Source organism: Streptomyces hundungensis, assembly GCF_003627815.1.
Lineage (GTDB): Bacteria > Actinomycetota > Actinomycetes > Streptomycetales > Streptomycetaceae > Streptomyces > Streptomyces hundungensis_A.
In genome coordinates this window covers 2,405,953-2,463,623 of record NZ_CP032698.1, presented here as the reverse complement: position 1 = coordinate 2,463,623, position 57,671 = coordinate 2,405,953, and the positions used below count along the sequence as shown (strand labels likewise).

Below are 57,671 nucleotides of genomic sequence, written 5' to 3'. Positions count from 1 at the left end.
AGGAACGACAGTCGGGGCCGATCGTCGGGAAGATATTCCCGTCGATCGGCCCCGGCCGTTCCGGTACGGTTCTTGATGTCCCCGCCAAGGTTTTGGCGGGGTCCTCTAACCCGTACCGGCGGGACATCCGGACATTCATGTATGTGGGGACGCTGTCCTTCGATCTGCTCCTCGGCGACGTACGGTCGCTGAAGGAGAAACGCTCCGTCGTCCGGCCGATCGTCGCCGAGCTCCAGCGCAAGTTCGCGGTGAGTGCGGCCGAGGTCGGCGACCAGGATCTGCACCGCAGGGCCGAGATCGGCCTCGCGGTGGTGTCCGGGGAGACGGGGCACCTCACCGAAGTACTCGACCGGTGCGAGCGGCTCGTCGCCGGCCGGCCCGAGGTGGAGCTTCTGTCGGTCAGACGCAGGCTCCACAGCGACGAAGACTGAACACCGAGCAAGGCTTGAGAAGGAGTAGGACCAGTGGCCGACAACGCGCGGGCGAAGAAGCTGGCGGACCTCATCCGGGAGGTGGTGGCCGAAAAGCTGCTGCGTGGCGTCAAGGACCCGCGCCTCGGAACGCATGTGACGATCACCGACACCCGGGTCACCGGTGACCTGCGGGAGGCCACGGTCTTCTACACGGTGTACGGGGACGACGAGGAGCGGGCCGCCGCCGCGGCCGGCCTGGAGAGCGCCAAGGGCGTCCTGCGCTCCGCGGTCGGCTCCGCCGCCGGCACCAAGTTCACGCCCACCCTGACGTTCATCGCGGACGCGCTCCCCGAGAACGCCAAGACCATCGAGGACCTCCTCAACAAGGCGCGGGCCTCGGACGCCGCGGTGCGCGAGGTGTCCTCGGGCGCCCAGTTCGCCGGTGACGCCGACCCGTACAAGAAGCCCGGCGACGAGGACGACGCCTGAGCATGAGCACCGCAGCAAAGACGCCCGACGGGCTTGTCATCGTCGACAAGCCGTCGGGCTTCACTTCGCACGACGTCGTGGCCAAGATGCGCGGCATCGCAAGAACCCGCCGTGTGGGCCACGCGGGCACCCTCGACCCGATGGCGACCGGTGTCCTCGTCCTGGGCGTCGAGCGGGCCACCAAGCTGCTCGGGCACCTCGCCCTGACCGAGAAGGAGTACCTCGGTACGATCCGGCTCGGCCAGAACACCATCACCGACGACGCCGAGGGCGAGATCATCTCGTCCACCGACGCCTCCAAGGTCACCCGCGAGGGCATCGACGCGGGCGTCGCGGAGCTGACCGGCGCCATCATGCAGGTGCCGTCCAAGGTCTCCGCCATCAAGATCGACGGCAAGCGGTCCTACGCGCGGGTGCGCGGCGGCGAGGAGTTCGAGATCCCGGCCCGCCCGGTGACGGTCTCCTCGTTCCGGGTCTACGACGTCCGCGAGGCCGTCGCCGAGGACGGCACCGCAGTCGTCGACCTGGTCGTCTCCGTGGTCTGCTCCTCCGGCACCTACATCCGCGCCCTCGCCCGTGACCTCGGGGCCGGGCTCGGCGTCGGCGGTCACCTGACCGCGCTGCGCCGCACCCGCGTCGGCCCCTACGGCCTGGACGCGGCCCGCACCCTGGACCAGCACCAGGAGTCGCTCACCGTCATGCCGGTCGCCCAGGCCGCGACCGCGGCCTTCGCCCGCTGGGACGTGGACGCGCGCCGCGGCGCGCTGCTGCTCAACGGCGTGCGCCTGGACATGCCGGACGAGTACGAGACCGGCAAGGCCGTCGGGGTGTTCGGGCCCGACGGGACGTTCCTCGCGCTGGTCGAGAGCCAGAAGGGCAAGGCCAAGAGCCTCGCCGTGTTCGGCTGAGACGCGCCACCGTGGAGCGGGCGGCACGGCCCGCTCCACGATCCCCCTCGCAAGGGGTCTATCCGCACCACCCCGGCGATTCACCCCATCGAGCAGGCGCTCGGAGTGAACCACGGGAGCACAGGGGGGCGCTTTGCCCTGATGTCCTTCTCGGGCGGATCACCCCAGAACTACCGTTTCGGACATGCGACGCGGGGCTGGGGACGAGGGCGGCGAGACGCTCGTACGGATCTGTGATCTGGCCGGACGGACCCGGGGAACCGGATTCGTCGCCGACGACCGGGGCACCGTCGTCACCAGTCACGAGGCCGTCGACGGGCTGAGCAGAGTCGTGCTGCACGCCCCCGGCGACCGCACCTGGCTGGCCGAGGCCGACGACCTCGACCCGCTCCCCGAGGCGGGCCTCGCCCTGGTGCGCACCGACGGGCTAGGAGTGCGGCCGCTGCCCATCTCCGCGCGGACCGGGATCGGGGCGGGCAGCTATGTCCGGGTCGCCGCCCACGGCTGGCGCGAAGCACGCGTCCTGGGCACATCGGCCGTCACCTACGCCGCCACCGACCGCTTCCATCTCCTGGGCGGCGTACTGGAGTTGGCGATCGGCACCGCCGGCAGCGAGGCCATGCGGCTCGGCGGGGAGGCCAGCGGGGGGCCCGTCGTGGACACCGGGACCGGCGCCGTGCTCGGCGTCGTCGGCACCGCGCTGCACGCCCCGCACCAGGCGTCCGGGTTCGCGATGCCGCTCCGCGCCGAACAGGGCCCGCTCGCCGAACTCCTGCGGCGTAACGCCGCCACCGTGCCCGGCTACGGGGCCGATCTGAACCTGGCCGGCGCGCTCCAGCTCACCGCCACCTCCGTGGGCTCCGTCGGCGGTCCCCGGCCGGGGCACGATTGTGTCGAACGGCCGTCCATGCTCAGGGAGTTCGGGGCCTTCGCCGCCGGGGACGCCCTGGTGCTCGGTCTGGTCGGGGACCCCGGCACCGGGCGCACCACCGAACTCGCCGCGCTCGCCGGCCGCCGGGCGCGCGGCGCGCGGCCCGCGCCGACCGTATGGCTGCGCGGCGCCGACCTCCGGTGCGACGACACCTCCCTCGCCGACGCCGTCGCCCGCGCCCTCGCCCACGCGGCCCGCATCGTCGCCGCCCCGGCGGGACGGGGCGAGCAGGCGGCGGCCACCCCCGACCTGGTGGCCCGGCTCGCGCGCGAGGCCGGGCGGCCGCTGCTCGTGCTGCTCGACGGGCCCGAGGAGATGCCGCCCGTCCTCGCCCACCGCCTGGCCGCGTGGACGGCCGCGACGGTGGAGTGGCTGGAGGCGGCCGGGGCGCGCCTTGTCGTCGCCTGCCGGCCCGAGCACTGGGAACAGGCGGGCGCGCACTACCCCGAGGGCGTTCTGCACCCGGCCCGGCTGCCCCGCCTTCCGGACGGCGTACGCATCGGCGACCTCGGCCCCGAGGAGGCGGCCCGGGCCCGCGAGCGCTACGGCCTCGCGGACGGCGCGCTCGGCGACCGCGACGCCCGGCACCCTCTGACGCTGCGGCTGCTCGCCGAGGTGCGGGGCGCACTGCCCGCCGAGGTCGAGGGCACACCGGAGCGCGCGGAGGTGTTCGCCGCGCACCTGGACCTGATGTGCCTGCGGATCGCGGTACGCATGGCCGCCTCCGCCCGGCCGCCGCTGCGGGGCGGCGCGGTGCGACGCCTGGCGGCGCGCGTCGCCGGGCAGGTGCACGAGGCGGCCCGCCGCTGTCTGGGCCCGGGCCAGGGCGAACTCGACCGCGAGTCGTTCGAGGAGATCTTCCCGTGGCGTACCGGATCGGCCTCCGCCGTCCTCACCGAAGGGCTGCTGGTGCCCGCCGGATCCGGTTACCGCTTCGCACACGAGGAGCTCGCCGACTGGGTGCAGGCGGGCCATCTCGACCTGGACGCCGCCCTGTACGCCCTGGTGCACCGCTGGTACGAGGAGAGCGATCCCGCCGCCGTCGTCAAGCTCCCCTCACGCCCCGCTCCGAGCGTCGTCCCCCAGGGACATGTGCCGCCCCCACCGGGCTCGGGGCCCGCCCCGGCCCAGCGCACCCTGCCGGTGCCCCGCCACCGCATCGGGCCCGTCCTGGAAGCCATGCTCCTGCTCGGAAGCCATCAAGGATCCACTCAACTCGCCCTGAAACTCGCGGAGTTGGTGACCGTCCTGGACCGGACGCCCCAGGCGCCCGAGGACCACGGCCGGTCCGCGGACGCCCAGTGGTGGGCGGTCCACCTCCTCGCCGAGACCCTGCTGCGCGTCCCCGACGTACGGCCCTACCAGGAGGTGCTGCGGCTTCTCGCCGACCGGATCAGCCGGCGGTCCCTGCGCGAGGGAGGGCCGGCCGGGCTCGGGCCGCTCGCCGAGTTCGGGGCGTGGTTCTGGACACGGCTGCGGGTCGGCGACGACCTGCGGCTCGACCTCCTGCGCCGTCTGGTGCCGGCCGACGGGGCGCCGGGAACCGCGCCCGGCTGGGAGCGCTACCTGGACGCGGCCGACCGGCGGCTCACCGCCGAACCCCGGGCCGTACAGCCGCTGTTGTGCCGCTGGTTCACCGACGAGAGGCCGCTGCCCGTGGCGCCGGGCACGACGGCGCGGCCGACGGTGCGGCCCACCGTGGCGCGGGCCGCACAGGCCCTGCTGTACGCGCGCCGGGCGCTGGCCGTCGACGACCTCACCGAGGCGCTGGTGGCGACGCCCCATGTACGCGCCGAGGAACTGCTCGCCCAGCTCGCCGAGGACGAACCGTCCGCGCTGTGCCGGGCCGTGGACCGCTGGGCCCACGACGACCGGCCCGAACGGCGCGCCGCGGCCGCCGCCCACGGGCCGCGCGTCGCGCTCGGCATCCGCACCCCCGCCGACCGCGACCTGCTGCGGTACGCGGCGCTCGCGCTGCTCGCCCGCCCCGAGGACGCCGCTCTGCACGGCGCGGCGCTCGCCCTCCTGGTCCGCGACCCGGCGACCCGCGCCCCCTACCTCGACCGGGCGCTGGCCGCGTACACCGCCGGGGATCGGGCCATGCCCACCTCCGCGCTCGCCGCCGCCCTCACCACCCACCCCGAACCCGTCATCGCCGCCCTGCGGGCGCGGCTGCGCCAGGGCGGCGCGGGGGCCGCCGACATCCTCGACACGCTCGCCGAGGTCACCACCCCGGCGCTGGCCCGCCGCGCCGCGGCCCTGGTCCAAGAACACGCCGAGCACCACCCCGAGTCGGCGACCGGGGCGGCGGCCTTCGTGGACCGGCGCCTCGCCCACGGCCCGGCCGCCCGCGCCGTGCTCTTCCCGATGGTGACCAGCCTGCTGCGCGACCCCGCCCACCCCGTCCGCCGGGCGCTGGCCCCCGTACTCGCCGCGGCCGGCACCGCGGCGTCACGGCCGCTGCGGGCCGAGCTGCTCGACGTGCTCCTCGCCTTCGAACGCCAGGCGTCCGGCGGCCCGGCCGTGGCCGACGCCCTGCTCACCGCCGGCGCCCGGGGCTCGGGGGAGCGCGCCGAAGCGCGCACCCGCGACCTCGTCCACCGCACCGGGCTCCTCCTCGCCCGTACGCCCGAGGGCGCGGCCCACTTCGAGTCGCGCCTGATCGAGCTCTGCCGGGAAGTGCCCGGCTTCGCCGCGCAGGTCGCCGGATGGCTCGGCGAAGCACCAAGCGAGTGGGCCGCGCTGGTCGGTCCGGGGGCGCGCCGCGCGGTGGAGACGCTGGGCAGTCCCATGCCGATGCGATCCCGGGCCGCCGGGCATGGCAGTCTTAGACCTGCATGACGCGTAAGGGTCAACGACGTACACGGGTTCGAGGAGCGGTCACAGTGCAGCGCTGGCGTGGCTTGGAGGACATCCCGCAGGACTGGGGACGCGGCGTCGTCACCATCGGGTCCTACGACGGGGTGCACCGCGGACACCAGCTGATCATCGGGCGGGCCGTGGAGCGCGCCCGCGAGCTGGGCGTGCCGTCCGTCGTGGTCACCTTCGACCCGCACCCCAGCGAGGTCGTGCGCCCCGGCAGCCATCCGCCGCTGCTCGCCCCGCACCACCGGCGCGCCGAACTGATGGCGGAGCTCGGCGTGGACGCGGTACTGATCCTCCCCTTCACCAGCGAGTTCTCCCAGCTCTCCGCGGCGGAGTTCGTGGTCAAGGTGCTGGTCGACAAGTTGCACGCCAAGCTCGTCGTCGAGGGCCCCAACTTCCGCTTCGGACACAAGGCGGCGGGCAACGTCGAGGTGCTTGCCGAGCTCGGGCGGATGTACGACTACGAGGTCGAGGTCATCGACCTGCGGGTGCGCGGCGAGGCGGGCGGCGGCGAGCCGTTCTCCTCCACGCTGACCCGCCGCCTGGTCACCGAGGGCGACGTCGAGGGCGCCGCCGAGATCCTCGGCCGGCCGCACCGCGTCGAGGGCGTCGTCGTGCGCGGCGCCCAGCGCGGCCGCGAGCTCGGCTTCCCGACCGCCAACGTCGAGACGCTGCCGCACACCGCGATCCCCGCCGACGGCGTCTACGCGGGCTGGCTCACCGTCCCCACGCCCTCGACTCCGCTCGATCAGGGGGGAACCCCCTGCGGCGAGCGGATGCCCGCGGCCATCTCGGTCGGCACCAACCCGCAGTTCGACGGCACCGAGCGCACGGTGGAGGCGTACGCCATCGACCGCGTCGGCCTCGACCTGTACGGGCTGCACGTCGCCGTCGACTTCCTGGCCTATGTGCGGGGCATGGCCAAGTTCGACTCCATCGAGGACCTCCTGGAAGCGATCGGCAACGACGTGAAGCGGTCCACCGAGCTGATCGAGGCGTACGACGCCGGGCGCTAGGCTCCGGCGCCGACCGCCGCCGCCCAATGGCAGGCGACCCGCGCCGCCGTGCCGCCCGCGAGGACCGGCAGGTCCTGAGTGCGGCAGTGGTCCGCGACGCCCGCCCGGTCCGCCTCGCCCGAGGCCAGGACCTGGCAGCGGGCATGGAAGCGGCAGCCGCCCGGGACGCGCGAGGGGTCCGGGAGCTCTCCGCTGAGCACCACCGGATCGCCCGGCGACTCCGGCAGGACCGACAACAACGCCTGGGTGTACGGGTGTTGAGGGTGCGTCAGAACGTCTTCGACGGGTCCCGTCTCCACGATGCGGCCCAGATACATCACCGCCACCCGGTCCGCGATGTTCCACGCCAGACCCAGATCGTGGGTCACCACCAGCGCGGACAGGCCCAGTTCGTCCCGCAGACGCAGGAGCAGCGCGAGGATCTCGCCGCGCACCGACGCGTCCAGCGAGGCCACCGGCTCGTCGGCGACGATCAGTTCGGGGTCCAGGACCAGCGCGCCCGCGATCACCACGCGCTGGCGCTGGCCGCCCGACAGCTCGTGCGGGTAGCGCAGGAAGAACCGCTCCGGGGGCCGCAGTCCGGCCCGGGACAGCGCCCGGGCCACCAACTCCCGCTCGTCGCCCGGGAATCCATGGATGCGCAGTCCCTCGGCGACCGCGTCGTACACGGTGTGCCGGGGGTTGAGCGAGCCGCTCGGGTCCTGGAGGACCAACTGCGCCCGCCTGCGGTACGCCTTGAGGGCGCGGGCGTGCCGGCCCAGAGGGCTGCCGTCGAAGGCCACCGTGCCGGCGGTCGGGGCGACCAGGCCGAGCAGGGCGCGGGCGAGCGTCGTCTTGCCGCAGCCCGACTCGCCGACCAGGGCGACGATCTCACCCCGCCCGACGGTGAGTTCGACGCCGTCGACCGCCCGGGCAGGCGGGGCGCCGCGCCGCCCGGGGAAGGTGACGTGCAGCGCGGACGCGGCGAGCAGGGGGGCCTCGGTGGTGGTCATGCGGTGCTCCTCGACAGGGACCCGGCGTGCACACAGGCCGCCCGGTGCTCGGGGCCGGCCTCGCGCAGCGGCTGGTCGTCCGAGGCGCAGACGCCGAGCGCGACCGGGCAGCGCGGATGGAAGGCGCAGCCCGGCGGCAGGGCCGACGGGTCGGGCGGGTCGCCCGGCAGACCCCGGGGCGCCCGGCGCGAGGAAGGGTCGCCGATGCGGGGAAACGCGGCGGACAGGGCCTGACCGTAAGGGTGCCGGGCCGCGGTGTGGACCGCGCGCGCCGGGCCCTCCTCGACGATGCGGCCCGCGTACATCACCGCGAGCCGGTCGCAGGTGTCGGCGAGGACCGAAAGATCGTGGCTGATCATCAGCAGACTGATGCCCGTCTCGGCCACCAGCCGCTCGATCAGCCGCAGGATCTGGGCCTGGATCATCACGTCGAGGGCCGTCGTCGGCTCGTCCGCGACGATCAGTCGGGGCGCGCAGGCCAACGCCATCGCGATCATCACCCGCTGGCGCTGGCCCCCCGACAGTTCATGCGGATAGGCCTGCGCACGCGCGGCGGGCAGCCCGACCTGTTCGAGGAGCTCGCCGACCCGGGCGCGGGCTCCCGCCGGGGTCGCCAGGCCGTGCAGCAGGATCGGCTCGGCGATCTGGTCACCGACGCGGTGCACCGCGTTCAGCGAGTGCATCGCCCCCTGGAAGACGATGGACGCCCCCGCCCAGCGGACCGCCCGCAGCCGCCCCCACCGCATCGTGAGCACGTCCTCGCCGTCGAGCAGCACCGAACCGCGCAGCACGGCCGACGCGGGCAGCAGCCTCAGGAGCGCCATCGCGAGCGTCGACTTGCCGCAGCCCGACTCGCCCGCCACGCCCAGCTTCTGGCCCGGCGCGATGGTGAGGTCCACGCCGCGCACCGCCGCCGCCCCGGTCCCGTAGGTGACGTGCAGGTCCCTGATCTCCAACAGGCTCATCGGACCCCCAGCTTCGGGTTGAGGACGGCCTCGACGGCCCGGCCGCAGAGCGTGAAGGAGAGCGCCACCAGCGCGATCGCGATGCCGGGGGGCGCCAGGTACCACCAGTGCCCCGAGGAGACCGCGCCCGCCTCACGGGCGTCCTGGAGCATCCCGCCCCACGACACCACCGTCGGATCGCCGAGCCCCAGGAAGGCGAGGGTGGCCTCGGTGAGGATGGCGTTGGAGATGCCGAGCGTGGTCTGTGCGAGGACCAGCGGCATCACGTTGGGCAGCACGTGCCGGGACATGATGTGCCGGTGGCCGCCGCCGAGCGCCCGGGCCCGTTCGATGTAGGGACGCGACTCGACCGCGATGGTCTGCGCGCGCACCAGCCGGGCCGTCGTCGGCCAGGACGTCACCCCGATCGCCAGGATCACCGTCCAGACGCTGTGTGACATGACGGTGGCGAGCACGATCGCGAGGACCAGCGTCGGCATCACGAGGAACCAGTCGGTGATCCGCATCAGCGCCGTGGAGAGCCAGCCGCCGTAGTGTCCGGCGAGGATCCCGACCAGGGTGCCGATCGCCACGCTCAGCGCCGCGGCCAGCAGCCCCACCGCGAGCGAGATCCGGGCGCCCCAGACCAGCAGGCCGAGCAGCGAGCGCCCGAACTGGTCGGTGCCGAGCGGGAATCGACCGCTCGGGGACTCCAGGGCGGTGCCCGGCGCACTGGTCACGCTCTGCACGTCCGCGCCGACGGTGAGCGGCGCCGTCAGCGCGATCAGCGCGATGACCACCAGACCCGCCAGCCCGTACAGACCGGCCCGGTGGGTGCGGTAGGAGCGCCAGAAACGGGCGAGCGAGTCGCGGCGGCGCGCCCAGGCCAGGGAGCCGCCCCGGTCGGCGGCGGTCGTCGTGGTCATCGGACCGGCCCCCCGTCGTACGTGGTCGTCATCGGCCCACCCTGGGATCGAGCAGCGGATACAGCAGGTCGGCGAGGAGGTTCATCACGATCATGGCGCCCGCGAAGACCACGAACAGGCCCTGCACCAGCGGCAGATCCGGCACGCTCAACGCCTGGTAGAACAGGCCGCCAAGACCCGGCCAGGAGAACACCGTCTCCACCAGGATCGAACCGGCCGCCACATGACCGAGGTTGATGAACAGCATCGTCACCGTGGGGAGCAGCGCGTTGGGCACCGCGTGGTGGCGACGCACCGCATCGTCGCGCAGGCCCTTCGCGCGGGCCGTCGTCAGATAGTCGCCGCCCATCTCGTCGAGCAGCGAGGACCGCATGACCAGCAGGGTCTGCGCGTACTGCACCGCGACCAGGGTCAGCACCGGCAGCACCATGTGGTGCGCCACGTCCAGGACGTACCCCATACCGCTCGTGTCGCCCGACTCCATGCCCCCGGTCGGGAAGAGGCCCGGGACCGGGCCCGCGCCCACCGAGAACGTGATGATGAGCAGCAGCCCCAGCCAGAACGAGGGCACCGACCACAGGGTGAGCGCCAGCGAGGTGTGGAACCGGTCGCCGAGGCCGCCGCGCCGCCAGGCCGAGCGGGTGCCGAGCCAGATGCCGAGCGCCGAGTACAGCACGACGGCCGTGCCGGTCAGGAGCAGCGTCGCCGGGAGCTTCTCGGCGATGAGCGAGCCGACCGGCGCGTGGAACTGGTAGGAGGTCCCCAGGTCCCCGGTCAGCGCCTTGCCGCAGTAGTCGGTGAACTGCCGCCACAAAGGCAGGTCGAGCCCGAACTCGGCACGCAGATGGGCCAGTTGCTCGGCCGAGACCTGCCGGCCGTGGGTCATGGTGCGGACCGGGTCGCCCGGGATGATCCGGAACAGGAAGAAGCTGGTCACGAGGACGGCGGCCAGGGAGACCACCGCTCCCGCCAGCTTGCCGCCCACGTAGCGCAGATAGCCGAGCACCGGGCCCGAGGCCGCGCGACGGCGGCCGTGCGTTTCGGTGACCGCCTCGGCGACCACCGCGGGGGTGTCGGCCGAACTCGCGGTGGTCACCGGCTACTCACGGTCGTCCGCGCCGGCCCGGCGGCGCAGCACGAGGAAGGAGGCGAGCCCGGCCAGCACGATCGCGCCCGCGACGATGCCGAGGACGACGCCCGCCGAGGAGCCGCCGCCCGACTTCGCCGCCGAGCCGGCCGCCGGCACCGCCGACCACCAGCTCCAGTAGCCGTCCTGACCGTAGATGTTGCCCGCGGCCTCGGGCATCGTGGTGATCGACTCGATCTGGTCGGTGCGGTACGCCTCGACCGCGTTGGGGTACGCCATGACGTTCATGTACCCGGTGTCGTACAGCCGCGACTCCATCTGTTTGACCAGGTCCGCCCGCTTGGCGGTGTCGTACTCGGCCAACTGCCGCGCATAGAGCTCGTCGAACCGCCGGTCGCAGATGAAGTCGTCCGTCTGACCGGTCGCCTTCGGAGTGGCGGGCAGCGCCGCGCAGGTGTGGATGGACAGGACGTAGTCCGGGTCGGGGTTGACCGAGTAGCCGTCCAGGGCCAGGTCGAACTCGCCCGCCGTCCACGGGTCCGTCACGTTGTCGACGCACCCCACCTCCAGGCCGATGCCGAGCTTGCCCCACCACTCCTGGAGGTACTTGCTCACCGCCTTGTCGTTGGGGTCGATGGCGTGGCACAGCAGCCGCAGATCGAGCGGTTTGCCGTCCTTGCCGACGCGCTTGCCGTCGGGCCCCGTCCGGTAGCCCGCCTCGTCGAGCAGTGCGGCCGCCTTCGCCGGGTCGTAGGCGATCTTCTGCTCCGGGGCCGGCTTCCAGAAGTAGTCGGCGAACCGGGGCGGGATGTAGCCCTCGCCCTCGGCGGCGTGTCCCTGGAAGACCTTGTCGACGAGCGCCTTGCGGTCGACGGCCGCGAACAGGGCCCGGCGCACCTTGGGGTCGAGCAGCGCCGGGTTGCCGTCGCCGAACCTCTTCCCGTCCCTGGACTGCGCGCCCGGGTTGGTGGCCAGCGCGAAGAAGCGCCGCCCGGGGGCGTCATTGACCTTGACGTGCGGTGTCGACTTCAGCGAACTGGCCTGTGCGGGCGACAAGTTGGAGACGAAGGACACCTCGCCCTTCTGGAGCGCCGCGACCGCCGCGTCATTGTCCTTGTAGTACGTGAAGACCAACTCGTCGAACTTGGGCGCCCCCCGCCAGAAGCTCTTGTTGGGCTTGAGCTTGATGTACTGGTCGACCTTGTAGTCGGTCAGGACGAACGGGCCGTTGCCGACGACGGGGAACGCCTGGTCGTTGTTGAACTTGCTGAAGTCGCCGACCTTCTCCCAGACGTGCCGGGGCACGATCGGGACGTCCAGGGCCGTCATCGTGGCCTGGGGCTTGGAGAGTTCGATGACGAGCGTCGTCGGGTCGGGCGCGGTGACCTTCTTGAAGTTCGCGATGAAGCTGCCGTTGGCGGTCGCCGCGCCCTTGTCGTTCATCATCTTGTTGAACGTCCAGGCCGCGTCGTCGGCGGTGGTGCGCTGCCCGTCCGACCACTTCGAGTCCTTGCGGATCGTGTACGTCCAGGTCAGCTTGGAGGGAGAGGCCTTCCAGGAGGTGGCGAGGCCCGGAACGGCATGGCCGTCCTTGGGGTCGTAGTTTGTCAGGTACTCGTACATCAGCCGGTGCACACTGCTGCTGATCACCCGCTGGGCGAGGAACGGGCTCAGGGAGTCGACGCTCTGCGAGACCGCGACGGTGAGCACCCTCTGCCCGCCCTTGGCGTCATCGGCCGCCGCGCCCTGGGCGGGGACCACGGCCCCGGCCGCCAGGACGAGGGCGACGGCGCCCACGGCCGACAGGCGGCCGGGCCGCCACGGTCGCACGGTCTTGCGCGATGGAACTGTTCTTGCCATGGGACGGTGACCTCGCGTCATCACTCGCACGGAAAAGCAGGATTGATCGCAGGTGGAGCGCCGGGGAAGAGGAGGTGGCGGCCGGTGTGGGCGCAGGTCTACCAGCGGTGGTCTAGACGTGTCAACGGCGCCTCGCAGGCCATTTGGTCTGCGAAAACACCGAAGGGCCCGCACCGTGTGAACGGTGCGGGCCCCCATTGGTCGAGTCCTGTGACGCCCTACTGCTGAGGGGCTGACGGCGGCTGCGGGGCGTGCCCGCCGCCGTCCTCCGCCGGGGGCTGGGGCTGCTGCGGCTGCCAATCGGCGGGCGGCTGGGGCTGACCGGGGTAGGGCTGACCGGGCTGCGCCGGAGGCATCTGACCGGGCTGGCCCGGCTGACCCGGCTGGATCCCGTACGGCTGACCGGGGTAGGGCTGGCCCGGGTGCGGCTGACCCTGCTGCGGGAAGGGCTGCCCCGGCTGCGGCTGGTGCGGGAACGGCTGTCCCGGTGCGGGCTGACCCTGGGCCGGGTAGGGCTGGCCGGGGTAGGGACCCGGCTGGGCCGCGCCGGGCTGGGGCTGCGGCTGGGACTGCGGCTGACCGGGCGGGTAGGGCTGCCCGGGTCGCGGCTGCGGCTGGGCCTGGCCGGGGAACGGCTGGCCCGGCTGGGGCTGTCCGGGCTGCGGCTGTCCGGGGTAGGCGCCCGGCTGGCCCTGGCCCGGGAACGGCTGGGCGGGGACGGCCTGTTGGCCCGGCAGCGGCGGGGCCATGTGCGGCGGCGGGTTGAGACCGTCACCGGTCCACAGCCCCTGCTGCTGCTGGGCCCGTACGAAGTCCTCGGCCACCATCGCCGAGAGGTTGAAGTACGCCTCCCGGGTCTTGGGCCGCATCATGTCGAGGTCCACCTCGGCGCCCGCCGCCAGGTGCTCGTCGAACGGCACCACGACCACACCGCGGCAACGCGTCTGGAAGTGCTGGACGATGTCGTCCACCTTGATCATCTTTCCGGTCTCGCGCACACCGGAGATGACGGTGATGGAACGCTGCACGAGGTCGGCGTAGCCGTGCGCCGAGAGCCAGTCGAGGGTGGTCGAGGCGCTGGAGGCACCGTCCACCGACGGGGTCGAGATGATGATCAACTGGTCGGCGAGGTCGAGCACGCCGCGCATCGCGGAGTACAGCAGGCCCGTACCCGAGTCGGTGAGGATGACCGGGTACTGCTTGCCCAGGACGTCGATCGCGCGGCGGTAGTCCTCGTCGTTGAACGTCGTGGACACGGCCGGGTCGACGTCGTTCGCGATGATTTCGAGACCGGACGGCGCCTGCGAGGTGAAGCGGCGGATGTCCATGTACGAGTTGAGGTACGGGATCGCCTGGACCAGGTCGCGAATGGTGGCCCCGGTCTCCCGGCGCACCCGGCGGCCGAGCGTGCCGGCGTCCGGGTTGGCGTCGATCGCCAGGATCTTGTCCTGCCGCTCAGTGGCCAGGGTCGCGCCGAGCGCGGTCGTGGTGGTCGTCTTGCCGACGCCTCCCTTGAGGGAGATGACCGCGATGCGGTAGCAGGACAGGACGGGCGTACGGATGAGGTCGAGCTTGTGCTGCCGCTCGGCCTCCTCCTTCTTGGCCCCGAACTTGAAGCGCGCGGCTCCCGCGGCCGGCCCTCGACTGCTCTTCGGCTTCGGCTTGTTGTTGCGCAGCAGCCGGTCCGAGGACAGCTCGACGGCGGCCGTGTACCCGAGCGGGGCACCCGGCATCGACCGCTCCCGCTGGTCGTGTGCCACGGGCGAGGGCCAGGCGGCCCCGGCCCGGGGGTCGGCGGGTTGCGCGGCCTGATGCGGCTGGGGGTGGGCCGGCCCCTGAGCCTCGGACTGCTGCCACCGCGGGTCCGGCTGCCCGGCCATCCCGGGGTGACCCTGGGGACCGGGGTGGCCCTGCGGGTTCTGCGGACCGGGCATGGCGGGCACGCCCTGCGGGCTCTGCTGGTCCTGCGCGGCGGGCTGACCCTGCGCGTGGGGCTGGCCCTGCTGAGGGAAACCGCCCTGCGCGGGCGTCGGCGCGGGGCCGGGCTGGGCCTGGGGCTGGGGTGCGGCCGGGGGGTTGGTGGCCGGAGCGGGGAAGCCGTAACCCCCTTGCTGCTGGGGCGAGTTGGGGCCGGGGTGGCCCTGCGTCGGGGGTGCGGCCGGGGGGTTGGCGGCCGGGTTGGGGTAGCCGTACCCACCCTGCTGGGCAGCGGCGGCAGCGGCAGCGGCGTCGACCGGGGAGGTTCCTTGGTGGGGGAACCCATAACCCCCTTGCTGGGCTGCGGCAGCGGCGTCGGCGGGCGTGCCGCCCTGGTGGGGGAGGCTGTAATCGCCCTGAGGCGCAGGGGAGTTGGGCACCGGCGCCGGGGGCTGGGTCACGCCCTGGGGGGTCTGTGCTCCTTGCTGACCCTGCTGGGGGAAGCCGTAGCCACCCTGCTGCTGGGGCTGGGGCTGCTGCGGCCACGCGGGCGCCGGGGCGGCCGGGCCGGGGAACGGGCCCGGCATCGGCTGAGCCTGCGGCTGCGCCGGCCACTGCGCTGCGTCGGGGGGCGACGCGGGCTGGAACGCCGGCGGCAGCGGAGGCAGCCCGGGCTGCGGTCCGGCGGCGGCTGCCCACGGCTGCCCGACCGGGGGCGCGTCCTGGGGCTCGGGAGCGGGAACGGGCGCGTCCGGAACGGCGCTTACGGCAGGAACGGCGTCCGCGACCGGTGCGGCCTCCGCGACCGGGACGGCATCCTCGAACGTCGGGGACTGGCTCGGCGCCGCGTTGGTGGGCTCGGGTACGGCGTCCGTGGGTACCGCGTCGGCGGGTACGGCGTCCGCCGGGATGGCGTCGGTGGGCTCGGGCGTTGCGGGGGCCGGAGTCGGCTCGGGCGCGCGGTCGGTCGACGCCGTGTCCTGGAACGCCGGGACGTCCGATGCGGCAGCCGATCCCTCGGGTGCCTCGGGTGCCTCAGGCGCTTCAGCTGCCTCGGGCGTCTCCTCGGCCTCCCGCGGCTCCGCCGCCTCGGGCGTCCCCTCGTCACCGGCCGACGCCACGGACGTACCGCTGGACCGCTCACCGACGGAGTCGCCGGGTTCACCGGGTCCACCGGAGTTGTCGGGGTCGGTCGTGGCCGTCGCGTCGTCGGAACGCGATGCGTCCGGCGCCTGCGCGTCCGAGGTCTCCGCGGAGTCCCACGGATCCCACGCCGCCGGGTCTTCCGGCTCGTTCGAGCCGTCAGGGGCCTCGGAGTCCTCGGAGTTCTCGGAGGGCTTCGGGGCTTCGGTCGGGGCCGGGGCCGTCTCGGGGGACTGGTCCGCGGACACCTCGGCGGGGGCGGAACCCTCCACCTCGGGCGTCTCACGCGATGCCGTCACGGGCGCCACGGGCGTCACGACAGGCGGCTCACCCGCGCTCGCTACCGGGGCCGGGGCAGGGGCAGGGGTCGAGGCCGCCGCGGGCGCGGATTCGCCGCGTGCCGCGGCCGCCGCCGCTTCGAGCTGCTCGAACTCCCTCTTCAGCGCGGTCGGCGAGAACCGCATCGTCGCGCCGCTCTCGATGTCACCGTTGCCGAAGGCCCCGCCGTCGTCCACGGGGCGGTCGGCCTCCGGCGCGTGCGGGGCGGGGGCCGCCGGCACCGGGAAGACGGGCGGGGGAGTGGCCGACGCCGAGTGCGTCGGGGCCGGAGACGGCGGGGTGGCGGGCCAGTTCGGCTGGAAGCCGCCGGCCTGCGGAAGGCCGGGCACGTTCAACGGCGCACCGGTCGGCGGCGGGAGCGGCGGCAGCGCAGCCTCCGGGCCGCTCTGCTCACCGATGGGAGGAGGCGGGGCCGGGGTCGACGTGGGGGCGGGCGGGGTGTCCTGCGCGCCCTGGGTGTACCAGGCGGGCGGGGTGTAGTCGATGGTGAACTCACCCGTGGTTTCGGGATCGGCGTCGGACCGATTCTCGTCGCGCGCGTTCCCGCCGGTGCGGAACTGGTCCTGGTCGCTGTTCACCGGTTTCCTTTCGTTTCGCCTGTGACCGGGTGTAGGCCGTGGGTTTCCTTGGCATGTGCGAGCCGGGGTGGGGAAGCCCCTGTGCGATGGGCGCGGAGTCGTGCGCGGTCGCCCGCCCCTTGTTCCACCGCGAGCGCCGCGTCGTCCGGAACGTACGGACCGCGCACTCTCGCCGTGGAGTCCCTGCCCCCGGTCCGTCCCACCCTAATCGTCGGCAATACCGGCGCGGCAGGCCCGGCCGCCCCGAGGCCCTGTCCCTTTCGTCACCCTCGCCCCGCGAGAGGTGCCGAAGTAGCCGCTCAGGGGCGGAACGTAGGGGGCAAACCGGTCGCAACGGGTCAACTCGCTCCGCCGTTCCGCAGTTCAGTCGACCCGTCGGGCGTTCCCCAACAATCCGGTCTCGGTGTCGGTCGCCTGCGTCATCGCGAAGGAGCGGTCCCGCTCGTTGCACCACAGGGTGACGCCGTCGGCGAGCGTCGGAAGCGTTTCCTGTTCGGTGCGCGGCAGGTTCAGGATGCGGCCGAGCTGTCCGGCCTCGTCCGGCGAGACCCGTTGCACGCCGACGAGCCGTGCCTGCCGTACGAGCCGGGGCGCGACCGGGCTGACATAGGGCAGCAGGGTGAGCACCGCCCGCCAGGGCGCCGACACCACCCGCCCGCGCGGCGGACGCATCCCGCAGTCGCGCACCACGAGCACCGGCTCCCCGGCCGAGGCGCCGAGCGGGGGCACCCGGCCCACGTCGTGCACGGTCAGGCCGCTCTGGCTGGCGATGGCGTGCACCAACTGCGCCCAGGCGTCGGGCCGGCCGGTCTCCACCGCGACCCGCACCCCGGTCGCGGCCGCCCGCAGCGCGAGCACCTGCGCGGTCCAGAGCCCGCCGATCAGGACGATGTCGTACGCGGTGGGTCTGCTCACCCCGAGCACCGCGGGGCGCCCCTCGGTGTCCACCCCGGCGACCACCCCGTCGTCGCCGATGGGCAGGGCCAGGGTGTCCAGCTGCTCGGCGGACAGGGTGTGACGGCGGTGGCGGGGGCCGAGGAGGCCGAACCCGGTGCGCGGGGCGCGACGCGGGGCCGGCGTGGGAGCCGGCGGCGTGGGAGTCGTCGTGGTCATGAGCGGGCACCTCCGAACGGCAGGGTGGCGAGCATGCCGGGCAGTTGCTCGTGGTCCAACGGCACGAGCCCGGCCTTCGCCTCGCGCGCCGCTTGCTCCAACGCCCGGCGCGCCGCGTCCAGTTCGGCCTCGCCGCGGCCGGTCACCCGCAGATGGGCGCTGAGCCCGCTCTGCCCGGTGCCGACGGGTGTGAGAGTGAGGCTGAAGGTGGTGGCGAGCGCGGGAACCGCCGTCAACAGGGCCACGAGGTGCGGCAGTCCGCCGGTGGTGGAATCCGCGTCGATCCTGGGCCAGCGGCGCACCCAGTACGTGGTGTGCCGGCGGTTGTCGCAGCGCCAGGAGCGGCCCGACTCCTCGGTGCGCCGCTGGGGCGTCTCGGTCCGGCCCGCCTGCGCGGTGACCAGCGGATTGGCGCAGGCCGATGTGGCCACGGCGTCCGCCAGCTCCTCCTCGGTCAGCACCGTGGCGCGCAGGCCCGCCCCCGTGAGCCGGCTCGCCAAATGCAGCGCGGCGCGCGCCGCACACTTCCGGGCGCCTTCGAGACCGCCGCCGCGTGCGGCCACCGCCTCCGGGCACAGCAGCGGGTCGAGCTTCAGCGCGACCCAGGTGATGCGGACCGCGGGCGCGGCCGTCCGCGCGTGCAGGGGCGCGTAGTTGGTGACGGCCAGCGACTGCTGGGGCAGCCGCAGCGCGGGCGCGGGCTGGGTGTGCAGCACGATCTGCGCGGACTCCAGTCGGATGTCGTCCACCGCGAGCGCATCGCGCACCAGGCGTAGTGGAAGCGGGCGTTGGCCGCGCTCCGCGCGCAGCGCCGTCGCCTCCGACTCCACCTGGAGGACGACGGTGAGGAAGGTGCCGTCGCCGATCATTCCGATCGGCCGCCGGTCGCGGTCCCCGTGGCTGTAGGTGCGCAGAGCGGGATCGCACTCCACGGCCGGAGCAAGGCCCGGCAGGGTGCCGGGCGCGACGACCGCCGCTGCCGCGCGCCGCTGGCGGATCCGGAACGCCCAGGCGGTGCCCAGTCGTTCGGGCAGCGTGCGCCCCCGGTGGCGTACCAGCGCGAGCAGTACGAGGGCCGTCGCGACGACGCCCGCGGGCACGAGCGCCATCCTGTCGACCGCCCCTGCGGCGAGCAGCAGGGCGGCGGCGGACTCGATCAGCAGAAGTTGTTGCATACGAAACGAACCGAGGCGTCCGGAGCGCGACATGAGGTGCGGTGTCACCGCCCCGACACTGCCCGGCGAGGGCGTGCGACGCGGCGCGGAGGACGGCTCCGCGGGCGCACCCGAGCGCGGGTCCGCGCTGTTCGGGGTGCGGGAGCCCGCGCGCAGGCGTGCGCGCGTCCCTGTCGGCGAAACCATCTCCGAACCCCCCGGCCCCTCGAAAACCCCTGGCCAGTAGGGCCCTTGAGGACCCGGTCACCCTACCCGCCCCGGACGTACGATCACGTAACAGGCATAGTAGGGGGCCGGTCTGACAACGGCGGGCACGGGACGGGCTCCTTGGGAGCCTCCGGGGGACAACGGAGAACGCGGACACCCATGGCATCACGGCGGGACGAGCTCAACGCGTACACCTTCGCGAAGCGTCGCACGCTCGCGGCGTTCATCCAGCCCTCGCCGACGGGCTCGGAAGAGGGGGCTCCGCGTCCGCTGCGGGCCGTGCTGCCGGGCGCCGTCATGGCGGTGGTGCTGCTCGCCGCGTTCGGGGCGTGGGGGATGTTCAAGCCCACCGCGCCGCCCGGCTGGGACACCCCCGGCGAGAAGGTGATCATCGCCAGCAAGTCCACCACCCGCTATGTCGTCCTGACCACCGACGGCACCAAGGAGCTGCACCCCGTCCTCAACATGGCGTCCGCGAAACTCCTGCTCGATCCGGGCAAGGGCCAGGTCGTCAACGTGGACGAGTCCGTCCTGGACAAGGGCTCGCTGCCCCACGGCGCCACCCTCGGCATCCCCTACGCCCCCGACCGGCTGCCCTCTCCCGAGGAGGCCGGGGCCGCCAAACGCTGGGCGGTCTGCGAGCGCCCCGGCGACGGGGGCCGCGCCATCCAGAAGGCCGCGTTCGTCCTCGCCGACCGCGACCGGAGCCGCACGGACGGCGCCGAGCGGTTGACCGGCGGTGAGTTGATGTACGTCGTGGGAGCCGAGGACAAGACCCGCTACGTCGTCGACGCGCGGGGCACCAAGTATCCGGTCGGCTCCGACGAACTCCTGCTGCGCGCCCTGGTCGGCGCGGGCCGTGAACCCGAGAGGGTGTCCAAGGAGTGGCTCGACACCCTCCGTTCGGGTGACCCGATCGCCTTCCCCGCGGTCGAGGGAGCGATCGGCACGCCCGCCGGCGTCCCCGGCACGCTGCCCCCGGAGGCGAACCGGATCGGCATGGTCCTGCGGGCGCCCAACGGCGCGGGCACCCAGTACTACCTCGTCCAGCGCGGCAAGGTCTCGCCGGTCTCCGACTTCACCGCCAAGCTGCTCCTCAACAGCCGACAGCTCGGCGGCCTCCTGAAGACCGGCCGGGCGACGGAGACCAACGCCTCCCCCTTCACGCCCGAGACGAGCGAGTTCCCGGCCCGGCGCGACTGGCCGCGCGAGCTGCCGGTGGCCGTCAACGCCGCGGGCACCGCGGGCGGCAGCCGCAACACGGTGTGCGCGGTGCTGCGGGACGTCGACAAGAACACCGGCGCCACCACCCTGAGCACCTGGGCCGGCACCGACTTCCCCGCGCCGCTGCCCACCGGTTCGAGCAGCGCGTACGTGACCCCCGGTTCCGGCCAGCTCTTCCGCCAGATCCAGGGCTCCGAAACCTCTGCGGGCGGTGTCTTCCTGGTCACCGACACCGGCCTGCGCTACGCCATGCAGTCCAACAGCGACAGCGCCGACGGGGACTCGGGCGCGGGGCTGACCGCCGAGCAGCGCAAGCAGCGCGACCAAGAGGCCCAACAGGCCCAGACGCGGCTCGGCTACGCCAAGTCCGAGCCGGCCCCGATCCCGATCACCTGGTCCACGTTCCTGCCCACCGGACCCCGCCTGTCCACCGGGGCGGCCCGCCAGCCCCAGGGCTCCTGAGGGGCGGCACGACCATGGCGTACGTCCTCAAGTCCCTTGCCCTGACGGCCGCGACGAGCCTCACGCTCCTCGCGACCCCGGCGGCCGCGGCTCCCGCAGACGACGAGGGCGGCGGCCAGTGCACCTTCCCCTCCAAGCCGTACGCCGGACGCCCCTGGGCGCTTCAGCGCGTGCTCCTGGACGAGCTGTGGCACCAGTCGACCGGCCGAGGCGTACGGGTCGCCGTGATCGACACCGGCGTCGACACCAGGAACGCCCAACTGACCGGCGCGGTCGACGCGGCCAAGGGCAAGAACCTGCTGCCCAAGGAGCTCAAGGACGCCAACAACCAGCCGTTGGCGCGGGGCGCGGAGAACGGCACGACCGACACCGTGGGACACGGCACCAAGGTCGCCGGCATCATCGCCGCCCGCCCCGCCGCGGGCACCGGATTCGTGGGCCTCGCCCCCGACGCGACGATCATCCCCGTCGAGCAGAACGACGCCGAGGGCCACGGCACCGCCCAGACGCTGGCCGACGCCATCCGTTACGCGATCGCGGTCGGCGCCCAGGTCATCAACATCTCCCAGGACACCGCCAACGCGGTGCAGCCGGAGGCCACTTTGAAGGACGCGGTCGACGCGGCGCTCGCGAAGGAGATCGTGGTGGTCGCATCGGCGGGCAACGACGGCCTCGGCGGCAACGTCAAACAGACCTACCCCGCGTCATACCCCGGCGTCCTCGCGGTCGCCGCGTCGGACCGCAACAACGAGCGGGCGGCGTTCTCGCAGTCCGGCGCGTTCGTGGGCGTGGCCGCGCCCGGCGTGGACATGGTCTCCACCGTGCCGGGCGGCGGCCACTGCGCCGACAGCGGTACGAGCTTCTCGGCCCCCTACGTCGCGGGCGTTGCCGCGCTCATCAAGGCCAAGCACCCCACGTGGACCCAGCGCGAGATCGTCGCCCAGATCCAGCAGACCGCGGAACGCTCGGTCGCCGGCCACGACCGCCTGGTGGGCTGGGGCGTGGTCGACCCGGTCCGCGCCCTCACGCAGGACGACCATCCCCTCCAGACCCCGGTCGCCCACGAGGGCGTCACCCCCGCACGGGCGCCCACCCCCGCGGCCCTCCACCTCGGCGAGACCGACGAACAGCGCACCCGACGCCTGGCCACCTATGTGGCCACGGGCGCGGCGGTGGTGGCGGCGGTCCTGAGCGGGGCGGCCGTCGCGGTCCGGGACGCACGGCGCAGACGGCGCCCGGCCGGGGCGGGGTGACGAAGGCGGGCCCGGCCGATCCGGGGTGATCCGAAGTGAGTAGCCGTACTCAGGCGGTACGCCCTGGGCCTTTTCTAGGCTCGGGGTGGCTTGGCCGAGACAACTCGCTTGTCCGGAACGTCTGTTGGGCCTGTGAAGGGGTTTGGCTAGAGTGACCGCGGTGCGACAAGCGGTGTCAATGGGGCGGTATGCGAACGATTCGCCGCATCAATAGCTTGCGGGGGTCGGGGGTCGCACCGCGACGGGCTCGCGACCCAGCGGATTGCCCGCACGCCTTTCAGCGCCGACCGCGCCCCAGCCCCGTCCGGCGCCGCCCATAGCCGGCAACGGCGCCACCACCGCGACCAGCACCGTCACCACCACGCACACCACCACGAAAGGAAGGCCTGGCATGTCTCAGGGGCAGCGGGTATCGGACAGCGACATGATCGCGCTCGAGGGGAAGATCCTGGAGCGGTTCGACTCGGTGAAGGGTCAGCTCAACCACTTGCAGAACGTGATCAACAGCCTTGAGGGCGCCTGGGAGGGCATCGGCGCCCACGCCTTCGACCGCAAGCAGACCACCATCAACAACCAGATGGTCCACATGGGGCGGCTGCTCCTGGACTTCCTGGAGGCGATGAAGGCGACCCGCACGCTCAAGGGCGACACCGAGGAAGAGGTCCGCAAGGCCCTCATGGGCATCGACGTCGTGGACGGCTACAGCCACGACGCGGGCGCCACGAACGCGATCACCTCGAACCTCAGCACGTACTAGAAGCGCGTACCTCCACCACCAGCTCGTTCACCACAGGGATTGGGGAAGCCATGCCCAGCAGCAACGGCGATGTCCTCGGAGTCAAGTACGGCAGCCTCGAACTGGCCGCCGCCGACATCCGCAAGCAGGCCGACAAGCTCAACGAGGACCTCGACGAGATCCGCGCCCTCGTGGCGCGGGCCGCCCAGAACTGGGAGGGCCAGGCCCACGAGGCGTACGCGACGAAGCAGCGGGACTGGAACAACACGGCCTCCAGCGTCCACACGTCGCTGATGCAGATCGCCCAGGCCGTCGCCGAGGCGGGCCCGACCTACCGCGCCGGGGACCACAAGGCGGCCGGCTACTTCCAGTAGGACGCCGGGATGTGACCAACGGGGTGGGCACGCGCGGGAGGTGTCCACCCCGTCGTGCTGCTCGGGGGAGCGGCGGCAGGCACCACGCGGGCCACACCCCCGCGACGCCCGCTACTGCGGAGCCGGACCCGCCTCGATGCCCCCGTTGCGCACCGACGGCTCCAGGTCGAACTCGCCGTCCCGTGCGCCCAGGACGAACGCCTGCCACTCGGCCTCGGTGTAGCGCAGCACCGTGGTGGGGTCCACGGAGGAGCGCATGGCGACGGCGCCGGCCGGCAGGTAGGCGATCTCCACGCGCTCCTCGTCCTCGGCGGTGCCCGGCGCGCTGTGCCACTCGACCCCCGAGATGTCGAGGGCGTACAGCTCGTTCTTCTCGCGCTCCTTGCGCTCCTGGAGTTCCCTGTCCTGTTCCTCAGCCATGACGGAGCGATTCCTTCCAGACGTGCCGACCCGGACCTGTTCGAGCGGGGGATGGACCACCAACCCGTGGTCCGCTCACCCTACTTGGCGGCGCGGGCCCGCACCGCGAGCTCCCAAGGAATCACTCCTGAGGCAGCAACCCCGTCTGGACCAGGGGCTTCCCCCGCTTGCGGGAGACGAAGACACCCCGGCCGACCGGCATCGGGCGGGGCCGGACACCGGCGAGGACGTCGCCCTCGGCCGGGTCGCCGGCCAGGACCACGCCCTGGGCGCCGAGCTCCTTCACGCGCTGGATGAACGGCTCGTACGCCGCGCGGCCCGCGCCCGCGGTGGAGCGGGCGATGATGAAGCGGACGCCGACGTCCCGGGCGAACGGCAGCAACTCGGTCAGCTTGCCCAGCGGGTTGCCGCTGGAGGTCGACACCAGGTCGTAGTCGTCCACCACGACGTACACGGTGGGCCCGCGCCACCAACTGCGGTCGCGCAACTGTTGCGCGGTCACGTCCGCGCTGGGCGCCCGGCGCCGCATCAAATCGGCCAGGGCGTCCATGTGATGGTCCATGGCGTTCGACATGGGGATGTATTCGGCCAGGTGGGAGGCGGGAGTCACATCGAGCAGGGCGCGCCGGTTGTCCACCACGAACAGCTTGCACGCATCGCCCTCGTACCGCCGCGTGAGCTGGGTGATCAGCAGGCGCAGCAGGTTCGACTTGCCGGACTCGCCCTCGCCGAAGATCAGGAAGAACGGGTCCTGCTCGAAGTCGACGAACACCGGCTCCAGGTTGTTCTCGTCGAGCGCGAAGGCGACACCCCGCTCCGGCGCCGCGTCACCGGGCGGCAGGTCGCCCGCCGGGAGTTCACGCGGCAGCAGACGCACCGCGGGCGCGCCCGGCGCGGTCCAGTGCCGGGCGACCTCGGTGACCAGGGCGGCGGTCGCCTCGGCGAGATCGGTGTCGGAGTGGAGGCCGTCGATGCGCGGCACGGCCGCCATGAAGTGCGCCTTCTGCGGGGACTGGCCGCGGCCCGGCACGCCCACGGGGACGTTGGCGGCCACCTTGCGGTCGAACTCGGAGTCCATGGTGTCGCCGAGCCGCAGCTCCAGGCGGTTCATCAGGTGGTCCTTGAGGTTGGCCCGCACCTCCATGGAGCGTGACGCGGTCAGCACCAGGTGGATGCCATAGCCGAGGCCACGCGCCGCGATGTCCAGGACGACCTGCTCCAGACCCTCGTACTCGGTACGGAAGTTGCCCCAGCCGTCGATGACCAGGAACACATCGCCCCACGGCTGGTCGGTGACCGAGATGGTGCCGCGCGCCCGCCGGGCCCGGAAGTCGGCCATCGAGGCGATGCCGGCCGAGCGGAAGTACTCCTCGCGACGGGTCAGCACGCCATACACCTCGGCGACCGTACGCCGCACCCGCTCGGGGTCCAGGCGCGAGGCCACGCCGCCGACATGGGGGAGCCCGGCCATCGCGGACAGGCCGCCACCGCCGAAGTCGAGCCCGTAGAACTGCACTTCCCCGGCGTGTGGGTCAGGGCGAACGACGCGAGCAGGGTGCGCACCAGCGTTGACTTGCCGGACTGCGGGCCGCCCAGGATTTGCAGATGGCCGGCGGCCCCCGAGAAGTCGCACCACAGCGGGTCACGACGCTGCTCGTAGGGCTTGTCGACGAGACCGAGCGGCACGACCAGACGCCCGGCCCCCTCGTAGCCGGGCCGGGTGAGCCCGCGCCCCGGCACCGGGGCGAGACCCGGCAGCAGCGCGTCGAGCGCCGGCGGGCTGTCCAGGGGCGGCAGCCACACCTGGTGGGCGGCCGGGCCGCGCGCTTCGAGCCGGCGCACGATGACGTCGAGCACCGTGTCGGCGAGCGCGTCATCGGTACGCGGCGCACTCGCCGAGCGCTGCGCCGGCACCGACGGCGCGTACGTCACCGGCACCTCGGCTGCGGTGAACAGCACCGGCCGCCGGTCCACGGGCACGGGACCGCCGAGCGCCGCGGAACGCTCGGCGCCCGTGCGGTGGACACCGGAGACGTACGCCGCCTTGAAGCGGGTCATCTCGTCGGTGCCGAACTTCAGATAGCCCGAACCCGGCACGCTCGGCAGGTGGTAGGCGTCGGGGACGCCGAGCGCCGCGCGCGACTCGGCGGCGGAGAAGGTGCGCAGCCCGATCCGGTAGGAGAGGTACGTCTCCAGACCGCGCAGCCGTCCTTCCTCCAGGCGCTGGGAGGCGAGCAGCAGATGCACGCCGAGGGAGCGCCCGATCCGGCCGATCTGCACGAACATCTCGATGAAGTCCGGCTTGGCGGTGAGCAGTTCGCTGAACTCGTCGATGACCAGGACGAGCGAGGGCACCGGCTGGAGCGGGGCGCCGGCCAGCCGGGCCCGCTCGTAGTCGTGGATGTTGGCGTAGTTGCCCGCGTCGCGCAGCATCTCCTGGCGGCGGTTGAGCTCGCCGCGGATGGAGTCGCCCATGCGGTCGACGAGGGTGAGGTCGTCGGCGAGGTTGGTGATGACGGCCGCGACGTGCGGCATCTGGGCCATGCCCGCGAAGGTCGCGCCGCCCTTGAAGTCGGCGAGGACGAAGTTCAGGGTCTCCGACGAATGTGTCACCGCCAGGCCGAGCACCAGGGTGCGCAGCAGCTCCGACTTGCCGGAGCCGGTCGCGCCGACGCACAGACCGTGCGGGCCCATGCCGTCCTGCGCGGCCTCCTTCAGGTCGAGCATCACGGGCCGGCCGTCCTCGCCCACCCCGATCGGCACCCGCAGCCGCTCGGCGGCGGAACGCGGCCGCCAGGTGCGGGCGGTGTCCACCGAGTCCGCGTCACCGAGCCCCAGCAGATCGGGGAACTCCAGATTGGCGAGGAGCGGTTCGTCGTCGTCGCCGCCCGAGGCCATCCGCAGCGGGGCGAGCTGGCGGGCCAGCGCGTCGGCCGACTCGTAGGACAGCACGTCGGGCGTGCCCTCGTACACGAGGCCGTGGCCGGACTCCAGACGCAGCGTCCGCGGCTGCACCGCCACCGCCAAGTCGCCCCGCGCGCCGTTGAGTTCACCCGGTACGACCTCGATGACGGTGACGCCCTGGAGGCCCTCCGCCGAGGCCAGCACCGACATCGGGGGAGGGGAGACCCCGTCGAGCACCACGACGATGTGCGGCTCCTCCGTCAGCGGCGCGCCCTCCGGGTGGAACCGGGGCCGGCCGCTGAGACGGGCGGCGAGCAGCTCTTCGAGCTCGGCGGCGCTGCGGCTGAACAGCCGCCGGCTGCCCGCACCGTCGAAGAGGCCCGGCGCCTGGGTGTGCGGCAGCCACTTCGTCCACTCCCAGTGCGCCGCCGCCGAGGACGAGCAGGCGACCGCGATCACCAGGTCCTCGGGGGAGTGCAGACAGGCGAGCGAGGCGGTCAGGGCGCGGGCGCAGGCGCGTACCGTCTGCGTCTCTCCACTGAGGGTCATGCGGTAGAAGGCGCGCAACGAGACCGCCATCGGCAGGTCCTCCACCGTCTGGTGGGTGGCCAGGAACCGCTGCATGGCGCCCGCCGTCAGCGGCTCCAACTGGTCGACCGGCGCGGTCTGTGGCGGCACCAGCGGCGTGGCGAGCGCCTGCGGACCGAGCCCGACGCGCACCTGCCCGAAGTCCGCGTCGCCCGAACGGCGTTCCCACACCCGGCTGCCCTCGGCGACCAGCGCCCACAACTGCTCGGGGGAGGGATGCAGGTAGTACTGCGCGTCGCGCTGCTTGCGCGCCGCCCGTGCGGCCGCGCGGCGGGTCTGGCCGAGGTAGCGCAAATAGTCGCGGCGCAGGTCCGCCAACTGCCCCTGGGACCCCCTGCGGTAGCGGACGATCATCGCCACCGACATGGCCACCGTCGAGGCGACCATCACCATGCCCATGATCTTCATGAACGGCTGGGAGTTCGGCATGAAGAAGAACACCACCGAACCGCCCATGCCCAGCATCGGCAGGAGTTGCATCAGCGCACCCTCCTGCTGGCCGCGCGGCAGCTCCGGCGGAGGCTGGAGCACGACCTCCTCCGTGGGCACCTCGGACGGCAGCGCCCTCGGCGGACGCTTGACGATGATGTGGCTCACAACGCACCAATTCTGTTGGCGGCCGGGGAAGTTCAGCCCGCCGCCCCGTGTCCGGCGGACGCCGACCGCGCTGGGATCCTACTGACATCCGATCCCACCGGCTGGCGATAGGGTGCGCTCTGTTCGCACAAGCACCTGCGCAACCGTCCGGTTGAGCGGCGAACGACCAGGGGGCCGGGCCGGGGCGCCGCGCGCCCGCCGCCGCAGCGAATTGAGGGGGAGCCGAGGGTGAGCACGACGACCACCGCGACGACGGCCGCCGAGCCGAACCGGCCGGCCCAGGGATCCGGGGCGGGCCTCGGATTCTGCCGGGTGACCATCGTCGCCCCGGACGGCCGCGTCGACGTGGCGCTGCCCGACGACATCCCGGTCGCCGACATCTACCCCGAGATCCTGCGGCTCGCCCGGCAGAGCCCCGCCGAGGGCGCCCCCGTCGGCTACTCCCTGGTGCGCCGCGACGGCACCGTCCTCGACAGCGCCCGCTCGTTCGCCGCCCAGTCGATCCTCGACGGCGAACTGCTCACCCTGCGCCCGTTCTCCCAGTCGCTGCCCCCCGCCGTCTTCGACGACGTGTCCGAGGCCGTCGCCTCCGCGGTCACCCAGGACCGCACCCTGTGGAACGCCGGCCTCACCCGCGCCGCGGGCCTTCTCGCCGGCGGCGTCCTGCCCGCGCTGCTCGCCTTCGCGGCCTGGAGCGGCGACCCGCGCCACGACATGCACGGCCTGCCCGGCATCCTCGCCGCCGTCGCCGGGGTGCTCCTGCTCACCCTCGCGGCCGTACGCGCCCGGATCTACGACGACCAGCTCTCCGCCGTCGCCCTCGGGCTCGGCGCGCTCCCCAACATCGCGGTGGCCGGCTCCGGACTGCTGCCGCTCGCCACCCACCACGGCATCGGCCGCCTCCAAGCCCTGCTCGCCTGCGCCGCCGTCCTCATCGCCGCCCTGGTGCTCACCCTGCTCTCGCCCCACGGCGACGGGCCCTTCGTGGCCTGCGTCCTCGCCTCCGCGGCCGGCGCGCTCGTGGTGTTCGCCGCGATCCTGACCGGCATGGCGCCGACCGGGGCCGCCGCGATCTGCACCCAGCTCGCCGTCGGCGCACTCGCCTTCCTGCCGGGCCTGTCCGTGCGCTTCGCCCGGCTGCCCATCGGCTTCGCAGCCCCGCACACCTCCCAGCGCGACCTCGACGACGACGACGCCGAGATGCGGCCCGTCGACGCCGAGCGCATCGCCGCCCAGGCCCGGCGCGGCCACGAACTCCTCGTCGGCCTGGTCGGCGGCTGCGCGCTTCTCGCCATCGGGGGCTGCGCCGTGCTCGGCTTCAGCGACAACACCTGGGGACGCCTGCTCGCCCTCGCCACCGGCGTCGCACTCCTGATGCGCGCCCACCTCTTCCGCTACACCGCCCAGGTCGCCGCCACCCTCGCCGCCGGGCTCGGCGCGCTCGTCCTGCTCGGCCTCGGCCTGTGCGTCCACGCGCCGCGCGGGCTGATGGCCGACGCCCTCAAGGGCGACACCGCGGCCCTCGACGTCCGCACGCTGTGGCTGGTCGCCGCGATCGCCGCGGCGGCGGCCCTGGTCACCGCGATCGCACTGATCGTGCCGAACCGGGGCGTGACCCCGTTCTGGGGCCGCTTCCTGGAGATCGCGGAGGGATTCGTCCTGCTCACGCTGCTCCCGCTGACCCTGGCGGTCTTCGACGTCTACGCCCGGGCCCGCGCCCTGACCAGCTGAGCCGAGCGGGCCCTGGACGGGCACCGGTCAGCCCCCACCCGGGGTGCTGGTACGCTGTGTGACGGCCGTTTGTGTACGCGTTTCCGGAGCTTCTGGAAGCTGCGCTCATCGGACCTTCGCCTCCGAGTCATGGAAGCCCCCCAGAGATCAAGACCTGGGGCACTCGTGGGCGCATCGAACACTACTGAGGAGTAAGCGTGCCGCTCGACGCCGCTACGAAGAAGCAGATCATGTCCGAGTTCGGCCAGAAGGAGGGCGACACCGGCTCCCCCGAGGTCCAGGTCGCCATGCTCTCGCGCCGTATCTCCGACCTGACGGAGCACCTCAAGACGCACAAGCACGACCACCACTCCCGTCGTGGCCTGCTGATCCTCGTCGGCCAGCGCCGTCGCCTTCTCCAGTACCTGGCGAAGAAGGACATCCAGCGCTTCCGTGCGCTGGTCGACCGCCTGGGCATCCGCCGCGGTGCGGCCGGCGGCGCCCGCTGAGCACGCTGTTGAGGGGAGCGGTTCCCACCTATTAGGGGGCCGCTCCCTTTGCTGTACGTGCGAGACGTACCGAACGCTCAGTAGTCTGGGTACGGACTACAGAAGTCTGGGTACGGACAACAGAACAAGCATCACCGAAGACGCTTCACCGCGACGAGCGAGCAGAAGCCCTCCTCCCGCCGCCGGTCCTCGGTAGTGGCCCCCGGAAACATGGAAGACCGGGTGCTTCGATCGAAGACCGGCCCGCCCTCAGGAGCGCTTCTCCGCCGTCGCCCACCGCCTCCCGCGCCACACGGGCCCGGAGGCGAAAAGACGACAATGCAGCCAAGCAAATGGAGAAAACACTAGTGGAGAACGAGACCCACTACGCCGAGGCCGTCATCGACAACGGCTCCTTCGGCACCCGCACCATCCGCTTCGAGACGGGCCGCCTGGCCAAGCAGGCCGCCGGCTCCGCCGTGGCGTACCTGGACGACGACACCATGGTGCTGTCGGCCACGACCGCCTCCAAGAAGCCCAAGGACCAGCTCGACTTCTTCCCCCTCACGGTGGACGTCGAGGAGCGGCAGTACGCGGCCGGCAAGATCCCCGGCTCGTTCTTCCGCCGCGAGGGCCGCCCCTCCGAGGACGCGATCCTCACCTGCCGCCTGATCGACCGCCCGCTGCGCCCGTCCTTCAAGAAGGGCCTGCGCAACGAGATCCAGGTCGTCGCCACGATCATGGCGCTCAACCCCGACCACCTGTACGACGTCGTCGCGATCAACGCCGCGTCCGCGTCCACCCAGCTGGCCGGCCTGCCCTTCTCCGGCCCGATCGGCGGCGTCCGCGTCGCGCTGATCAACGGCCAGTGGGTCGCGTTCCCGACGCACACCGAGCTCGAGGACGCCGTCTTCGACATGGTCGTCGCCGGTCGCGCCCTCGAGGACGGCGACGTCGCGATCATGATGGTCGAGGCCGAGGCCACCGAGAAGACCATCCAGCTGATCAAGGGCGGCGCCGAGGCGCCCACCGAGGAGGTCGTCGCCGCCGGCCTCGACGCCGCGAAGCCCTTCATCAAGGTGCTCTGCAAGGCCCAGGCCGACCTCGCCGCCAAGGCCGCGAAGCCGACCGGTGAGTTCCCCGTCTTCCTCGACTACCAGGACGACGTCCTGGAGGCGCTCACCGCCGCGGTCAAGGGCGAGCTCGCCCAGGCGCTCACCATCGCGGGCAAGCAGGACCGCGAGGCCGAGCTGGACCGCGTCAAGGAGATCGCCGCCGACAAGCTGCTCCCGCAGTTCGAGGGCCGCGAGAAGGAGATCTCCGCCGCGTACCGCGCGCTGACCAAGAAGCTGGTCCGCGAGCGCGTCATCACGGACAAGGTCCGCATCGACGGCCGTGGCATCACGGACATCCGTACGCTGGCCGCCGAGGTCGAGGCCATCCCGCGCGTGCACGGCTCGGCGCTGTTCGAGCGTGGCGAGACCCAGATCCTGGGCGTCACCACCCTCAACATGCTCCGCATGGAGCAGCAGCTGGACACCCTCTCCCCGGTGACCCGCAAGCGCTACATGCACAACTACAACTTCCCGCCGTACTCGGTCGGCGAGACCGGCCGCGTGGGCTCGCCCAAGCGCCGCGAGATCGGCCACGGAGCGCTCGCCGAGCGCGCCATCGTGCCGGTGCTGCCGACGCGCGAGGAGTTCCCCTACGCGATCCGTCAGGTGTCCGAGGCCCTCGGCTCCAACGGCTCGACGTCCATGGGCTCGGTCTGCGCCTCCACCATGTCGCTCCTGAACGCCGGTGTGCCGCTCAAGGCCCCCGTCGCCGGTATCGCCATGGGCCTGATCTCCCAGGAGATCGACGGCAAGACGCACTACGTCGCCCTCACCGACATCCTCGGTGCCGAGGACGCGTTCGGCGACATGGACTTCAAGGTCGCCGGTACGAAGGAGTTCGTCACCGCGCTCCAGCTCGACACCAAGCTCGACGGCATCCCGGCCTCCGTCCTGGCCGCCGCCCTCAAGCAGGCCCGTGACGCCCGCCTCCACATCCTCGACGTGATGATGGAAGCGATCGACACGCCGGACGAGATGTCCCCCAACGCCCCGCGGATCATCACCGTCAAGATCCCCGTGGACAAGATCGGCGAGGTCATCGGCCCCAAGGGCAAGATGATCAACCAGATCCAGGAGGACACCGGCGCCGAGATCACGATCGAGGACGACGGCACCATCTACATCGGTGCCCAGGTCGGCTCGCAGGCCGAGGCCGCCCGCGCCACGATCAACGGCATCGCCAACCCGACCATGCCGGAGGTCGGCGAGCGCTACCTGGGTACGGTCGTCAAGACCACCACCTTCGGTGCGTTCGTGTCCCTGATGCCCGGCAAGGACGGTCTGCTGCACATCTCGCAGATCCGCAAGCTCGCCGGCGGCAAGCGCGTCGAGAACGTCGAGGACGTGCTCGGCGTGGGCTCCAAGGTCCAGGTCGAGATCGCCGAGATCGACTCCCGCGGCAAGCTCTCCCTGGTCCCCGTGATCGAGGGCGAGACGGCCGATGAGGCTGAGAAGGACGAAGCTGCAAAGTGACGTCCCGTAGTTCCGCGACGACGGCCCGCCCCTCTTCGAAGGGGCGGGCCGTCGCCCGTACCCAAACGCTTCTGAAGGGTCAGGGCGGCATCGGCACCGTGCGCCGCACGACCCTCCCCGGCGGCCTCCGGGTCGTCACCGAAACCCTTCCCTCCGTACGGTCCGCGACCTTCGGCATCTGGGTCCAGGTGGGTTCGCGCGACGAGACGCCGACGCTGAACGGAGCCACCCACTACCTGGAGCACCTCCTCTTCAAGGGCACCCACAAGCGCAGCGCCCTCGACATCTCCTCCGCGCTCGACGCGGTCGGCGGAGAGATGAACGCCTTCACGGCGAAGGAGTACACCTGCTACTACGCGCGGGTGCTCGACACCGATCTGCCGCTGGCCATCGACGTCGTCTGCGACATGCTGACCGACTCGCTGATCCTCGCCGAGGACATCGACGCCGAACGCGGCGTGATCCTCGAAGAGATCGCGATGACCGAGGACGACCCGGGCGACTGCGTGCACGACCTGTTCGCGCACACCATGCTGGGCGACACCCCCCTCGGCCGCCCGGTCCTCGGCACCGTCGACACCATCAACGCGCTCACCCAGGCGCAGATCTCGCGCTTCTACAAGAAGCACTACGATCCCCGCCACCTGGTCGTCGCGGCCGCCGGAAACGTCGACCACGCCACCGTCGTACGCCAGGTCCGCAAGGCCTTCGAGAAGGCCGGCGCGCTGTCGCAGACGGACGCCGTCCCCCTCGCCCCGCGCAGCGGCGCCCGCACCCTCAAGGCCGCGGGCCGGATGGAAATCCTCAACCGCCGCACGGAGCAGGCCCATGTGGTCCTCGGCATGCCCGGCCTCGCCCGCACCGACGAGCGCCGCTGGGCGCTCGGCGTCCTCAACACGGCCCTGGGCGGCGGCATGTCCTCCCGGCTGTTCCAGGAGGTCCGCGAGAAGCGCGGCCTGGCCTACAGCGTGTACTCGTACACCTCGGGCTTCGCCGACTGCGGCCTGTTCGGCGTGTACGCGGGCTGCCGCCCCAGCCAGGTCCACGACGTCCTGAAGATCTGCCGCGACGAACTGGACCGCGTCGCGAACGAGGGCCTCACGGACGACGAGATCCGGCGCGCGGTCGGCCAGCTCTCCGGCTCCACCGTGCTCGGCCTGGAGGACACCGGCGCGCTGATGAACCGCATCGGCAAGAGCGAGCTGTGCTGGGGCGAGCAGATGTCGGTCGACGACATGCTGGCCCGGATGGCCGAGGTCACCCCGGACGACGTCCGCGAGGTGGCCCGTGATGTCCTGGGGCAGCGTCCCTCGCTGTCCGTCATCGGCCCGCTGAAGGACAAGCAGGCCGACCGCCTCCACGAAGCGGTCTCGTAACCCCTAAGGAATCAAGCGAATGAGCAAGCTGCGCGTGGCGGTCCTCGGAGCCAAGGGCCGGATCGGCTCCGAGGCGGTACGAGCCGTGGAGGCCGCCGAGGACATGGAGCTGGTCGCGGCCCTCGGCCGGGGCGACGCACTGGAGACGCTCGCCGAGAGCGGCGCCCAGGTCGCCGTCGAACTGACCACCCCCGCCTCGGTGATGGACAACCTGGAGTTCTGTGTACGCCACGGGATCCACGCCGTCGTCGGCACCACGGGGTGGACCGACGACCGCCTCGCGCAGCTCACCACCTGGCTCGCCGCCTCACCGGCGACCGGGGTGCTCATCGCCCCGAACTTCTCCATCGGCGCCGTCCTGACGATGAAGTTCGCCCAGCTCGCGGCCCCGTACTTCGAATCCGTCGAGGTCGTCGAGTTGCACCACCCGAACAAGGTGGACGCCCCCTCCGGCACCGCCACGCGCACCGCCCAGCTCATCGCGGCCGCCCGCGCCGAGGCGGGCGTCGGCCCCGCGCCGGACGCCACCACCACGGCGCTCGACGGCGCCCGCGGCGCCGACGTGGACGGCGTCCCCGTGCACGCGGTGCGGCTGCGCGGCCTCCTGGCCCACCAGGAAGTGCTGCTCGGCGCCGAGGGCGAGACCCTCACCGTGCGCCATGACTCCCTCCACCACAGCAGCTTCATGCCGGGCATCCTGCTCGGCGCCCGCCGCGTGGTGACCACTCCGGGCCTCACCTTCGGCCTGGAACACTTCCTCGACCTCAACTGAGCGGCACCGTCGGCCTCATGCGCGCAAAAATCACCTATCTCGTCACGGCCGCCGTCCTGGTCTTCTACTTCGTCCTGGCCGGCAGCCGTGGTGTGTGGCTCCTCGAAGAGGGCACCTTCATCACCGTCACGCTGGGTCTCGCGGTGCTGATCCTGCCGCTGATCGGCATCTGGTTCCTGTGGGCCAACACCCGTTTCGTGGCCCGGGCCAACAGGTTGGCGACGGAGCTGGAGGCCGAAGGCGGCCTGCCCGTCGACGAGTTGGTCCGCACGCCGGGCGGCCGCATCGACCGTGACTCGGCCGACGCCGTCTTCGCCCGGCGCAAGGAGGAGACGGAGGACGCGCCGGACGACTGGCGCTGCTGGTTCCGTCTCGCCGTCGCCTACCAGGACGCCCGTGACACCCCCCGCGCCCGCAAGGCGATGCAGCGGGCGATCGCCCTGCACGACAGGAAGCCGGCCCGGGCCTAGGGCCTGTCCGGCGGATCTTGTCTGGGACGCGGGGGGCTGCCACGCCCATCTGCGGCGTTGTCGTCGGTTGCCGACGCTCCGCGTCGCCGCCCTCCTCCGCCTTGCAGTTGGACGCACCAGCCCCCCGCTCACCAGCACCACAAGGCCACGGCACCCCGACGGCGACCAGATCCGCCGGACAGGCCCTAGCGCGCGAGGCCCGCCCGCTCAGCCGGCGCGGTACTCGTCGCCCCACGCCTCCAGCAGATCGGCCGCCCGGTCGAACGCCTCGGCGCGGCCCAGGAAGTCCGCGTTGTGGTCGGTGAGCAGCGGCGGGAGCGTCTCGCCGTCCTGCCGCTCGGCGAGCAGCGCCTGCCCCTGGACGGTGCGCGGCAGGCCCAGCCAGCGCACCGGCTGCTGCACCGTACGCACGCCGCGGACCCGGGGCCACGACACCGTGGTCGTGGTGAAGAAGGCGACCCGGCGCAGCCCGGCCCGGCTCACCCAGACACCGACCCGCAGCAGCCGCAGCGCGGAGGCGATCACCAGGACGGCCACGCCCAGGACCACGATCGCGGCCGCGGGCGCGCCGGCGGCCGCGATGACCACCGCGGCGAGCAGCACGAACGAAGCGAGGAGCAGCAGCAGCGCCGCCGCGCCGACCCGCCACGGTCCGGGCCGGTAGGGCCGCCGCCAACGGTCGCGGTCGTCGAAGGGCAGGGCGACGTCGTCGGAGTACTCACCGGGTGCGTCGACCGCGCGGTCGGCCGTCAGGAAGGGCAGGGGCACGACTGATCCTCACTCACAAGCACGCTCGATTGGGCTGTGCGGGGTGAGGCTACCGAGGCGGCCACCGTGCGGCCACCTCCGGGGGCCGGGCGCGCGTCGGCGCGTCCGAGCCGGTCAGCGGCGGTCAACGGCCCTGGGAGGCCTCGGACTGCTGGCTGTGCCCGGGGTCTTGCGGGCTCTCCATGGCGGGCATCCCGAACAGCAGCGCGCCGGTGAGCCCGGCTATCACGGTGAGCCCGACCAGCGTCCTGCCCAGGAGCTGACCCGCGCTCGCACGCTGGCGAGGCGGGGGCTCGACGTTGCTGCGGTAGCGGTCGGCCTCGGCGACGAATGCGAACGGAACGGGCTCACGCCGGCGGAACATGGGGGCACATCTCCTTGAGAACTCGAGGGGCTGTCGAACTGTCTGCTGCTTACTGGTACAGACGCACGACACTGTCGATTGGTGCCCGAATTCCCCGAATTGGCCGAAGAATGTGATGACGGCCCGTCAGAGATGAAGGTGCCCGACCCCGCCCCCGCGGTCACCGCCGCCCGAGCGGGACAACGGGGAGCGCGAGCAGGCCCGGCTCGCGCCGCTCGCCCGTGCGGCCTTCACCACCCACGGCCGGGTCGCCCCGCGCGGGCCGGGAGGGACGGCGCGCGGACCCATACCGGCACAGATGTGCGGATACGCCGCGCAAAGTGTCCGTATTGCGGCGTTTCGTGAAGTTCATCTAGGCTGATCAAACGGACCCGGCACTGCTTGAACCCCCGAGCAGGCAGTGCCGGGCTCCCTTTACCACCTGCCCCCGAGGGGGGACCCGGCGCTGAGCAGCGAGTAGCGTGTTACCCATGGCTCCGATCTCCACTCCGCAGACCCCCTTCGGGCGGGTCCTCACCGCCATGATCACGCCCTTCACGGCGGACGGCGCACTCGACCTCGACGGCGCCCAGCGACTGGCGGCCCATCTGGTCGACGCAGGCAACGACGGACTCATCGTCAACGGCACCACCGGCGAGTCCCCGACCACCAGCGACGCGGAGAAAGACCAGCTCGTACGAGCCGTACTGGAGGCCGTCGGAGACCGGGCCCACGTCGTGGCCGGCATCGGCACCAACGACACCCGCCACACCCTCGAACTCGCCCGTACGGCCGAACGCTCCGGCGCACACGGCCTGCTCGCCGTCACGCCGTACTACAACAAGCCCCCACAAGAGGGCCTGTTCCGGCACTTCTCGGCCATCGCCGACGCCACCGAGCTCCCCGTGATGCTGTACGACATCCCCGGCCGCAGCGGCGTCCCGATCGACACCGAGACCCTGGTGCGACTCGCCGAGCACCCCCGGATCGTCGCCAACAAGGACGCCAAGGGCGACCTCGGCCGGGCCAGCTGGGCCATCGCCCGCTCCGGCCTCGCCTGGTACTCCGGCGACGACATGCTCAACCTGCCCCTGCTCTCGGTCGGCGCGTGCGGCTTCGTCTCCGTCGTCGGCCACCTCGTCACCCCCGAGCTGCGCGCCCTCCTGGAGGCCCACCTCGCCGGCGACGTACGCAAGGCAACCGAGATCCACCAGCAGCTGCTCCCCGTCTACACGGGCATGTTCCGTACCCAGGGAGTCATCACCACCAAGGCGGCGCTGGCCCTCCAGGGCCTGCCCGCCGGACCCCTCCGGCTTCCCATGGTGGAACTCACACCGGAAGAATCCAGCCAGCTGGCGCTCGATCTGGCCGCCGGTGGGGTACAGCTCTAACCACAGACTTCACAACTGAATACGCGCCGCAAAACGCGCGAAACCCCATACACAACAGCAAGTGCACGAATGACATACGCGCCACGTGCCCTACAGGTACGTGGCGCGTGTGGTGAGGAGAGTCTTTTGAGTCATCCGCATCCCGAACTCGGCACCCCGCCGAAGCTTCCCAAGAACGGCCTGCGCGTCACACCGCTCGGCGGTCTCGGCGAAATCGGCCGGAACATGACCGTCTTCGAGTTCGACGGCCGCCTGCTCATCGTCGACTGCGGCGTCCTCTTCCCCGAGGAGGAGCAGCCCGGCATCGACCTGATCCTGCCGGACTTCAGCTCCATCAGGGACCGCCTCGACGACATCGAGGGCATCGTCCTGACGCACGGCCACGAGGACCACATCGGCGGCGTGCCGTTCCTGCTCCGCGAGAAGCCGGACATCCCGCTGATCGGCTCCAAGCTGACCCTCGCCCTGATCGAGGCCAAGCTCCAGGAGCACCGCATCCGCCCGTACACGCTGGAGGTCGTCGAGGGCGACCGCGAGCGCCTGGGCCCCTTCGACTGCGAGTTCATCGCCGTCAACCACTCCATCCCGGACGCCCTCGCGGTGGCCATCCGCACCCCCGCGGGCCTGGCCGTCGCCACCGGCGACTTCAAGATGGACCAGCTTCCCCTGGACGGCCGCCTCACCGACCTGCACGCCTTCGCGCGTCTGAGCGAAGAGGGCATCGACCTCCTCCTCTCGGACTCGACGAACGCCGAGGTCCCCGGCTTCGTGCCGCCGGAGCGGGACATCTCCAACGTCCTGCGCAACGTCTTCGCCAACGCCGACAAGCGGATCATCGTGGCCAGCTTCGCCAGCCACGTCCACCGCATCCAGCAGATCCTGGACGCGGCCCACGAGTACGGCCGCCGGGTCGCCTTCGTCGGCCGCTCGATGGTCCGCAACATGGGCATCGCCCGTGACCTCGGCTACCTGAAGGTCCCGGCCGGCCTCGTCGTCGACGTGAAGACGCTCGACGACCTGCCGGACGACGAGGTCGTACTGGTCTGCACCGGTTCGCAGGGCGAACCGATGGCCGCGCTCTCCCGCATGGCCAACCGCGACCACCAGATCCGGATCGTCCCGGGCGACACCGTGATCCTCGCGTCGTCGCTCATCCCGGGCAACGAGAACGCGGTCTACCGCGTCATCAACGGCCTGACCCGTTGGGGCGCCAACGTCGTCCACAAGGGCAACGCCAAGGTGCACGTCTCGGGCCACGCCTCGGCCGGCGAGCTGCTGTACTTCTACAACATCTGCAAGCCGAAGAACCTGATGCCGGTCCACGGCGAATGGCGCCACCTGCGGGCGAACGCGGAGCTCGGAGCGCTCACCGGCGTCCCGAAGAACCACATCGTCATCGCCGAGGACGGCGTCGTCGTCGACCTGGTCGACGGCACCGCGCGCATCGTCGGCAAGGTCCAGGCGGGTTACGTCTACGTCGACGGCCTCTCGGTCGGCGACGTGACGGAGTCCTCCCTCAAGGACCGCCGGATCCTCGGCGACGAGGGCATCATCTCGGTGTACGTGGTGGTGGACTCCAGCAGCGGCAAGATCACCAGTGGCCCGCACATCCAGGCACGCGGTTCCGGCATCGAGGACACGGCGTTCGGCCCCGTGGTCGCCAAGATCGAGGAAGCGCTGAACCGGTCCGCCCAGGACGGCGTCGTCGAGCCGCACCAGCTCCAGCAGCTGATCCGCCGTTCGGTCGGCAAGTGGGTCTCGGACACCTACCGCAGGCGTCCGATGATCCTTCCCGTGGTCGTCGAGGTCTGACGCCACGACGTACCGCCGGAGCGGGGCGCCTCGATTTGCATCGAGGCGCCCCGCTCCAGTAGGTTTATGTCTCCGCCCGAAGGGGAACCCGATACGCTCGCGTGTCACACAGGGACCCCGAACGGGGCGGGAATCCGGCTTCAGAATCTCTGATAAAGTCGGGCCACGCCGAAAGGGAAACGCGAAAGCGAAAACCTGAAAGCGAATCCCCAATTCCGACGGGGAATCGGACACGAAAGCGTCTGATAGAGTCGGGAACACGAAATACCGAAGGGAAGCGCCCGGAGGAAAGCCCGAGAGGGTGAGTACGAAGGAAGCGTCCGTTCCTTGAGAACTCAACAGCGTGCCAAAAGTCAACGCCAGATTGACAACCCCGTATCCACTCCGGTGGATCGAGGTTCCTTTGAAAAGTCCTGTCGGCCTTCACGGTCGGCAGGCGATTACACAGCGAGGACGCTGTGGACGGGCCGCCTTATTCCGGTGGTTCCGTCCCGCTCTTACGTGATGTGTGCACCCGATTACGGGTAAACATTCATGGAGAGTTTGATCCTGGCTCAGGACGAACGCTGGCGGCGTGCTTAACACATGCAAGTCGAACGATGAAGCCCTTCGGGGTGGATTAGTGGCGAACGGGTGAGTAACACGTGGGCAATCTGCCCTTCACTCTGGGACAAGCCCTGGAAACGGGGTCTAATACCGGATAACACTCCTCAGGGCATCTTGAGGGGTTAAAAGCTCCGGCGGTGAAGGATGAGCCCGCGGCCTATCAGCTTGTTGGTGGGGTAATGGCCTACCAAGGCGACGACGGGTAGCCGGCCTGAGAGGGCGACCGGCCACACTGGGACTGAGACACGGCCCAGACTCCTACGGGAGGCAGCAGTGGGGAATATTGCACAATGGGCGAAAGCCTGATGCAGCGACGCCGCGTGAGGGATGACGGCCTTCGGGTTGTAAACCTCTTTCAGCAGGGAAGAAGCGAAAGTGACGGTACCTGCAGAAGAAGCGCCGGCTAACTACGTGCCAGCAGCCGCGGTAATACGTAGGGCGCAAGCGTTGTCCGGAATTATTGGGCGTAAAGAGCTCGTAGGCGGCTTGTCACGTCGGATGTGAAAGCCCGGGGCTTAACCCCGGGTCTGCATTCGATACGGGCTAGCTAGAGTGTGGTAGGGGAGATCGGAATTCCTGGTGTAGCGGTGAAATGCGCAGATATCAGGAGGAACACCGGTGGCGAAGGCGGATCTCTGGGCCATTACTGACGCTGAGGAGCGAAAGCGTGGGGAGCGAACAGGATTAGATACCCTGGTAGTCCACGCCGTAAACGTTGGGAACTAGGTGTTGGCGACATTCCACGTCGTCGGTGCCGCAGCTAACGCATTAAGTTCCCCGCCTGGGGAGTACGGCCGCAAGGCTAAAACTCAAAGGAATTGACGGGGGCCCGCACAAGCAGCGGAGCATGTGGCTTAATTCGACGCAACGCGAAGAACCTTACCAAGGCTTGACATATACCGGAAACGGCTAGAGATAGTCGCCCCCTTGTGGTCGGTATACAGGTGGTGCATGGCTGTCGTCAGCTCGTGTCGTGAGATGTTGGGTTAAGTCCCGCAACGAGCGCAACCCTTGTTCTGTGTTGCCAGCATGCCCTTCGGGGTGATGGGGACTCACAGGAGACTGCCGGGGTCAACTCGGAGGAAGGTGGGGACGACGTCAAGTCATCATGCCCCTTATGTCTTGGGCTGCACACGTGCTACAATGGCCGGTACAAAGAGCTGCGATGCCGCGAGGCGGAGCGAATCTCAAAAAGCCGGTCTCAGTTCGGATTGGGGTCTGCAACTCGACCCCATGAAGTCGGAGTTGCTAGTAATCGCAGATCAGCATTGCTGCGGTGAATACGTTCCCGGGCCTTGTACACACCGCCCGTCACGTCACGAAAGTCGGTAACACCCGAAGCCGGTGGCCCAACCCCTTGTGGGAGGGAGCTGTCGAAGGTGGGACTGGCGATTGGGACGAAGTCGTAACAAGGTAGCCGTACCGGAAGGTGCGGCTGGATCACCTCCTTTCTAAGGAGCACAGCACCGTCTGTAGACAAATGTTCTACACGGTCAGCTCATGGGTGGAACGTTGACTATTCGGCACCAGTTGGTTCGGTGGGTTTGCGAGTACTGCTTCGGCGTGGAAAGCGAACACATCAACTGGCTGGACCGGGCACGCTGTTGGGTATCTGAAGGTACGGCCGAAAGGCTGCCTTCAGTGCCGGCCCCAGTGAACTCGAACCGTTTGGTTCGGGGTGGTGGGTGGCTGGTCGTTGTTTGAGAACTGCACAGTGGACGCGAGCATCTGTGGCCAAGTTTTTAAGGGCGCACGGTGGATGCCTTGGCACCAGGAACCGATGAAGGACGTGGGAGGCCACGATAGTCCCCGGGGAGCCGTCAACCAGGCTTTGATCCGGGGGTTTCCGAATGGGGAAACCCGGCAGTCGTCATGGGCTGTCACCCATACCTGAACACATAGGGTATGTGGAGGGAACGAGGGGAAGTGAAACATCTCAGTACCCTCAGGAAGAGAAAACAACCGTGATTCCGGGAGTAGTGGCGAGCGAAACCGGATGAGGCCAAACCGTATGCGTGTGATACCCGGCAGGGGTTGCGCATGCGGGGTTGTGGGATCTCTCTTTCACAGTCTGCCGGCTGTGAGACGAGTCAGAAACCGTTGGTGTAGGCGAAGGACATGCGAAAGGTCCGGCGTAGAGGGTAAGACCCCCGTAGCTGAAACATCAACGGCTCGTTTGAGAGACACCCAAGTAGCACGGGGCCCGAGAAATCCCGTGTGAATCTGGCGGGACCACCCGCTAAGCCTAAATATTCCCTGGTGACCGATAGCGGATAGTACCGTGAGGGAATGGTGAAAAGTACCGCGGGAGCGGAGTGAAATAGTACCTGAAACCGTGTGCCTACAAGCCGTGGGAGCGTCGCTGTATGTGCTTGCACATACAGTCGTGACTGCGTGCCTTTTGAAGAATGAGCCTGCGAGTTAGCGGTGTGTAGCGAGGTTAACCCGTGTGGGGAAGCCGTAGCGAAAGCGAGTCCGAATAGGGCGATTGAGTTGCACGCTCTAGACCCGAAGCGGAGTGATCTAGCCATGGGCAGGTTGAAGCGGCTGTAAGAGGTCGTGGAGGACCGAACCCACCAGGGTTGAAAACCTGGGGGATGACCTGTGGTTAGGGGTGAAAGGCCAATCAAACTCCGTGATAGCTGGTTCTCCCCGAAATGCATTTAGGTGCAGCGTCGTGTGTTTCTTGCCGGAGGTAGAGCACTGGATAGGCGATGGGCCCTACCGGGTTACTGACCTTAGCCAAACTCCGAATGCCGGTAAGTGAGAGCGCGGCAGTGAGACTGTGGGGGATAAGCTCCATGGTCGAGAGGGAAACAGCCCAGAGCATCGACTAAGGCCCCTAAGCGTACGCTAAGTGGGAAAGGATGTGGAGTCGCAGAGACAACCAGGAGGTTGGCTTAGAAGCAGCCACCCTTGAAAGAGTGCGTAATAGCTCACTGGTCAAGTGATTCCGCGCCGACAATGTAGCGGGGCTCAAGCGTACCGCCGAAGTCGTGTCATTCCAGCATATAGGGCCAACGCCTGCTGGGATGGGTAGGGGAGCGTCGTGTGCCGGGTGAAGCCGCAGCGGAAGCTAGTGGTGGACGGTTCACGAGTGAGAATGCAGGCATGAGTAGCGATACACACGTGAGAAACGTGTGCGCCGATTGACTAAGGGTTCCTGGGTCAAGCTGATCTGCCCAGGGTAAGTCGGGACCTAAGGCGAGGCCGACAGGCGTAGTCGATGGACAACCGGTTGATATTCCGGTACCCGCTTTGAAACGCCCAGTATCGAATCAGGCGATGCTAAGCCCGTGAAGCCGTTCCGGACCCTTCGGGGAAAGGAAAGTGGTGGAGCCGGTGACCCAGACTTGTAGTAGGTAAGCGATGGGGTGACGCAGGAAGGTAGTCCAGCCCGGGCGGTGGTTGTCCCGGGGTAAGGGTGTAGGACGTTGTCTAGGTAAATCCGGACAACACATAGTCTGAGACCTGATGCCGAGCCGATTGTGGTGAAGTGGATGATCCTATGCTGTCGAGAAAAGCCTCTAGCGAGTTTCATGGCGGCCCGTACCCTAAACCGACTCAGGTGGTCAGGTAGAGAATACCGAGGCGTTCGGGTGAACTATGGTTAAGGAACTCGGCAAAATGCCCCCGTAACTTCGGGAGAAGGGGGGCCATCACCGGTGATAGCACTTGCTGCTTGAGCTGGGGGTGGCCGCAGAGACCAGCGAGAAGCGACTGTTTACTAAAAACACAGGTCCGTGCGAAGCCGTAAGGCGATGTATACGGACTGACGCCTGCCCGGTGCTGGAACGTTAAGGGGACCGGTTAGTCACATTTCGGTGTGGCGAAGCTGAGAACTTAAGCGCCAGTAAACGGCGGTGGTAACTATAACCATCCTAAGGTAGCGAAATTCCTTGTCGGGTAAGTTCCGACCTGCACGAATGGCGTAACGACTTCTCGACTGTCTCAACCATAGGCCCGGTGAAATTGCACTACGAGTAAAGATGCTCGTTTCGCGCAGCAGGACGGAAAGACCCCGGGACCTTTACTACAGTTTGATATTGGTGTTCGGTTCGGCTTGTGTAGGATAGGTGGGAGACTTTGAAGCGGCCACGCCAGTGGTTGTGGAGTCGTCGTTGAAATACCACTCTGGTCGTGCTGGATGTCTAACCTCGGTCCGTGATCCGGATCAGGGACAGTGTCTGATGGGTAGTTTAACTGGGGCGGTTGCCTCCTAAAGAGTAACGGAGGCGCCCAAAGGTTCCCTCAGCCTGGTTGGCAATCAGGTGTTGAGTGTAAGTGCACAAGGGAGCTTGACTGTGAGACCGACGGGTCGAGCAGGGACGAAAGTCGGGACTAGTGATCCGGCGGTGGCTTGTGGAAGCGCCGTCGCTCAACGGATAAAAGGTACCCCGGGGATAACAGGCTGATCTTCCCCAAGAGTCCATATCGACGGGATGGTTTGGCACCTCGATGTCGGCTCGTCGCATCCTGGGGCTGGAGTCGGTCCCAAGGGTTGGGCTGTTCGCCCATTAAAGCGGTACGCGAGCTGGGTTTAGAACGTCGTGAGACAGTTCGGTCCCTATCCGCTGCGCGCGCAGGAACATTGAGAAGGGCTGTCCCTAGTACGAGAGGACCGGGACGGACGAACCTCTGGTGTGCCAGTTGTCCTGCCAAGGGCATGGCTGGTTGGCTACGTTCGGAAAGGATAACCGCTGAAAGCATCTAAGCGGGAAGCCTGCTTCGAGATGAGTGTTCCCACCTCCTTGAGAGGGTAAGGCTCCCAGTAGACGACTGGGTTGATAGGCCAGATGTGGAAGCCCGGTAACGGGTGGAGCTGACTGGTACTAATAGGCCGAGGGCTTGTCCTCAGTTGCTCGCGTCCACTGTGTTTGTTCTGAAGCAATGAACTCCCGCATGCCCCTGTTGGGGTGTGTGCCGGTTGAGTTCAACTTCATAGTGTTTCGGTGGTCATAGCGTTAGGGAAACGCCCGGTTACATTCCGAACCCGGAAGCTAAGCCTTTCAGCGCCGATGGTACTTCAGGGGGGACCCTGTGGGAGAGTAGGACGCCGCCGAACAATCTTTCAACGCTGGTCCCTGAACTTCGGTTCGGGGGCCAGCGTTTTTTTGTGCCCGCTCACCCGGCGTTCATCTGGCACTGGGACGATCCGCAGTCATGGGAATGACAGGAGCGCTCAAGGCCGCCGGAGTCGCGAACGGTGCCGAGGTGATCGTGCCGGCGTACGACACCGGCGAGTTGGCCCGGGCTGTCGTCGCCGCCGGGGCCGCCCCGGTGTTCGCCGACATAGATCCGCTGACCTACTGTCTGGCCCCCGCCGCGATAGGCCGGGCCGTCACGTCCAGGACCGCCGCTGTCGTGCTCGTCCACCGTTTCGGGCATCCGGCCGACACCGCCGCCTGCGCTGAACTGGCCGCCGGACACGGGGTGTTGCTTCTCGAAGTCGAAGAGCAGGATGGTGCTGAGGCTGGCGGTGACCTCGCCCAAAGGCGTGAGCGGGCGCGGTACTTGGACCGTCGGCTCGTCGGGGTGCGCACCCCCGTGCCCGTCGAGGGCCATCGCTATCAGCGGTATGTCGTGCGGGTGCCCGGCAATGGCCGGCCCGATCGGGACGCGCTCGCACGGTGGTTGCGGCGGCGCGGGGTCGGGTGCGAGGTGCCCGTGCCCATTCCCGTACACAGGATGCGGGAGTTCCGGCGGGACGGACTTGTGCTGGCGGAGACCGAGCGGGCCGCGGACGAGACGCTCGCGCTGCCCCCGCTCGACCGGCTTTCCCCCGCGGAATTGCGGCGGTTGGTCTCCGTCTGCGACGAACTGGGCGGGCTGCTGCAACCCGCATAGCCGGAACGCGTGACCGTGGTTCGGAACGCCGTCTGGTTCGGGGTATGCTTTATCTCGTTGGTGAGGGGGAAACCCCGAAACAACAACCGGCCCCTATAGCTCAGTCGGTAGAGCGTCTCCATGGTAAGGAGAAGGTCTGCGGTTCGATTCCGCATGGGGGCTCCAGCAAGTGAAAGGCCCCGCCCATTGGGCGGGGCCTTTCACGTATCCCCTCGGGGTTATCGCTTGTCCTGCTCGGGGATGCGCATGGTCAGGATCGCCATGTCGTCGGAGGCCGGTTCGGCGGCGAACCGCTCGACTGCTCGCAGGACACGGGCCGCGACCGCGCCCGCCGTCAGACCCGTGCACGTGGCGAGGACATCGGCCAGACCGTCGTCGCCGAGCATGCGCGTGCCCTCGCGGCGCTCGGTGATGCCGTCCGTGACGCACAGCAGGACGTCGCCCGGGTCGAGGGTGATCGTCTGCTCGTACAGCTCCAGGTCGTCCATCACGCCCAACAGGGGCTGCGGGTCCGCGGCCGGCTCCACCGAACCGTCCTGGCGCAGGCGCAGCGGGAGCGGGTGGCCGGCACACACGATCTTCAGGATGGCACTGCCGTCCTCCTGGGGCCACAACTCCCCGTACAGGAGCGTCAGGAAGCGGCTGCGGGCGCCCTCGTCGAGGATCGCCGCGTTGAGGCGCTCCAGGACGGCGGGCCCGCCGAAACCCTCGCGGGCGAGCAGGCGCAGGGCGTGCCGGGCGAGCCCGGTGACCGCGGCGGCCTCCGGGCCCGTACCGCAGACGTCGCCGATGGCGAAGCCGTACGCCCCGTCCCGGATGGGGAAGAGGTCGTAGAAGTCGCCGCCCACCTCGTTGCCCTCGCCGGCGGCGCGGTAGATGACCTCCACCTCGACGCCCGGGATCTGGGGCAGGCCGGGCGGCAGCAGGGAGCGCTGGAGGGAGCGGCTGATGGCCATGCGCTCGGAGTACAGCCTTGCGTTGTCCAGGGCGAGGGCGGCGCGGCGGGAGAGGTCCTCGGCGAGTTCGAGGATCTCCTGGCGGAAGTGGTCGTCCGAGGGCTTGCCCAGGGTCAGCATGCCGATGACGCGGTTGCGGGCGACGAGCGGCAGGACGACGGTCTCGCCGCCGACCGCGGCCGCCGTCGACAGTGTCGTGCCGAGGCCGCCGCCGGTGTGCGGGCTGCCGTTGCGGCCGAGGTCGCGCATGGAGATGCGCAGCGCCGCCTGGTGCGCGGCTTCGCCCGGCGCGGCCCAGACGCGCGCTCCGGGGGTGGGAACGGGCTCCGGCGGGTTGATCTTGGACAGCAGGGCCTTGAGGCCGTCGATGCGTTCCTCGTCCTCGTGGAGCACATAGGAGAGGTACGGGTCGGAGGCCTGGTCGGCGATGGTGTAGACGGCACACCAGGTGGCCAGGGTGGGAACGGTCATCTGGGCCATGAGGGCGAGCGTCTGGTCGCGGTCCAGGGTGCCGGCCAGCAGGTCGGAGGCTTCGACGAGGAAGCTCAACGAGCCCCTGCGCAGGCGTTCCAGCTCGCCCAGGCGGGCCGATTCGACGGCGAGCGCGATCCGGTCGGCGGCGAACTGGAGGCGCAGGGCCTCCTCGTTGGAGTAGCGCCCAGGCGATTCGGCGGCGACGCCGAGGGAGCCGGTGAGGCGGCCCTCGACCTTCAGCGGGACGGTGACGACGGAGCGCATGCCGGTGCTGTCCAGGAGCGGCACGGCTCCGGGGACCGCCGCGAGGTCCTCGTGGACGGCGGGCATGCGCGCCGAGCCGTACCGGCCGGTGCCGGCTTCGACGGGGACACGGGCGAATCGCTGGCGGGCGGAGGGCAGGCCCGTGGTGGCCCGCACCTCCAGCTCGGTCTCGTCGTCGGTGGCGAGGAGCAGGAAGGCCGAGTCGCCGTCCAGCATGTCGCGGGCGCGCTCCACGGTGCGCTGGAGCAGGCCGTCGAGGTCGTCGGGGGCGGGGGAGCCGATGAAGACCTCGAACGGGTCGGCGCTGCGGTTCTCGCCCAGGGCGGCCGGGTCGGCGGCGGGCGGGCGCACCGGGGTCTGGAGGACCGCCCGCTCGTCGTCGCGTACCAGCAGACAGACCGTGGAGGGCTCGCCCTCGGTGTCGCGGACGCGCAGGTGCGAGGCGTACACCGGAACGACGCGGCCGTCGGCGCCCCTTATCCCGTATGTGCCTTCCCAGCGCGAGAGTTGGAGGGCCTCGACGATGCCGGTGGAGGTGCCGGGGGTGTGCGGCCAGGCCGCGAAGTCGGTGAGCGCCTTGCCGGTGACCTGCTCGGCGGCGTAGCCGAAGAGTTCCTCGGCGTCCTCGTTCCAGGCGCGGACCGCGCCGGCCCGGTCGATCTGTACGACCGCGACCCGGACCCGGCCGTCGGTGACGGGCAGCAGTGCGGTCGGCAGGGCGGGACCGGCCGAGCGGGTGCCCACCGCCCGGTTGGGCAGGTCGAGTTGGAACCAGACGTTCTTCCTGGTCGGGGTGTACTCGACGCCCCAGCGGGAGGCGAGGGCGGCGCAGAGCAGCAGGCCGCGGCCGTTCTCGCGGTCGGGTCCGGCGATGTCGGCGGGGGAGCCGAGGAGCGGAACCTCACGTTCGGGGTAGCGGTCGGCGACCTCGACGCGTACGCCGTCGTCGGCGCGCAGGCACAGGACGTCCGCCTTGGTGCCGGCGTGGACCACCGCGTTGGTGACGAGCTCGCTGGTCAGGACGACGGCGTCGTCCACGACGTCCGCGTACCCCCAGCCCTGGAGGGTGTCCCGGACGAAGGCGCGGGCGATCGCGACCGACCGCCCGACAGGGTCGAAGCTGGCTGCCGCCCGCGCGGTGATCACAGAACTCCTCGTACGCGTCTCGACGCCCGGATTTCCTTGCCGGGGCTCCGGAACGTGCCCTCCGGGAATCAACAGTCCCACGTCGGCCCGCCCCCTCCGGTGTCCCCTGGTCGTCCTCGGTGCCGCCCACCCCGTGCCAAACCGGTCAAAGGGTACGATCCGCCCTCTTGCCGGGCGGACCGGGGCGGCTGGACAGCCGGAAGCCAGGTTACTTACCTTCAGCGTCCGAGCGGATGCCGGTCACCAGTGTTTCCGCCCTCCGTGTGCGGGGACGGATATGCGAAGCTGCCGAACTGTTATGGCCTGGTTCGGCCATGGTGAAACACTGGGCATGCTTCCGGAGACAGCCCGGTGGCGGTCAACCCTTGCGGGAGGGACACGGTGGAGTCTGGCGCAGCGGCGCGGGGCGTAAGCACGCGCGCGAAAGACGATCAGTCCCGGACTCAACGGGCTCGGAGCCACAGGCAACGTGGGGGCAATGGAACGACCGAGGTGGACACGGCGGCCCTGCAACGGCTGCTCGCGGCGCTCGCCTCGATGCGGGACGGAAACTTCCGCAAGCGCCTGACGGTCTCGGGCGAGGGGGTGATGGCGGAGATCTCCGCCGTCTTCAACGAGGTCGCCGACCGCAATCTCCATCTGACCGGTGAGATCGCCCGCGTCCGCAGGATGGTGGGGCGCGAGGGGAAGCTGACCGAGCGCCTGGAGAACGGCGCCTGCGAGGGCTCCTGGGCGGCCGCGATCGACGCGTCCAACGCCCTGGTGGACGATCTCGCACGGCCGGTCTCCGAGGTCGGGCGGGTCCTGTCGGCGGTGGCCGACGGCGACCTGGAACAGCGGATGGATCTGCGCTCGCACGGCAGCGACGGCGCCGAGCGCCCGCTGCGCGGCGAGTTCCTCAAGGTGGGGCGGACCGTCAACAACCTGGTCGACCAGTTGTCGGCCTTCACCGATGAGGTGACGCGGGTCGCCCTCGAAGTCGGTACGGAGGGCAAGCTCGGCGGTCAGGCCCAGGTGCGCGGCATGTCCGGTTCCTGGAAGGATCTGACGGATTCGGTCAACACGATGGCGTACCGGCTGACGGCCCAGGTACGTGACATCGCTCTCGTTACGACGGCGGTCGCCAAGGGCGATCTGTCGCGCAAGGTCACCGTGCACGTGGCCGGCGAGATGCTTCAGCTGAAGAACACCGTCAACACCATGGTCGACCAGCTGTCCTCCTTCTCCTCCGAGGTCACCCGCGTCGCCCGCGAGGTGGGCACCGAGGGTGAGCTCGGCGGTCAGGCGCAGGTCCCGGGCGTGGCCGGGGTGTGGAAGGACCTCACCGACTCCGTCAACGTGATGGCGACGAACCTCACCGCCCAGGTGCGCGGAATCGCCCAGGTGACCACGGCCGTGGCCAGCGGTGACCTCTCGCAGAAGGTCACCGTCAACGCGCGCGGCGAGGTCGCGCAGCTCGCGGAGACCATCAACCAGATGACCGAGACGCTGCGTACGTTCGCGGACGAGGTCACCCGGGTCGCCAACGAGGTCGGCGCGGAGGGGCTCCTCGGCGGGCAGGCGCAGGTGCCCGGCGCGGCGGGGACGTGGAAGGACCTGACGGACTCCGTCAACACCGTCTTCCGCAATCTGACGACGCAGGTGCGGGACATCGCGCAGGTGACGACGGCGGTCGCGAGCGGTGACATGAGCCAGAAGGTCACCGTGGACGTGGCCGGCGAGATGCTGGAGCTGAAGAACACCGTCAACACGATGGTCGACCAGCTCCAGTCGTTCGGCTCGGAGGTGACCCGCGTCGCCCGCGAGGTCGGCATCGAGGGACGGCTCGGCGGGCAGGCCGAAGTGCCGGGCGCGGCCGGCACCTGGAAGGACCTCACCGACTCCGTCAACACCGCGTTCCGCAACCTCACCGGACAGGTGCGCGACATCGCCCAGGTGACGACGGCGGTGGCCAACGGCGATCTGTCGCAGAAGGTCACCGTCGATGTCGCGGGCGAGATGCTGGAGTTGAAGAACACCGTCAACACGATGGTGGCGCAGCTCTCCAACTTCGCCGACCAGGTCACGCGGATGGCCCGGGACGTGGGCACCGAGGGCCGGCTCGGCGGCCAGGCGCGCGTCGACGGCGTCTCCGGCACCTGGAAGGAACTCACCGACTCCGTCAACTTCATGGCGGGGAACCTGACGTCGCAGGTGCGCCAGATCGCCCAGGTGACGACGGCGGTGGCCCGGGGTGACCTGTCGCAGAAGATCGACGTGGACGCGCGCGGCGAGATGCTGGAGCTGAAGAACACCATCAACACGATGGTCGACCAGCTCTCCGCCTTCGCCGAGCAGGTCACCCGGGTGGCCCGGGAGGTCGGCACCGACGGCCGGCTCGGCGGCCAGGCCCAGGTGCCCGGCGTCGCCGGGGTGTGGCGCGATCTGACGGACTCCGTGAACGGCATGGCCGGCAACCTCACGGCGCAGGTGCGCAACATCGCCCAGGTCGCCACGGCGGTGGCCCGGGGCGACCTGTCGCAGAAGATCGACGTGGACGCGCGGGGCGAGATCCTCGAACTCAAGAACACGCTCAACACGATGGTCGACCAGCTCTCCAACTTCGCCGAGCAGGTGACCCGCGTCGCCCGTGAGGTGGGCACCGAGGGCATTCTGGGCGGCCAGGCCGAGGTGCAGGGGGTCTCCGGCACCTGGAAGGACCTCACCCAGTCCGTCAACTTCATGGCCAACAACCTGACGTCCCAGGTGCGCAACATCGCCGAGGTGACGACGGCCGTCGCCGAGGGCGACCTGTCCAAGAAGATCACCGTCGACTCCAAGGGCGAGATCCTGGAGCTGGTCACGACCGTCAACACGATGGTCGACCAGCTCTCCAACTTCGCCGACGAGGTGACCCGGGTCGCCCGTGAGGTGGGCACCGAGGGCATCCTGGGCGGTCAGGCCCGGGTGCGCGGGGTCACCGGCATCTGGAAGGACCTCAGCGACAACGTCAACCTGATGGCCGCGAACCTGACGACCCAGGTGCGCAACATCTCCCGGGTCTCGGCGGCGGTCGCCAACGGAGACCTCACCAAAAAGGTGACGGTCGAGGCGCGCGGCGAGGTCGCCGAACTCGCCGACACCGTCAACACCATGGTGACGACGCTGTCGTCCTTCGCGGAGCAGGTCACCAAGGTGGCCCGTGAAGTGGGCACCGACGGCATCCTGGGCGGCCAGGCCCGGGTGCCCGGCGTCTCCGGCACCTGGAAGGACCTCACCGAGTCGGTGAACTCCATGGCCGACAACCTCACGGGCCAGGTGCGCCAGATCGCCACCGTCACCACCGCCATCGCGCAGGGCGACCTCACCAAGAAGATCGACATCGATGCGCGCGGCGAGATCCAGGAGCTGAAGAACACCATCAACACGATGGTCGACCAGCTGTCCTCGTTCGGCCAGGAGGTCACCCGGGTCGCCCGCGAGGTGGGCACCGAGGGCCAGTTGGGCGGCCACGCCCGGGTGCGGGACGTGGACGGGACCTGGCGCGACCTCACCGAGTCGGTGAACGAGATGGCCGGCAACCTGACCCGTCAGGTCCGTGCGATCGCGGCCGTCGCGACCGCGGTGACGCGCGGCGACCTCAATCTGAAGATCGACGTGGACGCGGCGGGCGAGATCCAGGCCCTCCAGGACAACATCAACACGATGATCGCCAACCTGCGGGACACCACCGTCGCCAACAAGGAGCAGGACTGGCTCAAGGGCAACCTGGCCCGTATCTCCGGCCTGATGCAGGGCCGGCGCGACCTCGACGACGTGGCCTCGCTGATCATGACCGAGCTGACGCCGGTCGTCTCGGCGCAGCACGGCGCGTTCTTCCTGGCCATGCCGACGGGCGGCTCCTCGGAGGTCAGCGCGGAGGGCGACGGCTCGTACGAGCTGCGGATGCGCGGGAGTTACGGATACTCGGCCGGCTCCATGCCGACCTCGTTCCGCCCCGGCGAGACCCTGATCGGCACGGCCGCCGAGGAGAAGCGGACGATCCTGGTGGAGAACGTGCCTCCGGGCTACCTCAAGATCTCCTCCGGGCTCGGCGAGGCGCCGCCCGCGCATGTGATCGTGCTGCCGGTCCTCTTCGAGGGCAAGGTGCTCGGAGTGATCGAGCTGGCCTCGTTCCAGCCGTTCACCCACATCCAGAAGGACTTCCTCAACCAGATCGCCGAGATGATCGCGACCAGCGTCAACACCATCTCGGTCAACTCCAAGACCGAGGTGCTGCTCAAGCAGTCGCAGGAGCTCACCGAGCAACTGCGCGAGCGCTCGGCGGAGTTGGAGAACCGGCAGCGGGCGCTCCAGGCCTCCAACGCAGAACTGGAGGAGAAGGCCGAGCTGTTGGCCCAGCAGAACCGGGACATCGAGGTGAAGAACACCGAGATCGAGGAGGCCCGGCAGGTCCTGGAGGAGCGCGCCGAACAACTCGCCGTCTCCATGCGCTACAAGTCCGAGTTCCTCGCCAACATGTCGCACGAGCTGCGTACGCCGCTCAACTCCCTGCTCATCCTCGCCAAGTTGCTCGCCGACAACGCGGAGGGCAACCTCTCGCCCAAGCAGGTCGAGTTCGCCGAGACGATCCACGGGGCGGGATCCGACCTGCTCCAGCTGATCAACGACATCCTCGACCTGTCCAAGGTCGAGGCCGGCAAGATGGACGTCTCGCCGACCCGGATCGCGCTGGTGCAGCTCGTCGACTACGTGGAGGCCACCTTCCGCCCGCTCACCGCGGAGAAGGGGCTCGACTTCTCGGTACGCGTCTCGCCCGAGCTGCCCGCGACCCTGCACACCGACGAGCAGCGCCTGCTCCAGGTGCTGCGCAACCTGCTGTCCAACGCGGTGAAGTTCACCGACAGCGGCGCCGTGGAGCTCGTCATCCGCCCGGCCGGAACCGATGTGCCGCACGCCATCCGCGAGCAGCTCCTGGAGGCCGGCTCGCTGCGCGACGCCGACGCCGACCTGATCGCCTTCTCGGTCACCGACACCGGCATCGGGATCGCGGCCGGCAAGATGCGGGTCATCTTCGAGGCGTTCAAGCAGGCGGACGGCACCACCAGCCGCAAGTACGGCGGCACCGGCCTCGGCCTGTCCATCAGCCGGGAGATCGCGCGGCTGCTCGGAGGCGAGATCCACGCGGCGAGCGAACCGGGCCGCGGCTCCACCTTCACCCTCTATCTCCCGCTCCACCTCAGCGAGTTGCCCCCCCAGGGCTACCCGCAGCTCGCACCCGGCGCCACGGAGAACACGGGCGGACTCGCCATCGAGGCCTCCCGTCCCCAGCAGCACTCCCCGTACGACGGCGGCCCCGAGGGCGCCCCCCAGGTGTCGCAGCCGGGCACCGCCGGGCTGTTCCGGCGCCGCCGCAAGGCACTGGGCGCCGAGAGCCAGAAGGAGACCGTGCCCGGGCAGGCGGCGGGAGCGGGCGAGAGCTGGGAGGAGCCGGAGCGGGCACCCGCGCGGACGTTCCACTTCGCCGGCGAGAAGGTCCTCATCGTCGACGACGACGTACGCAACGTCTTCGCGCTGACCAGCGTCCTGGAACAGCACGGGCTTTCGGTGCTGTACGCGGAGAACGGGCGGGAGGGCATCGAAGTCCTCGAACAGCACGAGGACACCGCCGTCGTTCTGATGGACATCATGATGCCCGAGATGGACGGCTATGCGACGACGTCGGCGATCCGCAGGATGCCGCAGTTCGCCGGGCTGCCGATCGTCGCGCTCACCGCGAAGGCGATGAAGGGGGACCGGGAGAAGGCCCTGGAGTCGGGAGCCTCCGACTACGTGACCAAGCCGGTCGACCCCGATCACCTGCTCTCCGTGATGGAGCAGTGGATGCGGGGGAAGTGAACGCCGGTCGGTCGGCACCACCGCGGCGGTGCTGACCGACCGTGTCCGGGAGCGTGTGAGCCGAAGGTATTCGGGGAACCTTCTGGTCTCCCACTACGTTTCTGCTACGTGCACAGTGACATCGCGGTGACAGGGTGTGGCGACCGGCGGGGTGCGGCTACCATGACCGGCACAAGGGCGGGCGGCGCAAGGGAGTCGTCCCCTGGGGCGGCGCCCGGTGCACTGCCGGGACGAGGAGGGCGGGCCATGGTGCAGAAGGCCAAGATCCTCCTGGTCGATGACCGGCCGGAGAATCTGCTGGCGCTGGAGGCCATCCTCTCTGCGCTCGATCAGACACTGGTGCGGGCATCGTCAGGGGAGGAAGCGCTCAAAGCGCTGCTTACGGACGATTTCGCGGTCATTCTGCTGGACGTCCAAATGCCGGGAATGGACGGGTTCGAGACCGCCGCGCACATCAAGCGGCGCGAGCGCACGCGGGACATCCCGATCATCTTCCTCACGGCCATCAACCACGGCCCCCACCACACCTTCCGCGGTTACGCGGCGGGCGCCGTGGACTACATCTCGAAGCCGTTCGACCCCTGGGTGCTGCGCGCCAAGGTGTCCGTCTTCGTCGAGCTGTACATGAAGAACTGCCAACTGCGTGAGCAGGCGGCCCTGCTGCGGCTCCAGCTGGAGGGCGGCGCCCAGGGCGGCGCGGCCAAGGAGTCGGCGGGCCTGCTCGCCGAACTCTCCGCACGGCTCGCGGCAGTTGAGGAACAGGCCGAGGCGCTGTCCAAGCAGCTCGACGACGACTCGGCGGACGCCGTGGCGGTCGCCACCGCCGCCCACCTGGAGCGCAAGCTCACCGGCCTGCGGCGGGCGTTGGACGCCCTGGAGCCCGGCACCGGCGGCGCGCCCACCCTCCCCTCGCAGAACTGACGGCCCAGGACCTGACGCCGCGTTCTCCTGACGTGGCGTCAGCGCCCTTGGTGCGTACGGCACCCAACGGGTGGGGCGCACGACACGGACGGGTGAAGCCGTAGGCACACGTGTCCACCGGCGCCGACCCAGGTAACCTCAGCACCATGGCCTCACGTACGTCCGGCAAGGGTTCCCAGGGCACGGCGGGCACCGCGAAGCGCACCGGCCGTACCCCGGCGAAGAAGGTCGCGCCCGCGAAGAAAGCCGCGGCCCCCAAAGCGCCCGTCAAGAAGACCGCCCCCAGGAGGGCGCCCGCGAAGAAGGCGGCCGCCGCAAGGCCCGCACCCAAAGCCGCAGCGTCCCCCACCGGGGGCGTGTACCGGCTCGCGCGCGCCGTCTGGCTCGGCGCGGCCCACGCGGTCGGCGCGCTGTTCCGCGGCATAGGACGCGGCGCGAAGGGACTCGACCCCGCCCACCGCAAGGACGGCGTCGCGCTGCTGCTGCTCGGCCTCGCGCTGATCGTCGCAGCCGGCACCTGGTCCAACCTGCGCGGACCGGTCGGAGAGCTCGTGCAGATGCTGGTGACCGGCGCCTTCGGCCGGCTCGACGTGGTGGTGCCGCTGCTGCTCGGCGCCATCGCGATCCGGCTCATCCTCTATCCCGAAAAACCCGAGGCCAACGGCCGGATCGTCATCGGTCTGTCCGCCCTCGTGCTCGGCGTGCTCGGCCAGGTCCACATCGCGTGCGGCTCACCGGGCCGCAACGACGGCACCGACGCCATGCAGGACGCGGGCGGTCTGATCGGCTGGACCGCGTCCAAGCCGCTCGAATTCACCCTGGGCGACGTGCTCGCCGTACCCATGCTGGTCCTGCTCACCGTCTTCGGTCTGCTCGTGGTCACCGCGACACCGGTCAACGCCATCCCGCAACGCCTGCGGCTGCTCGGCGTCCGCCTCGGCGTCATCGAACCCCTCCCGCACGAGCTGGCCGAGGAGGAGCTGTACGACGACGAGTGGCGCGAGGCCGAGCCCGCCCCGCGCACCCGGCGCCGCCCGGTGGGCCCCGTCGAGCACGACCCGGCAGACGCCGAGGAGCAGGCGCTGTCGCGGCGCCGCAAGCCCCGGCGGTCCTCCGTGCAGCCCGCGTTCGAGAACGGGCTCGACCCCGTCGACGTGGCCGCCGCAGCGGCCGCCGCCCTGGACGGCGCCGTCCTCAACGGCCTGCCCCCCTCGCCCGTCGTCGCCGACCTCACGCAGGGCGTCACCGGCGAACGGGAGAAGGAGCCCACCCCGCTGCCGACCGCCCGGGCCGCCGAGACCGCGCCGCCCAAGGCGCCGAAGGCCACACCGGGCGCGCCCCCGGTCGTCCCGGACCTGACGAAGCCGCCGCGCGAGGCCACCGAGCCGCTGCCGCCGCGCGCCGAACAGCTCCAGCTCGCCGGGGACATCACCTACGCGCTGCCCTCGCTCGACCTCCTGGAGAAGGGCGGCCCCGGCAAGACGCGCAGCGCCGCCAACGACGCGGTCGTCGCCTCCTTGCAGAACGTCTTCATGGAGTTCAAGGTCGACGCGAACGTCACCGGCTTCACCCGCGGCCCGACGGTCACGCGCTACGAGGTCGAGCTCGGGCCGGCCGTCAAGGTCGAGCGCATCACCGCCCTCGCCAAGAACATCGCGTACGCCGTCGCCAGCCCCGACGTGCGGATCATCTCCCCGATCCCGGGTAAGTCGGCCGTGGGCATCGAGATCCCCAACACCGACCGCGAGATGGTCAACCTCGGTGACGTGCTGCGCCTCGCGGACGCGGCCGAGGACGACCATCCGATGCTGGTGGCGCTCGGCAAGGACGTCGAGGGCGGCTATGTCATGGCCAACCTCGCCAAGATGCCGCACGTCCTGGTGGCCGGAGCCACCGGTTCCGGAAAGTCCTCGTGCATCAACTGCCTCATCACCTCGGTGATGGTGCGGGCGACCCCCGAGGACGTCCGTATGGTGCTCGTCGACCCCAAGCGGGTGGAGCTGACGGCGTACGAGGGCATTCCGCACCTCATCACGCCGATCATCACCAACCCGAAGCGGGCCGCCGAGGCGCTCCAGTGGGTCGTGCGCGAGATGGACCTGCGCTACGACGACCTCGCCGCGTTCGGCTTCCGTCACATCGACGACTTCAACGAGGCCATCCGCAACGGCAAGGTGAAGCTGCCCGAGGGCAGCGAGCGTGAGCTGACGCCGTACCCGTACCTGCTGGTGATCGTGGACGAGCTCGCCGACCTGATGATGGTCGCGCCGCGTGACGTGGAGGACGCGATCGTCCGCATCACCCAGCTCGCCCGCGCCGCCGGCATCCACCTGGTGCTTGCCACCCAGCGGCCCTCGGTCGATGTCGTCACCGGCCTGATCAAGGCGAACGTCCCCTCGCG

The 57,671-nt window shown here is 70.4% G+C and carries 34 protein-coding genes, 1 tRNA gene, 3 rRNA genes and 1 pseudogene (1 of these 39 running past the window's edge); 25 read left to right on the top strand and 14 right to left on the bottom strand.

The genetic code is table 11. The annotated features are described in order from the left end of the window. Window positions 1-137: 137 nt before the first annotated feature. The 5 genes from DWB77_RS10920 (at window position 138) to DWB77_RS10900 (ending at window position 6,622) form a co-directional block, all read left to right on the top strand. Window positions 138-431 (top strand): DUF503 domain-containing protein, encoded by a 294-nt coding sequence (locus tag DWB77_RS10920; RefSeq protein WP_120721077.1) that lies wholly within the window; start codon window positions 138-140, stop codon window positions 429-431. 33 nt (window positions 432-464) lie between these two features. Further along, window positions 465-902, top strand: a complete 438-nt coding sequence (gene rbfA, locus DWB77_RS10915) for a 30S ribosome-binding factor RbfA (RefSeq protein WP_120721076.1) — start codon at window positions 465-467, stop codon at window positions 900-902. A gap of 2 nt (window positions 903-904) precedes the next feature. Further along, window positions 905-1,810 (top strand): tRNA pseudouridine(55) synthase TruB, encoded by a 906-nt coding sequence (gene truB, locus DWB77_RS38870; protein WP_120721075.1) that lies wholly within the window; start codon window positions 905-907, stop codon window positions 1,808-1,810. A 184-nt stretch (window positions 1,811-1,994) separates the two neighbouring features. Continuing rightward, window positions 1,995-5,582 carry a S1 family peptidase gene (locus DWB77_RS10905; RefSeq protein WP_120721074.1) on the top strand — a complete coding sequence of 1,196 codons (3,588 nt, stop codon included), beginning with the start codon at window positions 1,995-1,997 and terminating at the stop codon, window positions 5,580-5,582. Window positions 5,583-5,626: 44 nt separating this feature from the next. After that, the gene (locus DWB77_RS10900; RefSeq protein WP_120721073.1) at window positions 5,627-6,622 is read left to right on the top strand and encodes a bifunctional riboflavin kinase/FAD synthetase; all 996 of its coding nucleotides are present in this window, start codon (window positions 5,627-5,629) and stop codon (window positions 6,620-6,622) included. Here DWB77_RS10900 and DWB77_RS10895 read toward each other — a convergent pair. The 8 genes from DWB77_RS10895 to eccE all read right to left on the bottom strand — a co-directional run bounded on the left by DWB77_RS10895 (window position 6,619) and on the right by eccE (window position 18,696). Beyond that, on the bottom strand, window positions 6,619-7,614 hold the full coding sequence (locus tag DWB77_RS10895; protein ID WP_120721072.1) for an oligopeptide/dipeptide ABC transporter ATP-binding protein: 996 nt from the start codon (window positions 7,612-7,614) through the stop codon (window positions 6,619-6,621). The genes DWB77_RS10900 and DWB77_RS10895 overlap by 4 nt on opposite strands. Then, window positions 7,611-8,579, bottom strand: coding sequence for an ABC transporter ATP-binding protein (locus DWB77_RS10890; RefSeq protein WP_120721071.1), 969 nt, complete (start codon window positions 8,577-8,579; stop codon window positions 7,611-7,613). Before DWB77_RS10890 ends, DWB77_RS10895 begins: the two co-directional genes overlap by 4 nt. Further along, window positions 8,576-9,484, bottom strand: coding sequence for an ABC transporter permease (locus DWB77_RS10885; RefSeq protein WP_120721069.1), 909 nt, complete (start codon window positions 9,482-9,484; stop codon window positions 8,576-8,578). Before DWB77_RS10885 ends, DWB77_RS10890 begins: the two co-directional genes overlap by 4 nt. A 28-nt stretch (window positions 9,485-9,512) precedes the next feature. Further along, window positions 9,513-10,547 (bottom strand): ABC transporter permease, encoded by a 1,035-nt coding sequence (locus DWB77_RS10880; protein ID WP_428985190.1) that lies wholly within the window; start codon window positions 10,545-10,547, stop codon window positions 9,513-9,515. A gap of 36 nt (window positions 10,548-10,583) precedes the next feature. After that, a complete protein-coding gene (locus DWB77_RS10875) occupies window positions 10,584-12,431 on the bottom strand; it encodes an ABC transporter substrate-binding protein (protein ID WP_120721065.1) in 1,848 nt (615 codons plus the stop codon). 218 nt (window positions 12,432-12,649) lie between these two features. Next, a complete protein-coding gene (locus tag DWB77_RS10870) occupies window positions 12,650-16,408 on the bottom strand; it encodes an SCO5717 family growth-regulating ATPase (protein WP_120721064.1) in 3,759 nt (1,252 codons plus the stop codon). Window positions 16,409-16,771: 363 nt separating this feature from the next. Continuing rightward, window positions 16,772-17,521 carry a hypothetical protein gene (locus DWB77_RS10865; RefSeq protein ID WP_120721063.1) on the bottom strand — a complete coding sequence of 250 codons (750 nt, stop codon included), beginning with the start codon at window positions 17,519-17,521 and terminating at the stop codon, window positions 16,772-16,774. Beyond that, window positions 17,518-18,696, bottom strand: a complete 1,179-nt coding sequence (gene eccE, locus DWB77_RS10860; RefSeq protein ID WP_342777943.1) for a type VII secretion protein EccE — start codon at window positions 18,694-18,696, stop codon at window positions 17,518-17,520. The genes DWB77_RS10865 and eccE overlap by 4 nt, the downstream gene beginning before the upstream one ends. A 366-nt stretch (window positions 18,697-19,062) precedes the next feature. On the opposite strand from eccE, the gene eccB reads away from it, so the two are divergent. Beyond that, window positions 19,063-20,589 carry a type VII secretion protein EccB gene (gene eccB / locus DWB77_RS10855; RefSeq protein ID WP_120721060.1) on the top strand — a complete coding sequence of 509 codons (1,527 nt, stop codon included), beginning with the start codon at window positions 19,063-19,065 and terminating at the stop codon, window positions 20,587-20,589. 14 nt (window positions 20,590-20,603) lie between these two features. Then, window positions 20,604-21,842, top strand: a complete 1,239-nt coding sequence (mycP, locus tag DWB77_RS10850) for a type VII secretion-associated serine protease mycosin (RefSeq protein WP_120721058.1) — start codon at window positions 20,604-20,606, stop codon at window positions 21,840-21,842. A 207-nt stretch (window positions 21,843-22,049) separates the two neighbouring features. Here mycP and DWB77_RS37745 read toward each other — a convergent pair whose 3' ends face one another. Further along, window positions 22,050-22,235 (bottom strand): hypothetical protein, encoded by a 186-nt coding sequence (locus tag DWB77_RS37745; RefSeq protein ID WP_162952512.1) that lies wholly within the window; start codon window positions 22,233-22,235, stop codon window positions 22,050-22,052. Here DWB77_RS37745 and DWB77_RS10845 point away from each other — a divergent pair. Beyond that, window positions 22,234-22,599, top strand: a complete 366-nt coding sequence (locus tag DWB77_RS10845) for a WXG100 family type VII secretion target (RefSeq protein ID WP_120721057.1) — start codon at window positions 22,234-22,236, stop codon at window positions 22,597-22,599. The two genes, DWB77_RS37745 and DWB77_RS10845, sit on opposite strands and share 2 nt — an antisense overlap. A gap of 50 nt (window positions 22,600-22,649) precedes the next feature. Continuing rightward, window positions 22,650-22,952, top strand: a complete 303-nt coding sequence (locus tag DWB77_RS10840; RefSeq protein ID WP_120721056.1) for a WXG100 family type VII secretion target — start codon at window positions 22,650-22,652, stop codon at window positions 22,950-22,952. Between the two features lie 111 nt (window positions 22,953-23,063). On the opposite strand, the gene DWB77_RS10835 is transcribed toward DWB77_RS10840, so the two are convergent. Together DWB77_RS10835 and eccCa are read right to left on the bottom strand one after the other, a co-directional pair. Further along, a complete protein-coding gene (locus tag DWB77_RS10835) occupies window positions 23,064-23,372 on the bottom strand; it encodes a DUF397 domain-containing protein (protein ID WP_120721054.1) in 309 nt (102 codons plus the stop codon). 121 nt (window positions 23,373-23,493) lie between these two features. After that, window positions 23,494-27,461, bottom strand: a pseudogene (gene eccCa / locus DWB77_RS10830) (type VII secretion protein EccCa). A gap of 228 nt (window positions 27,462-27,689) precedes the next feature. Between eccCa and eccD the strand changes: the two are divergent. From eccD to DWB77_RS10795, 6 genes are all read left to right on the top strand, one after another. Then, window positions 27,690-29,192, top strand: a complete 1,503-nt coding sequence (eccD, locus tag DWB77_RS10820) for a type VII secretion integral membrane protein EccD (protein ID WP_120721053.1) — start codon at window positions 27,690-27,692, stop codon at window positions 29,190-29,192. Between the two features lie 197 nt (window positions 29,193-29,389). After that, window positions 29,390-29,680, top strand: a complete 291-nt coding sequence (rpsO, locus tag DWB77_RS10815; RefSeq protein ID WP_120721052.1) for a 30S ribosomal protein S15 — start codon at window positions 29,390-29,392, stop codon at window positions 29,678-29,680. 347 nt (window positions 29,681-30,027) lie between these two features. Beyond that, the gene (locus DWB77_RS10810; protein ID WP_120721050.1) at window positions 30,028-32,247 is read left to right on the top strand and encodes a polyribonucleotide nucleotidyltransferase; all 2,220 of its coding nucleotides are present in this window, start codon (window positions 30,028-30,030) and stop codon (window positions 32,245-32,247) included. Continuing rightward, window positions 32,244-33,623, top strand: coding sequence for a M16 family metallopeptidase (locus DWB77_RS10805; protein WP_120721048.1), 1,380 nt, complete (start codon window positions 32,244-32,246; stop codon window positions 33,621-33,623). Before DWB77_RS10810 ends, DWB77_RS10805 begins: the two co-directional genes overlap by 4 nt. A 19-nt stretch (window positions 33,624-33,642) precedes the next feature. Beyond that, complete coding sequence (gene dapB, locus DWB77_RS10800; RefSeq protein WP_120721046.1) at window positions 33,643-34,395, top strand: 4-hydroxy-tetrahydrodipicolinate reductase; 753 nt, start codon at window positions 33,643-33,645, stop codon at window positions 34,393-34,395. A gap of 17 nt (window positions 34,396-34,412) precedes the next feature. Next, window positions 34,413-34,865 carry a hypothetical protein gene (locus tag DWB77_RS10795; protein WP_120721045.1) on the top strand — a complete coding sequence of 151 codons (453 nt, stop codon included), beginning with the start codon at window positions 34,413-34,415 and terminating at the stop codon, window positions 34,863-34,865. A gap of 207 nt (window positions 34,866-35,072) precedes the next feature. Here DWB77_RS10795 and DWB77_RS10790 read toward each other — a convergent pair whose 3' ends face one another. Then, window positions 35,073-35,633 carry a hypothetical protein gene (locus DWB77_RS10790; RefSeq protein WP_120721044.1) on the bottom strand — a complete coding sequence of 187 codons (561 nt, stop codon included), beginning with the start codon at window positions 35,631-35,633 and terminating at the stop codon, window positions 35,073-35,075. 124 nt (window positions 35,634-35,757) lie between these two features. Then, entirely contained in the window at window positions 35,758-35,997 is a 240-nt protein-coding gene (locus tag DWB77_RS10785; RefSeq protein WP_120721042.1) for a hypothetical protein, read from the bottom strand. Between the two features lie 470 nt (window positions 35,998-36,467). On the opposite strand from DWB77_RS10785, the gene dapA reads away from it, so the two are divergent. From dapA to DWB77_RS10745, 7 genes are all read left to right on the top strand, one after another. Beyond that, on the top strand, window positions 36,468-37,367 hold the full coding sequence (gene dapA / locus DWB77_RS10780) for a 4-hydroxy-tetrahydrodipicolinate synthase (protein ID WP_120721041.1): 900 nt from the start codon (window positions 36,468-36,470) through the stop codon (window positions 37,365-37,367). Between the two features lie 126 nt (window positions 37,368-37,493). Then, window positions 37,494-39,179, top strand: coding sequence for a ribonuclease J (locus DWB77_RS10775; protein ID WP_120721040.1), 1,686 nt, complete (start codon window positions 37,494-37,496; stop codon window positions 39,177-39,179). 531 nt (window positions 39,180-39,710) lie between these two features. Then, window positions 39,711-41,236, top strand: a 16S ribosomal RNA gene (locus tag DWB77_RS10765). A 281-nt stretch (window positions 41,237-41,517) separates the two neighbouring features. After that, window positions 41,518-44,641 (top strand): 23S ribosomal RNA (locus tag DWB77_RS10760). Between the two features lie 92 nt (window positions 44,642-44,733). After that, window positions 44,734-44,850, top strand: a 5S ribosomal RNA gene (rrf, locus tag DWB77_RS10755). The 16S, 23S and 5S rRNA genes sit together here, the layout of an rRNA operon. A gap of 98 nt (window positions 44,851-44,948) precedes the next feature. Then, complete coding sequence (locus DWB77_RS10750) at window positions 44,949-45,632, top strand: DegT/DnrJ/EryC1/StrS family aminotransferase (RefSeq protein WP_120721039.1); 684 nt, start codon at window positions 44,949-44,951, stop codon at window positions 45,630-45,632. Between the two features lie 89 nt (window positions 45,633-45,721). Continuing rightward, a tRNA-Thr gene (locus tag DWB77_RS10745) sits at window positions 45,722-45,797 on the top strand. A 53-nt stretch (window positions 45,798-45,850) separates the two neighbouring features. On the opposite strand, the gene DWB77_RS10740 is transcribed toward DWB77_RS10745, so the two are convergent. Next, window positions 45,851-48,472 carry a SpoIIE family protein phosphatase gene (locus DWB77_RS10740; protein ID WP_342777941.1) on the bottom strand — a complete coding sequence of 874 codons (2,622 nt, stop codon included), beginning with the start codon at window positions 48,470-48,472 and terminating at the stop codon, window positions 45,851-45,853. A 381-nt stretch (window positions 48,473-48,853) separates the two neighbouring features. Here DWB77_RS10740 and DWB77_RS10735 point away from each other — a divergent pair, with 381 nt between their 5' ends. The 3 genes from DWB77_RS10735 to DWB77_RS10725 form a co-directional block, all read left to right on the top strand. After that, a complete protein-coding gene (locus DWB77_RS10735; RefSeq protein ID WP_174248533.1) occupies window positions 48,854-54,349 on the top strand; it encodes a HAMP domain-containing protein in 5,496 nt (1,831 codons plus the stop codon). 246 nt (window positions 54,350-54,595) lie between these two features. Continuing rightward, entirely contained in the window at window positions 54,596-55,270 is a 675-nt protein-coding gene (locus tag DWB77_RS10730; RefSeq protein WP_120721036.1) for a response regulator, read from the top strand. A gap of 146 nt (window positions 55,271-55,416) precedes the next feature. Beyond that, window positions 55,417-57,671, top strand: partial view of a DNA translocase FtsK gene (locus DWB77_RS10725; protein WP_120721035.1) — the 5' portion only. 496 nt of this gene lie beyond the right edge of the window; only the first 2,255 of its 2,751 coding nucleotides appear in the window; its start codon is at window positions 55,417-55,419; the stop codon falls past the right edge of the window.

Coding starts and splice junctions, on each gene's coding strand:
- eccE (WP_342777943.1), bottom strand. CDS start 18,696: ATGCAACAACTTCTGCTGATCGAGTCCGCCGCCGCCCTGCTGCTCGCC.
- mycP (WP_120721058.1), top strand. CDS start 20,604: ATGGCGTACGTCCTCAAGTCCCTTGCCCTGACGGCCGCGACGAGCCTC.
- DWB77_RS10890 (WP_120721071.1), bottom strand. CDS start 8,579: ATGAGCCTGTTGGAGATCAGGGACCTGCACGTCACCTACGGGACCGGG.
- truB (WP_120721075.1), top strand. CDS start 905: ATGAGCACCGCAGCAAAGACGCCCGACGGGCTTGTCATCGTCGACAAG.
- DWB77_RS10750 (WP_120721039.1), top strand. CDS start 44,949: ATGGGAATGACAGGAGCGCTCAAGGCCGCCGGAGTCGCGAACGGTGCC.
- DWB77_RS10875 (WP_120721065.1), bottom strand. CDS start 12,431: ATGGCAAGAACAGTTCCATCGCGCAAGACCGTGCGACCGTGGCGGCCC.
- DWB77_RS37745 (WP_162952512.1), bottom strand. CDS start 22,235: ATGCCAGGCCTTCCTTTCGTGGTGGTGTGCGTGGTGGTGACGGTGCTG.
- DWB77_RS10840 (WP_120721056.1), top strand. CDS start 22,650: ATGCCCAGCAGCAACGGCGATGTCCTCGGAGTCAAGTACGGCAGCCTC.
- DWB77_RS10885 (WP_120721069.1), bottom strand. CDS start 9,484: ATGACCACGACGACCGCCGCCGACCGGGGCGGCTCCCTGGCCTGGGCG.
- dapB (WP_120721046.1), top strand. CDS start 33,643: ATGAGCAAGCTGCGCGTGGCGGTCCTCGGAGCCAAGGGCCGGATCGGC.
- dapA (WP_120721041.1), top strand. CDS start 36,468: ATGGCTCCGATCTCCACTCCGCAGACCCCCTTCGGGCGGGTCCTCACC.
- DWB77_RS10845 (WP_120721057.1), top strand. CDS start 22,234: ATGTCTCAGGGGCAGCGGGTATCGGACAGCGACATGATCGCGCTCGAG.
- DWB77_RS10730 (WP_120721036.1), top strand. CDS start 54,596: ATGGTGCAGAAGGCCAAGATCCTCCTGGTCGATGACCGGCCGGAGAAT.
- DWB77_RS10865 (WP_120721063.1), bottom strand. CDS start 17,521: ATGACCACGACGACTCCCACGCCGCCGGCTCCCACGCCGGCCCCGCGT.
- DWB77_RS10895 (WP_120721072.1), bottom strand. CDS start 7,614: ATGACCACCACCGAGGCCCCCCTGCTCGCCGCGTCCGCGCTGCACGTC.
- DWB77_RS10795 (WP_120721045.1), top strand. CDS start 34,413: ATGCGCGCAAAAATCACCTATCTCGTCACGGCCGCCGTCCTGGTCTTC.
- DWB77_RS10835 (WP_120721054.1), bottom strand. CDS start 23,372: ATGGCTGAGGAACAGGACAGGGAACTCCAGGAGCGCAAGGAGCGCGAG.
- DWB77_RS10905 (WP_120721074.1), top strand. CDS start 1,995: ATGCGACGCGGGGCTGGGGACGAGGGCGGCGAGACGCTCGTACGGATC.
- DWB77_RS10785 (WP_120721042.1), bottom strand. CDS start 35,997: ATGTTCCGCCGGCGTGAGCCCGTTCCGTTCGCATTCGTCGCCGAGGCC.
- DWB77_RS10920 (WP_120721077.1), top strand. CDS start 138: ATGTATGTGGGGACGCTGTCCTTCGATCTGCTCCTCGGCGACGTACGG.
- eccB (WP_120721060.1), top strand. CDS start 19,063: ATGGCATCACGGCGGGACGAGCTCAACGCGTACACCTTCGCGAAGCGT.